At 71.8% G+C, this 55,815-nt stretch carries 59 protein-coding genes (1 of these 59 only partly in view); 30 read left to right on the top strand and 29 right to left on the bottom strand.

The features are described 5' to 3' along the window. The 10 genes from HW130_RS01640 to HW130_RS01685 all read right to left on the bottom strand — a co-directional run. Window positions 1-324: hypothetical protein (locus HW130_RS01640; protein WP_177147531.1), on the bottom strand; the 324-nt coding region annotated here is incomplete at its 3' end. Between the two features lie 279 nt (window positions 325-603). Beyond that, window positions 604-1,707, bottom strand: a complete 1,104-nt coding sequence (locus HW130_RS01645) for an ATP-binding protein (protein WP_177147532.1) — start codon at window positions 1,705-1,707, stop codon at window positions 604-606. Continuing rightward, window positions 1,704-2,441, bottom strand: coding sequence for a response regulator transcription factor (locus HW130_RS01650; RefSeq protein WP_177147533.1), 738 nt, complete (start codon window positions 2,439-2,441; stop codon window positions 1,704-1,706). The genes HW130_RS01645 and HW130_RS01650 overlap by 4 nt, the downstream gene beginning before the upstream one ends. Before the next feature lie 103 nt (window positions 2,442-2,544). Beyond that, window positions 2,545-3,240, bottom strand: coding sequence for a spermidine synthase (locus tag HW130_RS01655; protein ID WP_177147534.1), 696 nt, complete (start codon window positions 3,238-3,240; stop codon window positions 2,545-2,547). A 148-nt stretch (window positions 3,241-3,388) separates the two neighbouring features. Continuing rightward, window positions 3,389-4,024 carry a hypothetical protein gene (locus tag HW130_RS01660; protein ID WP_309140289.1) on the bottom strand — a complete coding sequence of 212 codons (636 nt, stop codon included), beginning with the start codon at window positions 4,022-4,024 and terminating at the stop codon, window positions 3,389-3,391. Continuing rightward, the gene (locus HW130_RS01665; protein WP_177147535.1) at window positions 4,021-5,388 is read right to left on the bottom strand and encodes a hypothetical protein; all 1,368 of its coding nucleotides are present in this window, start codon (window positions 5,386-5,388) and stop codon (window positions 4,021-4,023) included. Before HW130_RS01665 ends, HW130_RS01660 begins: the two co-directional genes overlap by 4 nt. Next, entirely contained in the window at window positions 5,385-6,170 is a 786-nt protein-coding gene (locus HW130_RS01670; RefSeq protein ID WP_177147536.1) for an ABC transporter ATP-binding protein, read from the bottom strand. The genes HW130_RS01665 and HW130_RS01670 overlap by 4 nt, the downstream gene beginning before the upstream one ends. Then, window positions 6,167-7,171: a zf-HC2 domain-containing protein gene (locus tag HW130_RS01675; RefSeq protein WP_177147537.1), complete on the bottom strand. Its 1,005-nt coding sequence runs from the start codon at window positions 7,169-7,171 to the stop codon at window positions 6,167-6,169. Before HW130_RS01675 ends, HW130_RS01670 begins: the two co-directional genes overlap by 4 nt. Continuing rightward, complete coding sequence (locus HW130_RS01680; RefSeq protein ID WP_177147538.1) at window positions 7,168-7,725, bottom strand: RNA polymerase sigma factor; 558 nt, start codon at window positions 7,723-7,725, stop codon at window positions 7,168-7,170. Before HW130_RS01680 ends, HW130_RS01675 begins: the two co-directional genes overlap by 4 nt. A gap of 190 nt (window positions 7,726-7,915) precedes the next feature. Then, a complete protein-coding gene (locus tag HW130_RS01685) occupies window positions 7,916-8,557 on the bottom strand; it encodes a GNAT family N-acetyltransferase (RefSeq protein WP_177147539.1) in 642 nt (213 codons plus the stop codon). A gap of 180 nt (window positions 8,558-8,737) precedes the next feature. On the opposite strand from HW130_RS01685, the gene lon reads away from it, so the two are divergent. Both lon and HW130_RS01695 read left to right on the top strand, forming a co-directional pair. Then, window positions 8,738-11,149 (top strand): endopeptidase La, encoded by a 2,412-nt coding sequence (lon, locus tag HW130_RS01690; protein ID WP_177147540.1) that lies wholly within the window; start codon window positions 8,738-8,740, stop codon window positions 11,147-11,149. Window positions 11,150-11,301: 152 nt separating this feature from the next. Further along, window positions 11,302-12,099: a pentapeptide repeat-containing protein gene (locus HW130_RS01695; protein ID WP_177147541.1), complete on the top strand. Its 798-nt coding sequence runs from the start codon at window positions 11,302-11,304 to the stop codon at window positions 12,097-12,099. Window positions 12,100-12,169: 70 nt separating this feature from the next. Here the strand turns inward: HW130_RS01695 and HW130_RS01700 are convergent, their stop codons facing one another. After that, window positions 12,170-13,000 carry a lysozyme gene (locus tag HW130_RS01700; RefSeq protein WP_177147838.1) on the bottom strand — a complete coding sequence of 277 codons (831 nt, stop codon included), beginning with the start codon at window positions 12,998-13,000 and terminating at the stop codon, window positions 12,170-12,172. Window positions 13,001-13,232: 232 nt separating this feature from the next. Between HW130_RS01700 and HW130_RS01705 the strand changes: the two genes are divergently transcribed. Beyond that, window positions 13,233-13,715: a MarR family transcriptional regulator gene (locus tag HW130_RS01705; protein ID WP_177147542.1), complete on the top strand. Its 483-nt coding sequence runs from the start codon at window positions 13,233-13,235 to the stop codon at window positions 13,713-13,715. Between the two features lie 31 nt (window positions 13,716-13,746). Here the strand turns inward: HW130_RS01705 and HW130_RS01710 are convergent, their stop codons facing one another. Next, window positions 13,747-14,532, bottom strand: a complete 786-nt coding sequence (locus HW130_RS01710) for a hypothetical protein (protein ID WP_177147839.1) — start codon at window positions 14,530-14,532, stop codon at window positions 13,747-13,749. A gap of 611 nt (window positions 14,533-15,143) precedes the next feature. Between HW130_RS01710 and HW130_RS01715 the strand changes: the two genes are divergently transcribed. The 5 genes from HW130_RS01715 to HW130_RS01735 are packed head-to-tail and all read left to right on the top strand — an operon-like array spanning window position 15,144 to window position 21,199. Then, window positions 15,144-18,365 (top strand): nitrate- and nitrite sensing domain-containing protein, encoded by a 3,222-nt coding sequence (locus tag HW130_RS01715; RefSeq protein WP_177147543.1) that lies wholly within the window; start codon window positions 15,144-15,146, stop codon window positions 18,363-18,365. Continuing rightward, window positions 18,362-18,844 (top strand): roadblock/LC7 domain-containing protein, encoded by a 483-nt coding sequence (locus HW130_RS01720; RefSeq protein ID WP_177147544.1) that lies wholly within the window; start codon window positions 18,362-18,364, stop codon window positions 18,842-18,844. Before HW130_RS01715 ends, HW130_RS01720 begins: the two co-directional genes overlap by 4 nt. Next, the gene (locus HW130_RS01725; RefSeq protein WP_177147545.1) at window positions 18,841-19,251 is read left to right on the top strand and encodes a DUF742 domain-containing protein; all 411 of its coding nucleotides are present in this window, start codon (window positions 18,841-18,843) and stop codon (window positions 19,249-19,251) included. Before HW130_RS01720 ends, HW130_RS01725 begins: the two co-directional genes overlap by 4 nt. Further along, window positions 19,232-19,930: an ATP/GTP-binding protein gene (locus HW130_RS01730; RefSeq protein WP_375256498.1), complete on the top strand. Its 699-nt coding sequence runs from the start codon at window positions 19,232-19,234 to the stop codon at window positions 19,928-19,930. Before HW130_RS01725 ends, HW130_RS01730 begins: the two co-directional genes overlap by 20 nt. Before the next feature lie 30 nt (window positions 19,931-19,960). Then, on the top strand, window positions 19,961-21,199 hold the full coding sequence (locus HW130_RS01735; protein ID WP_177147546.1) for a styrene monooxygenase/indole monooxygenase family protein: 1,239 nt from the start codon (window positions 19,961-19,963) through the stop codon (window positions 21,197-21,199). A gap of 140 nt (window positions 21,200-21,339) precedes the next feature. On the opposite strand, the gene HW130_RS01740 is transcribed toward HW130_RS01735, so the two are convergent. From HW130_RS01740 to HW130_RS01755, 4 genes are read right to left on the bottom strand one after another with little or no spacing between them, the layout of a single operon-like run. After that, the gene (locus tag HW130_RS01740; RefSeq protein WP_177147547.1) at window positions 21,340-23,856 is read right to left on the bottom strand and encodes a PQQ-binding-like beta-propeller repeat protein; all 2,517 of its coding nucleotides are present in this window, start codon (window positions 23,854-23,856) and stop codon (window positions 21,340-21,342) included. A gap of 35 nt (window positions 23,857-23,891) precedes the next feature. Continuing rightward, window positions 23,892-24,167 (bottom strand): hypothetical protein, encoded by a 276-nt coding sequence (locus tag HW130_RS01745; protein WP_177147548.1) that lies wholly within the window; start codon window positions 24,165-24,167, stop codon window positions 23,892-23,894. Window positions 24,168-24,177: 10 nt separating this feature from the next. Next, a complete protein-coding gene (locus HW130_RS01750) occupies window positions 24,178-24,906 on the bottom strand; it encodes a TetR/AcrR family transcriptional regulator (protein ID WP_177147549.1) in 729 nt (242 codons plus the stop codon). 31 nt (window positions 24,907-24,937) lie between these two features. Beyond that, window positions 24,938-25,885 carry a diiron oxygenase gene (locus tag HW130_RS01755; RefSeq protein ID WP_177147550.1) on the bottom strand — a complete coding sequence of 316 codons (948 nt, stop codon included), beginning with the start codon at window positions 25,883-25,885 and terminating at the stop codon, window positions 24,938-24,940. A gap of 181 nt (window positions 25,886-26,066) precedes the next feature. Between HW130_RS01755 and HW130_RS01760 the strand changes: the two genes are divergently transcribed. Beyond that, window positions 26,067-27,182, top strand: coding sequence for a ferritin-like domain-containing protein (locus HW130_RS01760; RefSeq protein WP_177147551.1), 1,116 nt, complete (start codon window positions 26,067-26,069; stop codon window positions 27,180-27,182). 44 nt (window positions 27,183-27,226) lie between these two features. On the opposite strand, the gene HW130_RS01765 is transcribed toward HW130_RS01760, so the two are convergent. The 6 genes from HW130_RS01765 to HW130_RS01790 form a co-directional block, all read right to left on the bottom strand. Continuing rightward, the gene (locus tag HW130_RS01765) at window positions 27,227-27,682 is read right to left on the bottom strand and encodes a DUF3291 domain-containing protein (protein WP_177147552.1); all 456 of its coding nucleotides are present in this window, start codon (window positions 27,680-27,682) and stop codon (window positions 27,227-27,229) included. Next, the gene (locus HW130_RS01770) at window positions 27,679-28,767 is read right to left on the bottom strand and encodes an amidase (RefSeq protein WP_177147553.1); all 1,089 of its coding nucleotides are present in this window, start codon (window positions 28,765-28,767) and stop codon (window positions 27,679-27,681) included. The genes HW130_RS01765 and HW130_RS01770 overlap by 4 nt, the downstream gene beginning before the upstream one ends. A gap of 4 nt (window positions 28,768-28,771) precedes the next feature. Then, entirely contained in the window at window positions 28,772-30,217 is a 1,446-nt protein-coding gene (locus HW130_RS01775) for a penicillin-binding transpeptidase domain-containing protein (protein WP_218183025.1), read from the bottom strand. An 8-nt stretch (window positions 30,218-30,225) separates the two neighbouring features. Continuing rightward, the gene (locus HW130_RS01780) at window positions 30,226-31,605 is read right to left on the bottom strand and encodes an FtsW/RodA/SpoVE family cell cycle protein (protein WP_177147555.1); all 1,380 of its coding nucleotides are present in this window, start codon (window positions 31,603-31,605) and stop codon (window positions 30,226-30,228) included. 234 nt (window positions 31,606-31,839) lie between these two features. Then, window positions 31,840-32,115 carry a zinc-ribbon domain-containing protein gene (locus tag HW130_RS01785; RefSeq protein ID WP_177147556.1) on the bottom strand — a complete coding sequence of 92 codons (276 nt, stop codon included), beginning with the start codon at window positions 32,113-32,115 and terminating at the stop codon, window positions 31,840-31,842. A gap of 95 nt (window positions 32,116-32,210) precedes the next feature. Further along, window positions 32,211-34,316, bottom strand: coding sequence for a PBS lyase (locus HW130_RS01790; protein ID WP_177147841.1), 2,106 nt, complete (start codon window positions 34,314-34,316; stop codon window positions 32,211-32,213). Between the two features lie 153 nt (window positions 34,317-34,469). On the opposite strand from HW130_RS01790, the gene HW130_RS01795 reads away from it, so the two are divergent. Then, window positions 34,470-35,276: a nuclease-related domain-containing protein gene (locus HW130_RS01795; protein ID WP_177147557.1), complete on the top strand. Its 807-nt coding sequence runs from the start codon at window positions 34,470-34,472 to the stop codon at window positions 35,274-35,276. 25 nt (window positions 35,277-35,301) lie between these two features. Here the strand turns inward: HW130_RS01795 and HW130_RS01800 are convergent, their stop codons facing one another. From HW130_RS01800 to ligD, 3 genes are all read right to left on the bottom strand, one after another. Then, on the bottom strand, window positions 35,302-35,733 hold the full coding sequence (locus HW130_RS01800; RefSeq protein ID WP_177147558.1) for a nuclear transport factor 2 family protein: 432 nt from the start codon (window positions 35,731-35,733) through the stop codon (window positions 35,302-35,304). Window positions 35,734-35,813: 80 nt separating this feature from the next. Beyond that, window positions 35,814-36,719 (bottom strand): RNA ligase family protein, encoded by a 906-nt coding sequence (locus tag HW130_RS01805; protein ID WP_177147559.1) that lies wholly within the window; start codon window positions 36,717-36,719, stop codon window positions 35,814-35,816. Then, entirely contained in the window at window positions 36,716-37,591 is an 876-nt protein-coding gene (ligD, locus tag HW130_RS01810; protein WP_177147560.1) for a non-homologous end-joining DNA ligase, read from the bottom strand. Before ligD ends, HW130_RS01805 begins: the two co-directional genes overlap by 4 nt. A gap of 41 nt (window positions 37,592-37,632) precedes the next feature. Here ligD and HW130_RS01815 point away from each other — a divergent pair, with 41 nt between their 5' ends. After that, window positions 37,633-38,709, top strand: coding sequence for a Ku protein (locus HW130_RS01815; protein ID WP_177147561.1), 1,077 nt, complete (start codon window positions 37,633-37,635; stop codon window positions 38,707-38,709). 22 nt (window positions 38,710-38,731) lie between these two features. Here the strand turns inward: HW130_RS01815 and HW130_RS01820 are convergent, their stop codons facing one another. Further along, window positions 38,732-39,325, bottom strand: coding sequence for a TetR/AcrR family transcriptional regulator (locus HW130_RS01820; protein ID WP_177147562.1), 594 nt, complete (start codon window positions 39,323-39,325; stop codon window positions 38,732-38,734). 49 nt (window positions 39,326-39,374) lie between these two features. On the opposite strand from HW130_RS01820, the gene HW130_RS01825 reads away from it, so the two are divergent. From HW130_RS01825 to HW130_RS01830, 3 genes are read left to right on the top strand one after another with little or no spacing between them, the layout of a single operon-like run. Beyond that, entirely contained in the window at window positions 39,375-40,307 is a 933-nt protein-coding gene (locus HW130_RS01825) for a DUF2867 domain-containing protein (RefSeq protein ID WP_177147563.1), read from the top strand. Window positions 40,308-40,349: 42 nt separating this feature from the next. After that, on the top strand, window positions 40,350-40,424 hold the full coding sequence (locus tag HW130_RS36915) for a 50S ribosomal protein bL37 (RefSeq protein ID WP_373297613.1): 75 nt from the start codon (window positions 40,350-40,352) through the stop codon (window positions 40,422-40,424). Window positions 40,425-40,462: 38 nt separating this feature from the next. Next, complete coding sequence (locus HW130_RS01830) at window positions 40,463-41,083, top strand: hypothetical protein (RefSeq protein WP_177147564.1); 621 nt, start codon at window positions 40,463-40,465, stop codon at window positions 41,081-41,083. 18 nt (window positions 41,084-41,101) lie between these two features. Here HW130_RS01830 and HW130_RS01835 read toward each other — a convergent pair whose 3' ends face one another. Further along, the gene (locus HW130_RS01835) at window positions 41,102-42,289 is read right to left on the bottom strand and encodes a GDSL-type esterase/lipase family protein (protein WP_375256499.1); all 1,188 of its coding nucleotides are present in this window, start codon (window positions 42,287-42,289) and stop codon (window positions 41,102-41,104) included. 341 nt (window positions 42,290-42,630) lie between these two features. On the opposite strand from HW130_RS01835, the gene HW130_RS01840 reads away from it, so the two are divergent. The 4 genes from HW130_RS01840 to HW130_RS01855 all read left to right on the top strand — a co-directional run bounded on the left by HW130_RS01840 (window position 42,631) and on the right by HW130_RS01855 (window position 47,177). After that, a complete protein-coding gene (locus HW130_RS01840; protein WP_177147566.1) occupies window positions 42,631-43,428 on the top strand; it encodes an HAD-IIA family hydrolase in 798 nt (265 codons plus the stop codon). A 208-nt stretch (window positions 43,429-43,636) separates the two neighbouring features. After that, window positions 43,637-43,933, top strand: coding sequence for a GYD domain-containing protein (locus HW130_RS01845; RefSeq protein ID WP_177147567.1), 297 nt, complete (start codon window positions 43,637-43,639; stop codon window positions 43,931-43,933). 696 nt (window positions 43,934-44,629) lie between these two features. Further along, complete coding sequence (locus HW130_RS01850) at window positions 44,630-45,028, top strand: hypothetical protein (protein WP_177147568.1); 399 nt, start codon at window positions 44,630-44,632, stop codon at window positions 45,026-45,028. A 1-nt stretch (window position 45,029) separates the two neighbouring features. Continuing rightward, window positions 45,030-47,177, top strand: a complete 2,148-nt coding sequence (locus HW130_RS01855) for a hypothetical protein (protein ID WP_177147569.1) — start codon at window positions 45,030-45,032, stop codon at window positions 47,175-47,177. 654 nt (window positions 47,178-47,831) lie between these two features. Here the strand turns inward: HW130_RS01855 and HW130_RS01860 are convergent. Together HW130_RS01860 and HW130_RS01865 are read right to left on the bottom strand one after the other, a co-directional pair. After that, window positions 47,832-48,500 (bottom strand): YdcF family protein, encoded by a 669-nt coding sequence (locus tag HW130_RS01860; RefSeq protein WP_256355780.1) that lies wholly within the window; start codon window positions 48,498-48,500, stop codon window positions 47,832-47,834. After that, entirely contained in the window at window positions 48,497-49,288 is a 792-nt protein-coding gene (locus HW130_RS01865) for a GntR family transcriptional regulator (protein WP_177147570.1), read from the bottom strand. Before HW130_RS01865 ends, HW130_RS01860 begins: the two co-directional genes overlap by 4 nt. Before the next feature lie 153 nt (window positions 49,289-49,441). On the opposite strand from HW130_RS01865, the gene HW130_RS01870 reads away from it, so the two are divergent. The 12 genes from HW130_RS01870 to HW130_RS01925 all read left to right on the top strand — a co-directional run. Beyond that, window positions 49,442-49,780, top strand: coding sequence for a hypothetical protein (locus HW130_RS01870; protein WP_177147571.1), 339 nt, complete (start codon window positions 49,442-49,444; stop codon window positions 49,778-49,780). A 5-nt stretch (window positions 49,781-49,785) separates the two neighbouring features. Then, window positions 49,786-51,150, top strand: coding sequence for an FtsK/SpoIIIE domain-containing protein (locus HW130_RS01875; RefSeq protein WP_177147572.1), 1,365 nt, complete (start codon window positions 49,786-49,788; stop codon window positions 51,148-51,150). 141 nt (window positions 51,151-51,291) lie between these two features. Further along, entirely contained in the window at window positions 51,292-51,981 is a 690-nt protein-coding gene (locus HW130_RS01880) for a DUF2637 domain-containing protein (RefSeq protein ID WP_177147573.1), read from the top strand. A 65-nt stretch (window positions 51,982-52,046) separates the two neighbouring features. After that, a complete protein-coding gene (locus HW130_RS01885; RefSeq protein WP_375256500.1) occupies window positions 52,047-52,178 on the top strand; it encodes a hypothetical protein in 132 nt (43 codons plus the stop codon). 5 nt (window positions 52,179-52,183) lie between these two features. Next, entirely contained in the window at window positions 52,184-52,375 is a 192-nt protein-coding gene (locus tag HW130_RS01890; protein WP_177147575.1) for a mobile element transfer protein, read from the top strand. 19 nt (window positions 52,376-52,394) lie between these two features. Next, on the top strand, window positions 52,395-52,589 hold the full coding sequence (locus HW130_RS01895; RefSeq protein WP_177147576.1) for a hypothetical protein: 195 nt from the start codon (window positions 52,395-52,397) through the stop codon (window positions 52,587-52,589). Between the two features lie 29 nt (window positions 52,590-52,618). Further along, the gene (locus HW130_RS01900; RefSeq protein WP_177147577.1) at window positions 52,619-52,966 is read left to right on the top strand and encodes a SpdD-like protein; all 348 of its coding nucleotides are present in this window, start codon (window positions 52,619-52,621) and stop codon (window positions 52,964-52,966) included. A gap of 91 nt (window positions 52,967-53,057) precedes the next feature. Then, entirely contained in the window at window positions 53,058-53,261 is a 204-nt protein-coding gene (locus HW130_RS01905; protein WP_177147578.1) for a hypothetical protein, read from the top strand. 5 nt (window positions 53,262-53,266) lie between these two features. After that, window positions 53,267-53,563 carry a hypothetical protein gene (locus tag HW130_RS01910; RefSeq protein WP_177147530.1) on the top strand — a complete coding sequence of 99 codons (297 nt, stop codon included), beginning with the start codon at window positions 53,267-53,269 and terminating at the stop codon, window positions 53,561-53,563. Window positions 53,564-53,591: 28 nt separating this feature from the next. Next, window positions 53,592-54,878 (top strand): replication initiator, encoded by a 1,287-nt coding sequence (locus tag HW130_RS01915; protein WP_177147843.1) that lies wholly within the window; start codon window positions 53,592-53,594, stop codon window positions 54,876-54,878. Then, a complete protein-coding gene (locus HW130_RS01920; protein ID WP_177147579.1) occupies window positions 54,875-55,072 on the top strand; it encodes an AlpA family transcriptional regulator in 198 nt (65 codons plus the stop codon). The genes HW130_RS01915 and HW130_RS01920 overlap by 4 nt, the downstream gene beginning before the upstream one ends. Then, window positions 55,069-55,815 carry the 5' portion of a site-specific integrase gene (locus HW130_RS01925; protein WP_177147580.1) on the top strand. 627 nt of this gene lie beyond the right edge of the window, so 747 of the gene's 1,374 nt are visible here — the first part of the coding sequence; the start codon lies at window positions 55,069-55,071; its stop codon lies beyond the right edge, outside the window. The genes HW130_RS01920 and HW130_RS01925 overlap by 4 nt, the downstream gene beginning before the upstream one ends.

The following is a 55,815-nucleotide window of genomic DNA, read 5'->3' on the forward strand; positions in this document are numbered from 1 at the left end:
GGCGGGCTGGGCCGCGGGCTTCGCCGGGGCGGCGGAGGCGGCCTGTGCGGGTGCCGCCTCCTGCGCCGCGGGCGCGCTCGCGGTCGTGGTGGAGGCCGCGGCGGCGGGCGCCGCCTTGTCCTTGTCCGCCGTGCCGGCAGCGCCCGGCTTGTAGTCGGCGAAGAAGTCCCACCAGGCGCGATCGACCGAATTCGGGTCCTGGAGGTACTGCTGGTAGATCTCGTCGACGAGCCACTCATTGGCTCCGAACGCGGCGGCAGGGTTGTGACCCTGCCCGCCTTGGTCGGTCGAGAGACTCGAGTTACTGGGGGACTGAGACGACACGGCGAGAACCGCCCTCTTCCGCTTCACAAGGTGATGGACAGCGGAAATAAAGGCTACGCCTCCCTGGCCGGGAGGTGCAGGCCGGGCGGGGCATCGTCGCGCAAGTCACATCGAAAGGCGGGTTTCGGGGTTGTAAATGGCGGGAAACAAGCGAAGTTCCGGTTCTGTGAGGGTACGCGTCATCGCGGCTGCAGCCCTGTGGCCTGCAGTCTTTCCCTCGCCCCGGACGAGTCCTGCCCTCTTGCACGCAGAACAAGCCCCTCCGGTTCGAACCCTACGTCAACCTCTCGGTGACCGGAGGCCGGGAAGGGTGACGCGGATCCGGCAGCCGCGGGCCGATTCGGCCACTCCGATACGGCCGCCGTGCAGATCCACCGCCCACCGGGCGATCGCGAGGCCCAGCCCCGTGCCGCCGTCGCTGCCCGGACCGTGCGGCGAGGCGACCTGGCCGCGGTTGAACCGTTCGAAGACCCGGTGACGCTCCTGCTCCGGGATGCCGGGACCCTCGTCGACCACTTCCAGGTCCAGCGACTCCCGGCCCTGGCCGCGCCTGGCCCGTACCGTCACGCGGCCGTGCGGCGGCGAGTGCTTGACCGCGTTGTCGATGAGATTCGCCACCACCTGGTGCAGCCGCTCCGCGTCCGCGTGGGCGGTCAGCTCCGGCGGGGACACGTCCAGGTGCAGGTGGACGTCGGTGCGGGTGTGATGGCCGGAGCCGGAGGCGAGGCCGCGCTGGGAGGAGGCGAGATTGGCCTCCTTCAGCACGCCCGAAAGATAGGGCCACACCTCGAAGCGGCGGGCCTTCAGCGGCAGCACGCCGTTGTCGAGCCGGGACAGGTCCAGCAGCGTCTCCACGAGCCGGCCGAGACGCTCGGTCTGCTTCAGCGCCGTGCGCATCGTCTCCGGGTCGGCGGCGGAGACCCCGTCGACCACGTTCTCCAGCACGGCGCGCAGCGCGGCGATCGGCGTGCGCAGCTCGTGCGAGACATTGGCGACCAGCTCCTTGCGGTTCTGGTCCACGGCCTCCAGGTCGTCGGCCATGCGGTTGATCGTCGAGGCGAGGTCGCCCAGCTCGTCGCGGCGGTCCGCGCCGCGCACCCGGCGCGTGTAGTCCCCGTGCGAGATCCCCTTGGCGACCGTGTTCATCTCGTCCAGCGGCGCGGTCAGACCGTGCGCCACGAACTGGGTGATCAGCAGCGTGGCGATGATCGTGAAGACGGTGATGAAGCGGATCTCGGTCTTGCTGTGGAAGGCCATCAGCATCAGACCGGTCGTGATGAAGACCGAGACGACGACGAGCGTGCTGAGCTTGGTCTTGATCGAGATCGCGATGGAGGCGGCTCCCAGCCGCCTGCCCACTCGGCCGCGGGGACGCCGGGTCATGGCGTCGGCGTCTCCAGCGCGTACCCGACGCCGTGGACCGTGCGGATGCGCTCGGCTCCGATCTTCCGGCGGAGCGCCTTGATGTGGCTGTCGACCGTACGGGTGCCGGAGGCGTCCGCCCAGTCCCACACCTCGGCCAGCAGCTGCTCACGGGAGAGCACCGCGCGCGGGGTGTTCGCCAGGCACACCAGCAGGTCGAACTCGGTGGGCGTCAGATGCACGTCCTCGGCCCGCACCCGCACCCGGCGCTGGGCGTGGTCGATCTCCAGCTCGCCGAGGCGCAGAATGCCGCTGCGGGGCGTGACGGCGGCCAGCGCGGCGCGCTCCACGCGGCGCAGCAGCACGTGCACCCGGGCGGCGAGCTCGCGCATCGAGAACGGCTTGGTCATGTAGTCGTCCGCGCCGACCCCGAGACCGACCAGCATGTCCGTCTCGTCGTCACGGGCGGTGAGCATCAGCACCGGGACCGGCCGCTGCGCCTGGACCCGGCGGCAGACCTCCAGGCCGTCGAAGCCGGGCAGCATCACGTCGAGGACCATCAGGTCCGGCTGCCACGCCTCGGCCGCGTCCACGGCCGCGGGGCCGTCGAGGGCTGTCTGGACCAGGAAGCCCTCCGCCCGCAGCCGGGCGGCGATGGCGTCGACGATCGTGGCGTCGTCCTCGACGACCAGCACCCGGCGCTGGGCCCCGGGGGTGGCCGCGACCCCGTTGTGCGTGGTGTGTGTCTGCTCCATCGCCCCGCCCCTGTACCTGTTTCACCGCTAGCTGCACGTGGATCCGGATCGAGGTAGATCCCGTGTGTGTCCCAGCAGCGTAAGGGCATCGACCGGGTCCCGGCTACGCAGGGCTAACACCGAGGTGGACCATGTCCGGTACGCCTCGGGCAAGGCGGATCTCTTCGGTCCTTACCCCGGTGAATCCGGCATTCCGCAACGCGTCCTCGAATGCGGGGGAGGGCTGTGCGGACCACACGGCGAGTACGCCGCCGGGCCTCAACACCCGCTGGCAGGCGGCGAGTCCGGCCGGCGAGTACAGCTCGGCGTTGTCCTCGGTGACCGTCCAGTCGGGCCCGTTGTCGATGTCCAGACACAGGGCGTCGTACCGGTCGTCCGTCGTCCGCAGATACGCGACGAGATCCGTGTGAAGGATCACGCAGCGTGGATCGGCGAGGGCCTCGCCGGAGATCGCCGCGAGCGGACCCGAGCGGTGCCAGTCGATGATCGCCTGCTCGCGCTCGACGACCGTGATCCGCCGCCACTGCTTTCCGGCGGCCGCGTGTGCCAGGGAGAACCCGACCCCGAGTCCACCGATGAGCACGCTCGGCGCGACGTTCCCCGTCTCCAGGGCGTCGTGCGCGGCGTCGACCAGCAGCCGCTCGGACCGCCCGTCGGAGGTGTCCATCAGGAAGCACCCGTTGGCGATGATCTCGTGCACCGTCGCGTCCCCGTTCCCGCGTCTGCGCAGTACGACCTCCCCGAAAGGTCCCTCGCGCCGGTCGAGGGTGACGGGGGCATCGCTCGCGGGGAACGGCATCGGGTGACCTCCGGGCGGCAGGCGGGATGACGACAGGGATCGTGGGTCATTGTGTCGGGCGGGCACGCGGCCGGACAAACCCGTTTCCGGGCAGGTCCGGGGAGGCACAGGCGGACCAGGGGCGGTCGGCCCGGCCCCCCCCGCGTCGTCAGGCGGGGCCGCGCGCCGGGCCGCGCCAGGCGTGGAGGGCGGCGCCGAGTACGAAGGCCGCGAGTGCCACCGCCCATGCCACGGCTCGGTCACCGGGCTGCATCGGCCAGGCCCAGATCGCCGCCGCACCGCCGTGCGCCCTGGGCGCGCCCAGGTAGACCGCGCTGAGATACGCGAACGCGGGCAGCCAGCTCAGGCGCGCCCCGATCACGGCGGCCGCGGCCGCCGTGATCCCGACGGCGCCGAGGGTGTTGCGGACCATGGCCGAGGGCCCGAACGTGCCGTCGTGAGCGGTCACCGCGAGAGCGAGCAGCAGCGCGGCGAACGCCGCGAGGCCGGCCGACTGCCCGAGACGCCTCGGCCACCAGGGGCGTACCGCCGCGCGCTCCAGCTCGGCCATCTGCGTGTGCAGGCTCGTGCCGATCACGGCGGAGGTCATCAGCGGGGCCAGCGCGACCACCGGGACGAGACGCCGGGAATCGATATGGGCGTCCAGCCCGTACGCCGCCCGGAGAGCGAGGACGGCGACGACGACCAGCGAGACGAGCGCCAGCGGGACGGCGCGCGAGCGCGCGAGCAGGAGCGGGCCGATGAGGCGGGGGAAGGGGCGGCCGGATGCGGTCAGGGCGGTCACAGGGCCGGCACGTCCTTCGGGTCGCAGCTGTGGACGGTGGCGAAGTAGCGCGACAGGAAGTCGCGGCGCTCGTCGTCGGGCAGGGCGGCGAGGCGGGCGCGTACGGCCCGGTCCGCGGTGATGCCGGCGACCGCGGCCTCGTCGCCGCGCTCGCGGGCCCATTCCATGGCCTCCCGCTCGCCCGGCTGCGGGCGGCCGGGGGCGAGCCAGTCGGTGACCGCCGTGTCGACGCGGACGGCCCGCTCGTCGCCGGCGCGCGCGTCACACGCGTCGTGGCGGCCCGTGATCGCCGCGGCGGCCTCCCACGCGTACTGCTGCGGATCGGTCAGTTCGCCGCGCACGACGGACCAGCCGAGCGGCGTCAGCATCGGCAGGCCGGCCTCACCCGGTCCCGGGTCCGCGCGCAGGTCCTCGAAGCGCACCGGCAGGTGTCCGACTCCTTCGAGTCGGTCGTGGAGGCCGGAGAGGGCGCTCTTCACCTCGGGGAGCAGCCCCGGGTGGAGGGCGTTCACACAGACCTGAGGCCGTACCGAGGTGTCGCACACCTGGCGCTGCGACAGCGGGTGCGGGCGCCACATGCCGTCGCCGGTCGCGGCGATGACGACGGCCGCGACGGCCGCGGTGGTGAGCGGCAGCAGGGCGGCCCACCTGCGGCGGGCGGCGCAGGCGAGCACCGCGGCGGCGGCCAGGCCGCCCGTCCACGCGATCGCGGCGACGGGCTGCCACCACACGGGGACCATCTCACCCATCGTGTCGGCGGACGCCGGGCTGAGATGGCGTGCCCCGTTCGTCGTGTACGAGGGGATGCCGAGGAGGGGGTAGCAGCAGACGGCGAGCGCCGGCGCGGCCGCCCGCCACGCCACCAGCCGCCCCACGACATGGCCCAGCAGTGTCATGGCGGTCAGGAACGCGGCGTCCGCCGGCACCGGGGCGACCAGTGGACGGCCCGCGGACGTGTACGGCCAGGTGGCGGCCAGCGCCCCGGCCGTCACTACGGCGTAGCCCGCGACGATCCACCACGCCGTGGGCAGCGAGGCGGTCAGGAACTGGGCGAGTGGAGAACGCGCGGCGGCCGCGCGCAGCTCGTCCGTGCGCCGCCGCCGCTCCCTGCCGCCCTGCCAGCAGCCCGCCGCGGCCGCGAGCGGACCGCCCAGCAGCGCGGTGGCGGTGTGCAGCAGCGCCTGGGTCTCGCCCCAACTTCCCTGCCACTGCGAGGCCTTGCCGGCGAGAGCGATCGCGAGCATGACGGCGACGGCGAGGCCCGTCCAGGGCGCCGAGCCGCGCAGCAGTTCGCTGCGGACCGGATGCGGTGCGGGGCGCGCGGCGGCGGCCGGGGGCGCGGGCGCGGTGGCCGTGGTGGTCATCGGTGTGCCTCCGCGCGTGCGGCGCGGTGGCCGCGCAGGGCGGTCGTGTAGCCGCGCTCCATGGGGTTGTCCCCGTCCTCGCCCGCGGCGGTGTCCCTGCCGAGGGCGGTCAGGTCCGCGGTGGTGCCGCGGAAGGCGAGCCGGCCGGACTCGATCAGGGTCACCTCCGAGCAGGCCGCCGCCACGTCCTCCACCAGGTGGGTGGAGACGATCACGGTGGCATCGGTGCCGAGCTCCCGGAGCAGTGCTCTGAACTCGACACGCTGCTCCGGATCGAGACCGGCGGTCGGCTCGTCGAGCAGCAGCAGCTCCGGTTCGTTCACGATCGCCTGCGCGATCCCGACGCGGCGCAGCATGCCGCCCGAGAGCGTCTTGACCTTGACGTCGATGCGGTCGCCGAGGCCGACCCGCTCCACCGCGCGTTCCACCGCGGCCGGAACGGCCTCGGTGCGCATCTCCTTCAGCCAGGCCACGTAGGCCACGAACTCGCGCACCGTGAAGCCGGGGTAGTACCCGAACTCCTGCGGCAGGTAGCCCAGTCTGCGCCGGACCTCCGCGCGCTCACGGTGCCCGGCCACGTCACGGCCCAGCAGCTCCACCCGCCCGCCGGAGGGGGCGGCGACGGTCGCCAGGACACGGATCAGCGAGGTCTTGCCCGCGCCGTTCGGGCCCAGCAGTCCGTGCACGCCGGTCCCGAACGAGATGTCGACGGCGTCCAGCGCGACGGTTCTGCGGTGCCGGACCGTCAGGCCCGTGACCTCTGCCCTGCCGGCGGTGCTCACATCTTCTCCAGGTGGTCGAAGGACGAACGGCGCAGTGCGAGAAGCGCCGCGCAGAGCAGGGCCGCGCCGCCCCAGGCGCTCTGCGTGGCGGGTCCGCCGACGACGTGGGCGAGGCGGTCGGCGATCTCCGGCGGCATCGCCGCCAGGACGGGAGCGACGACGACGGCCAGCCAGCCGGCCGCCAGGGCAGTGGCGGCCGTGCGGCAGCCGACGTACGTGCCGAGCGCCAGGGCCGCGAGGGTCAGGGCGAGGCCCGGCAGCAGCCACGCCACCGCCCCCGGCCCCCCTGCGCCCGGCGGCAGCAGTGCTCCGATCGCGGTGAGCAGCGGGACGCCGGCCGTGAGCACGGCGGCCGTACGCGTCAGCAGCAGGCGCAGTCCGCCGGAGGGCGTGGAGACGGCGATCTCGTACAGCGGGTCGGCGTGCCTGCCGTACGACAGCCCGACGCCGGCGAGGGGCACCAGGGGCGCGACGAGCAGTAGCAGCGGCCGCGCGCCCTCGAAGCCCGCCCCGTACCCGAGGCCGAGCGCACCCGCGCCGACGAGCAGCAGCGCGACGACCCAGGCCCGGTGCAGCCCGGGTCCCACGGCACGGACGAACCGGACGGCGGCCCTCGCCCGCGCGACCCGCCCACCGGCCCGCGGCCAGGGGACAAGCCCGCGGGCCCAGGTCCGGGGCCCCCGCCCGGCGTACGGCTCCGGGCTGCCGCCCTGTGGATGCGCCCCCTCGGCGTACGGCTTCGTCCGCGTGGCGCGGCCCGGCAGGCGGGCCGTCAGCGGGCGGCGGACCGGCTCGGCGGCGGCCGTCGCGACGAGCGCCGTGCGCAGTTCCGCCAGCAGCGGGCCCGCCGTTCCCGCGCGGACCGCCGCCGAGACGCGGGACGCGCACGGCGTGCACGACTCGACGTGCTTCTCCAGCGACCAGGCGTCCGGTTCGGGAATCGCGCCCGAGGCGTACCGGCTCGCGAGTTCATCGGTGACATGCCAGACGGCGGCGTTCATGCCGTGCCTCCCCACGCAGGCCGGCCCAGGGCCGCCCGCAGTTCGCGGCGGGCCCGCAGGGCGCGGGTCTTGACCGTGCCCTCCGGTATGCCGAGCAGCCGCGCCGCCTCGCGCGTCGTCAGCCCGTCGACCACCGTCGCCCGCAGCACCTCCCTCAGCTCCGGCGAGATCCGCTCCAGGGCCGTGCCCACGTCGCCGTACTCCAGCCCGGCCAGTACCCGCTCCTCCGCGGACGGCACGACGCCGGCCGGTTCGTGGACGACGCGTTCCTGGCGGGCCCGTGCGCGCTGGGCGTCGACCAGGCGGCGGGCGGCGATCACCCACAGCCAGCCGCCGGCCTCGCCCCCGCGATGCGAGGCGGCCGAGCGCCACATGGTCACGAACGTGTCCTGGAGCACCTCCCGTACCGTCTCCGGATCGGTGCAGCGACGCGAGAGGCGGACGTGCAGCCAGCCCGCGTGCCGGTCGTGGAGCACGCCGAGCGCCTCCGTGTCCCCGCGGGCGACCGCGCGCAGCAGCGCCGCGTCGTCCCGCTCTCCCCCCGAGGGGCTCATCGGTCTCACGTCTTCCCTATCGCCCCGGCGCGAGCCGCCGGTTCACGCCCGGCCGGACCCGCCGGCGGCGCGTCGGCGCTCCCCGCAGTACGTACAGGGGCCGAGCGCGGCGGTCACGGGCATCGCCGCAGTATCGCGGAGAGCCGGGCGGGCGGGGGCAGCCGGAATCCCTCCGGCCGCCCGTCCCCCCTCAGCCGGTGGCGGAGGCGTGGAACAGGCTGACCAGCGGGGCCTGTACCTGCCAGCCCAGCGATTCGTACAGCGCCCGGCCGTCGGGAGTGCCGCCGAGCACGCCGGTCGTCGCCCCCTGTTCCAGCGCGGCGTTGTGGAGTGTGTGCATGACGAGCCGCCCGAGGCCCTTGCGGCGGTGCTCGGGCGCCGTCTCGATCTGGTCGACGACGGCGGTGTCCCCGGTGGGCGCGATCTGGCCGTGCGCGGCGAACGAACCGTCGGCGGCGACCACCAGCAGCCGGGTGACGCCTCCGCGCGTCCAGCGCTTGAGCGTGTAGCCCTCCGGGACCTCGGGCGCCGGTGTGCGGCGCAGCCGTGTCCGCATCAGCCAGCCGGGCTCGTCGATCCGCCAGTCCGGTCCCACCCATGCGACGACGTCCTCCGGCTCGGCGAAGACCTTGAGCCACACGGTCGGTGCGGCGACCTCGGCGGCGACCTTGCGCACGGTGGCCTCGTCGTCGGCCGTCAGGACGTGCCGGGTGGCCTGCGTGACCTGGCCGACGTCGACCGTGAAGCCCCACGGTCTGACCACGGGATCGGCCGCACCCCGGGACACGACCCAGCCGCGGACCCAGGCCGATGTAATGACTGAAGTCTGCATGGAGCTATTACACATGCTGGGGTGGCCCGGGCGCCAGACCTGGAGGGCGGGAGCGGCGGCTCGGATGCCCTCTCGCAGCGCGAGAGAGTGATCGCTCAGAGCGAACAACGCCCGGGGAACATCCAAGGGCTCATATGCATTGAGTCGGTACAGCTCAACTTGACTGCCTAAGGGGAGATCATGGCTGCCGATTTCACGGCTCACTCACCGCTCACCCTGCCCGTCCTGCCGCTGGACGACGAGGTCGTACTGCCCGGCATGGTCGTGCCGCTCGACCTGTCCGACAACGAAGTACGGGCCGCGGTCGAGGCCGCCCAGGCTGCCGCCCGCCCCTCCGGCAACAAGCCGAAGGTGCTGCTCGTTCCCCGCGTGGACGGTACATACGCCGCGACGGGTGTCCTCGGCACGGTCGAGCAGGTCGGCCGGCTGTCCGACGGCGATCCCGGCGCGCTCATCCGCGGCGTCGGCCGCGTCCGCATCGGCGCCGGGACCACCGGTCCCGGCGCGGCTCTGTGGGTCGAGGGCGCCGTGGTCGAGGAGACCGTTCCCGATCCGCTGCCCGGCGCCGTCACGGAGCTGGTCAAGGAGTACAAGGCGCTGGCCACCGACTGGCTGAAGCGGCGTGGCGCCTGGCAGGTCGTCGACCGCGTGCAGCAGATCGAGGGGATCTCGCAGCTCGCCGACAACTCGGGGTACTCACCGTTCCTGACCACCCCCCAGAAGATCGAGCTGCTGGAGACCACCGACCCGGTGGCCCGGCTCAAGCTCGCCACCGAGCAGCTGCGCGACCACCTGGCCGAGCAGGAGGTGGCCGAGTCGATCGCCAAGGACGTCCAGGAAGGCGTGGACAAGCAGCAGCGCGAGTTCCTGCTGCGCCGCCAGCTGGACGCCGTCCGCAAGGAGCTGCGCGAGCTCAACGGCCAGGAGGGCGAGGACGAGTCCGACGACTACCGCGCCCGTGTCGAGGCCGCCGACCTGCCCGAGAAGGTGCGGGAGGCCGCCCTCAAGGAGGTCGAGAAGCTGGAGCGGGCGAGCGACCAGTCGCCCGAGGGCTCCTGGATCCGCACCTGGCTCGACACCGTCCTCGAACTGCCCTGGAACGAGCGCACCGAGGACGCCTACGACATCCAGGGCGCCAAGGCCACCCTGGACGCCGAGCACGCGGGCCTGCAGGACGTGAAGGAGCGGATCACCGAGTACCTGGCGGTGCGCAAGCGGAGGGCCGAGCGCGGTCTCGGGGTCGTGGGCGGCCGCAGGGGCGGCGCGGTGCTGGCCCTCGTCGGCCCGCCCGGCGTCGGCAAGACGTCGCTCGGCGAGTCCGTGGCGCACGCGATGGGCCGCAAGTTCGTGCGCGTCGCCCTCGGCGGCGTACGGGACGAGGCGGAGATCCGGGGCCACCGGCGCACCTATGTCGGCGCCCTGCCCGGCCGTGTCGTCCGCGCGATCAAGGAGGCCGGTTCCATGAACCCGGTCGTCCTGCTCGACGAGATCGACAAGGTCGGCTCCGATTTCCGCGGCGACCCGGCGGCGGCTCTGCTCGAAGTCCTCGACCCCGCGCAGAACCACACGTTCCGCGACCACTACCTGGAGGTCGAACTCGACCTCAGCGACGTCGTCTTCCTCGCCACCGCCAACGTGCTGGAGGCCATCCCCGAGGCCCTGCTCGACCGGATGGAGCTCGTACGGCTCGACGGCTACACCGAGGACGAGAAGATCGTCATCGCCCGGGACCACCTCGTGCCGCGCCAGCTGGACCGGGCGGGCCTGGAGCCCGGCGAGGTCACGCTGGACGACTCGGCGCTGCGCAAGCTGGCGGGGGAGTACACCCGCGAGGCGGGCGTGCGGAACCTGGAGCGGTCCATCGCGCGGCTGCTGCGCAAGGTGGCGGCCCAGCACGAACTGGGCGACCGCGAGCTGCCGTTCACCGTCACCGACGGTGAGCTGCGCGGGCTCATCGGACGGCCGCACCACGTGCCCGAGTCCGCCCAGGACCCGGCCGAGCGCCGCACCGCGGTGCCCGGTGTGGCCACCGGACTGGCGGTGACCGGCGCGGGCGGCGACGTGCTGTTCGTCGAGGCGTCGCTCGCCGATCCGGAGACCGGCGCCGCGGGGCTGACCCTGACCGGGCAGCTCGGCGACGTGATGAAGGAGTCCGCGCAGATCGCTCTGAGCTTCCTGCGCTCGCACGGAGCCGAGCTCGAACTGCCGGTCGCCGACCTCAAGGACCGGGGCGTGCACATCCACTTCCCGGCGGGCGCGGTGCCCAAGGACGGCCCGAGCGCGGGCATCACGATGACCACGGCGCTCGCGTCGCTGCTCTCCGGACGCCAGGTGCGCACGGATGTGGCGATGACCGGCGAGGTGTCGCTGACCGGCCGGGTGCTGCCCATCGGCGGCGTGAAGCAGAAGCTGCTGGCGGCGCACCGCGCGGGCATCACGACGGTCGTGATCCCCAAGCGGAACGAGGCCGATCTGGACGACGTGCCGGCCGAGATCCTCGACAAGCTGGAGGTCCACCCGGTCACGGACGTCCGGCAGGTGCTGGAGCTCGCGCTCTCCCCGGCCGAGGTGCCGGTGACGGCCGCGGCCTGAGGACACGACGGCGCACGGGCCCGGCGGTGGTGATCCACCGCCGGGCCCGTCCCGTGCTCGCGGTCGGGCGTATCGGCCGGGTCCTCGCCTGATCGACGGTCCCGCACCATGGCCGGACCAGTCCCCTGCTCGCGGTCCCGCACAATGGACGGATGACATCCCTGCAGGCCGATTGCGCGAACTGCTTCGGGCTGTGCTGTGTGGCGCTGCCCTTCACCGCCTCCGCCGACTTCGCCGTGAACAAGGACGCGGGGACACCGTGCACCCATCTCCGGGCCGACTTCGGCTGCGGCATCCACAGCCGGCTGCGCGCGAGCGGTTTCCAGGGGTGCACCGTCTACGACTGCTTCGGCGCCGGTCAGCAGGTCTCGCAGGTCACCTACGGCGGTACGGACTGGCGCCGGGCCCCGGAGACCGCCCAGCAGATGTTCCGGGTCTTCCCCGTCGTCCGGCACCTGCACGAACTGCTCTGGTACGTGAACGAGGCGCTGCGGCTCGACGCCGCCCGCGAGGTCCACGACGCGCTGCGCCGGCAACGGGAGACGATCGAGCAGCTGACCGGCCTCGACGCCGACGCGCTGCTGAAGCTGGACGTCGCGGCCCACCGCCAGGACGTGAACGTCCTGCTGCTGCGCACCAGTGAACTGGTCCGCGCGGGGAGCGGGCGCAAGAACAAGGACCGCAGGGGCGCGGACCTGATGGGTGCCCGGCTGCGCGGCGCGGATCTGCGGGGGGCGAGTCTGCGGGGCGCGTATCTCATCGCCGCCGACCTCAGCGGCGCCGATCTGCGGCAGGCCGACCTGATCGGGGCCGATCTCAGGGACGCCGACCTGTCGGGCGCGGACCTGACCGGCAGCATCTTCCTCACCCAGCCGCAGGTGAACGCGGCCCGCGGGGACGGCGCCACCCGCCTGCCGGAGGGGCTGACCCGCCCCGCGCACTGGTCGTGACGGCCGGCGCGACGGGACGGGACAGCGGGGAAGTGATCAGCGGGCGGGCCGGTGGGGCGCGACGCGGGGCTCAGCCGTTGGCGAGCGCCTGGAGACGGTCGTACGCGCCGTTGAACTTGTTGTGGTCGCCGACGATCGGCCCGGACGACGTGTACTGCCACATCGTGTAGTAGACCCAGCCCGCCGGGAGCTCGCCGGGCGTCGTGTTGTAGCGGGCGATCCAGAGCGGGTTGTACGCGGCGAAGCCGGAGTAGTTGCCGGTGCACTGCTTCCACCAGCTGGTCGCCGTGTAGATGACCGCGTCACGGCCGGTGCGGTACTTGTACCGGTTCAGGAAGTCCCGGATCCAGGTGACCATCCCGGACTGCGACTTGCCGTAGCAGGCCGGGCCGTACGGGTTCCACTCGATGTCGAGCGCGCCCGGCAGGGTCTTGCCGTCGCGCGACCAGCCGCCGCCGTTGTTGACGAAGTAGTCCGCCTGGGCCGCGCCGGAGGTCGTGTCCGGGGTCGCGAAGTGGTACGAGCCCCGGATCATGCCGATGTTGTACGAGCCGTTGTACTGCTGCGTGAAGTACGTGTTCTTGTAGTACGTGCCTTCGGTCGCCTTGACGTAGGCCCACTTGACGCCGCTGTTCCACAGCGCGGCCCAGTCGACGTTGCCCTGGTGGCTGGAGACGTCGACGCCCTCCGTCTGGACGGCGCGGGTGTCCGGGGGGAGGCCGCCCTGGCCGTCATGGGCGATGACGCCCATGCCCATGTGCGCCGAGCCGCGCTCGGGCTTGGGCTTGGGGTCCGCGGTGGCGGAGCCGGGGGCGACGAGGAGGAGGGAGAGGACTGCGAGGAGAGTGCCGGCCGCAGCGAGTCGCTTGCGTCCGGTCGTTCCGGATCTGTGCACGGGCATGAGCGTGCCTCCGAAGACCTCGGTGGGGGAGATCTGACGATGTGTCGACATGTCGTGGCGGACCTGCATGGTGTGGACATGCCATGAAGGACGCTACGCACGTAGAACACCCCGTGGAAGGGGGTCGCGCCGCCGCCGTTGGTCTACGCCTGCGAAATACTTGCCGAGCTGCGGCGACGCGAGCCGCCGGAAGAAACTTTCATCACCGGGAAAGCGCACGAGGGGTGCTGACGTGCACGAAAGCGGTACGGCGAGTGAAGCCGACCCCAATGACAGCAGTGGTGTGGACCGCGAGTTCCTCGCGCTGGAGCGGGAGTTGTCGGTCTTCCTCCGCCGCGCGAGGGCCTCGTCCGGAGAGATGGCGCGCGAGGTCCACCCCGACCTGGAACCCGCCGCCTACGGCCTGCTCGTACGCCTGGAGGAGGCCGGACAGCAGCGCGCCACCGAACTCGCCGGGTACTTCGGCGTCGGCAAGGCGACCATGAGCCGGCAGCTGCGGGCCCTGGAGGAACTCGGGCTGGTCACCCGTGAGCCCGACCCCGCCGACGGCCGCGCCTCCCTCGTACGGCTCACGCAGGAAGGTGTGGCGCGATTCCGTCATGTGCGCGATGCCCGCCGCGACCGCTACCGGAGCAAGCTGGCGGGCTGGGACCGGCGCGAGGTCGCGGAACTGGCCCGGCTCCTGCACCAGCTGAACGCGCGCGCGGAGGGCTGAGCGCCCGGGCGGCGGCGAACGCCCGGGCGTCTCACAGCTCGACGAGAGCCGCCGTGGCGTCGTCGTGGAGCTTTCGGCGGACCGCGTCCGTACGCTGCCGCGCCGTCTCCAGGGCCCGCACCCGGTCGATCAGCGCCTGGGCGCCCTCCTTGCGCAGTACGCCCACGCACGCGGCCCAGTCGCCCTCCGCGAACACGTCCACCCAGCGCGACGCGCCGTCGGTCAGCGCCGCCACCGCCCGTACGTCCTCGCGCGCGACGCCGCCCGTCACCGCCCGTGCCGCCACCGCCGGGTCGGCCGCCGCCGTGAAGAACCCGCCCTCGGCGTTGCGCAGGGCGTCGGCCGACGCGTGCGTGCGCAGCGCGTCCCGGGGCAGCCGGTCGAGCCGGTCGTCCAGCACCGCCCGGACCGAGCCGTCGGCCGACTCCAGCAGCAGGGTCGAGTCGGAGAGCACCAGGTACTCCACCTCGTCGGCCGCTCCGCCCCACCGCGCGAGGACCACCGTCGCCTGGGGCGTCCGCACGTGAGAAAGGTCACAGGTGTCCCGGTGGGCGTCCGCGGTGCGCCGGATCGCGTCCGCGAGGACGCCGGTCAGGGGCAGATCACGCCGCGAACCGGACAGTTCGACCAGGGCGCCGCCCAGTCGGGCGGTGAACCACGGAACCCCGTGCACGCATCCCGCGTCACCCTGGGGTGGAGTCACTCCGTCCAGGACCACCAGCGTTCCGCCCTGTCCCGATGCGGGCAGAGCCACCGAGGCCCAGTCCTCGTTGAGGCGTTCCGGGGCACCGGGGGCAGTGGCGAGTTCGATGCGCATGTCCACAGTCTGCATGACTCCTCCGCGCCACCCTCACATCGCACCGATTGGCTCGTACCAGCAGGTCAGAGGGGTTGCTTCGACCCAAATGGACCGCTGTGCGAAGCTGCGGGCGCGCATCCTGCCAAAGGGCGGCTCCCAGGTCCAACCCACACGCCGGGAGCCGGGCGTGCCGGCGTTCGGGAAAGTTGTTCGCCAACTCAGGGATGTTGTTCACTCGTTCGGGTGGCGGAGCGGCCGATGCGCGCCTCCCTCCCAAAGGCACTGGAATGGTCGGAAGCCGTACCAGGGGTGGGGCTCTCGCGTGTGACCGGTCGTCATCTCTGCTTCATGGGTGGACGAGTCAAGCAAGATTGCGAGCACCGGTGCAGAAGAAGCGGCCTCGGGGCAAGGGCGACAGGCCCACTGGAACGGCAGGCGAGCTCCAGGTCCCGGCCCCTGCGGCCCCCCTGCCTCCGCAGGGACAGGGCGAAACCGTCCGGACCTCCGACGGGGCCTGCGTGTTCCCGGCGCAATCCACGGGACCCGCGCACACCACCGGTCCCGCGCCGAGCACCGGCCCCGGGCCGTCCGCGGGACCCGCGCCGAGCACCGGCCCCGCGCAGGACACCATGACCCCCTCCGGACGCCGCGCGCGCGTACGCAGCCGACTCGTCGCCGGAGTGGCGGTCGTCGGCCTCGTCGTCGTCGGCGCCGGAGCACCCGGCGTCCTCGCGACCTCCGCGGAACTGACCGAGGCCCAGCGCCTGGTGACCCTCGCCGAGCTCGACCGCCAGGCCGTCACCCTCGCGCACTCCCTCGCCGACGAACGCGACGAGGTCACCGCCTACGTCGCCGCCGGCCGCGACTCCGCGAACGACGGCGCGGCCGGGGACGGGGACGGCGAGGCCGCGGACACGCCGAAGCTCTCCGCGACCCTCAGCGCCCGCGTCGACCGCCAGATCCGCGAGATCCGCGCCGCCGTGCCGGACGACCACGCCGACCTGCGCCGCGCACTCGCCTCCCTGCCCGGCGTGCGCCGCACCGCCCTGACCGGCACGGGCACCCCCCTGGAGGTGCACCGCGCCTACACCGCGGTCATCAACCGCCTCCAGGCCCTCGCCGACGAGCTCGCCGAGAAGACCCCGCCGCGCGCCGCCGAGGCCACCCGCGCGCCCGCCGCGCTCGGTCTCGCCGTGGAGCAGGCGTCCGCCGCCCGCGGGCTGCTGCTCGCCGCGCTGTCCGTGCCGCGGCCCGAGACCCGGGTGACGTACGACCCGGCCACCGGCCTGCCCGTACAGACCGCCGCCGAGGACTCCGGCGCCGACGCCCGCACCCGCAACGAGCTCACCGCGGCGGCCCAGCAGGCCCGCGTCCGCGAACTCGCCGCCCTCGCCGACTTCGACCAGGCCGCGGGCAAGGACGCCCGCGACAACCTGGCCGCCACCGTCACCGGCCCCGAGGTCAAGGCCGCCGAGAGCTTTCTCGCCCGCCTCACCGACCAGCCCCGCCTCTCCGCGTCCGAGCGCGGCACCGACCGGTCCGAGCTGGAGGCCGCACTCACCGCCCGCATCGAGCAGATGCGCGGCGCCGAGACCGCACTCGCCGCCGACCGGCTGGTGCGCATCGAGCACCTGCGCGACGACGACGTCACCGCGCTCGAAGTACGCATCGCGCTCCTCGGCGGGCTGCTCGTCGTCACCATCGGCGTGCTGGCGGCCGTCTCGCGCACGCTCACCCGCCCGCTCGCCGTCCTGCGCATCGGTGCCGCACGTCTCGCGGAGTCGCCGGAGACGGAGGAGCCGGTCCGCTTCACCGGCCGCAACGACGAGTTCGCCCAGGTCGTACGGTCCCTCAACAGCCTGCACGGCACGCTGCGGGACCTCGGCGCGCGTGTCCGGCACCTCGACGCCGAACGCGGCGGCCTCACCGGCTCGGCCGAGGCGCTCGCCACCGAGTTGGCCGAGGTCCGCACCGAGCTCGGTGAGCGCGCCGAGGAGCTCACCACCGAGCTGCAGCGCCTGCGCCACACCGTTCACCACACCTTCGTCAACCTCTCGCTGCGCACGCTCGGCCTCGTCGAACGCCAGCTGGGCGTCATCGAGAAGCTGGAGGAGCGCGAGCAGGACCCCGAGAGGCTCGCCACCCTTTTCAAGCTCGACCACATGGCGACGGTCATGCGTCGGCACAGCGAGAACCTGCTGGTCCTCGCGGGCGCCGAGCACGGCCAGGGCCATGTCGGCCCCGTCCCGCTCGTCGACGTCCTGCGCGCCGCGGTCAGCGAGATCGAGCGCTACGACCGGGTCGTCATCCAGTCCCTGCCGCCGCACGCCCAGGTCGCGGGCTTCGCCGCCGACGACCTCAGCCACTTGGTCGCCGAACTGCTGGAGAACGCCACGTCGTTCTCCCCGCCGGACGCGCAGGTCGAGATGTCGGGCTGGCTGCTGGAGAGCGGCGAGGTGATGCTCTCCGTCCAGGACGCGGGCATCGGCATGACCGAGGCGCGCATCGAGGAGCTCAACGCCCGGCTGAAGAACCCGGAGACGTACGAGAGCGACGCCGGGCGCGAGACCGAGGGGCTCGGCCTGCGGGTGGCCGCGCTGCTGGCGGCGCGTCACCGGGTACGGATCCAGCTGCGCGAGCACAAACAGGGCGGGATCACGGCGGTGGTCGTCGTCCCGGCGGCGCTGCTGCCGGACGGTCCGCCGGCGACGGCGTCCCAGCAGACGCCGGTCCCGGGCGCGGGCCCGGCGCTGACCCTGCCGGGCTCGGCGGCGGAGGCGAACTCCAACACCCTGCCCCCGAGCGCTCGCCGCCCCGCCCAGCCGGAGGGTACGTCCGCGGCGGACGGCGGCCGTGCGTCGCACGCGGAGCGGTCGGCCGACGCCGACGCCCCCACTCCCGACGCCGACCACGCGTCCGGCGCGGGCCAGGCGGCTCCCGCCGGCTCTGCGTCGCTCGGCGCTCACGGCGCCCCGGTGGCCGACGCCGCCCCGGCCGCGCCTGCCGACGCCACGCCCGCGCCGCATGCGGACCGGGGCGCTGACGCCTCCTCGTCCGGCCTGGCGTCGCTCGCGGACCCGTTCGCCGCCGCCGTTGCGCCGTATGCGGACGGGGGTGCCGGCGCCGACCACGCCGCGTCGTCGCCCGATCCGGCGTCGCCTGCCAACTCGTTCGCCGCTGCTGAGGCGGCCGACGCCGAGCGGGCGTCCGGCGCGGGTCAGGCGGATCCCGCCGGCTCCGCGTCGCTCGCGGACCCGTTCGCCGCCGCCGTTGCGCCGTATGCGGACGGGGCGCCCGCCGGCCCGTTCGCCGCTGCTGAGGCGGCCGACGCCGACCACGCGTCCCCCGTGGCAGACGGCACCACCGCTCCCGGCGCTCACGCCGAGCCCGTGGCCGACGTCGTTCACGGCGCCCCGGTGGAGCCCTTCCTCCCGGCCGACCCGTTCGTCGAGGCCGCCGAGCGGGCCGTGCGGGCCGCCGAGGGGGAGCGGGACGCGCACGAGCGGACCGCCGACGGGGAGCCCCAGGACATCGAGGAGGAGACGTTCGCCATGCGGCTGCCCGAGCAGCCTGCCGACGACGTCACCTCGGAGCGGGTCACCGACAAGGGCCTGCCCAAACGGACCCCGAAGATCGTCGCACCGCCCACCGCGCCCGCCGGGCGCACCGGGAGCGTCGACGCCGAGGCGCTGCGGCGCCGGCTCGGCGGCTTCCATCGTGGCGCACAGGAAGGCCGACGCGACGCCGAGGCCGAGATCGCGCAGAGCGGCACGCAGCAGGCCACTCGGGCAACCGACGAGCAGAACACCGACACAGAGACGGGGGACACAGTCGAGGAGGCACGCAGTTGACTGCGACCGGCACATTCGGGCTGAGCACCGAAGCCCGCAATCTGCAGTGGTTGTTGGGCAATCTGGTGGAGGAGGTGCCAGGAGTCCGCTCGGTCGCCGTCGTCTCGTCCGACGGCCTGCTCCTGCTCTCCTCCGACCCCGCGCAGAACACGGCCCCAGCGGATCCGGCACGCCGTGACGGCCCCCGCGGCTCCAGCGCCGACCTCGCCACCATCGTCTCCGGCATCGGCAGCCTCACCATCGGCGCCGCCGGGCTGATGGACGGCGGCAAGGTGAAGCAGACCATGGTCGCCATGGACGAGGGCAGCGTCTTCGTGATGTCGATCAGCGACGGCTCCCTGCTCGGCGTACACGCCGCCCCCGACTGCGACATGAGCATCGTGGCGTACCACATGGCCCTGTTCGTCGGCCGCGCCGGACACGTACTCACCCCCGAAGTCCGCAGCGAGCTGCGCAAATCGATGGAGAGCGCCCGATGACAGCCGCCGCTTCGTCCTCCAAACTCCCCGTACGCGGCCAGGGACGCAGGCCCGCCCGCGTACGCCCGTACTCGCTCACCGGCGGCCGCACCCGCTTCGGCCACGTGCTCCTCGTCGAGACCTTCGTCGCCGCGCTCGAGGCCCCGCCCGAGCGCCGCGAGCTGCCCGGCGGCGACCTCTCGACACGCGTCATGCCCGAGCTGCGGGCGATCGTCGAGCTGTGCCGCCGTATGCGTACCGTCGCCGAGATATCGGCGCTGCTGAAGATGCCGCTGGGTGTCGTCCGGGTGCTCCTCAGCGACCTGGCCGACCAGGGAAAGATCCGTGTGTACGGGACCGGGCACGGCACCGGACAGCCCGACCGCGCGCTGCTCGAAAGGGTGCTGAGTGGACTCCGCCGCCTCTGACACGCTCCTCGCCCGACCGCACGCCCCGCAGGACCAGGACGCGTCGAGCGCCCCGGCCACGGCGGACGCGCGCCCCGAGGACACCGTGTGGCCCGAAGAGAATCTGCAGGCGTGGGAGCTGGACACCACCCGTGCCCCCATCGCCACCAAGATCGTCGTGGCGGGCGGTTTCGGCGTGGGCAAGACGACCTTCGTCGGGTCGGTCTCGGAAATCACCCCGCTGCAGACCGAGGCACTGATGACCCGGGCCAGCGAGGACACCGACGACCTCACCGCCACGCCGGAGAAGACCACCACGACCGTGGCGATGGACTTCGGCCGCATCACGCTCGACGACGACCTGGTGCTCTACGTCTTCGGCACACCCGGCCAGCAGCGTTTCTGGTTCATGTGGGACGACCTCGTGCGCGGGGCGATCGGGGCCGTCGTGATGGCCGACACGCGGCGGCTGGCGGACTGCTTCCCGGCCCTCGACTACTTCGAGAGCTGCGGGCTGCCCTACATCGTCGCTGTCAACCACTTCGAGGGAACGACCGCCTACGAGGCCGAGGACGTACGGGAGGCCCTCACCGTGCCGCCCCACGTGCCGGTGGTGATCATGGACGCCCGTAAGCGCGTCACGGTCATCGAGTCGCTGCTCGCGCTCGTCGCCCACGCCCTCGAAGCCACCCCCGAATAGCCTCCCGAACATCTACGGAGCACCCCTGTCATGCGGAAGATTCTCATAGTCGGCGCCGGCCAGTCCGGACTGCAGCTCGCCCTCGGCCTCCAGTCCCAGGGCTACGAGGTCACCCTGATGTCCAACCGCACGGCGGACGAGATCCGGTCCGGCCGGGTCATGTCCACGCAGTGCATGTTCCACACCGCCCTCCAGCACGAGCGGGACCTGGGCATCAACTTCTGGGAGACGCAGGCCCCGAAGATCGAGGGCCTCGGTGTCTCGGTCGCCGCGCCCGACGCGAGCCGCGCCGTCGACTGGGTCGGCAAGCTCGACGGCTACGCCCAGTCCGTCGACCAGCGCGTCAAGATGGCGGGCTGGATGGAGACGTTCGCCCAGCGCGGCGGACAGCTGGTCATCCACGGCGCGGCCGTGTCCGACCTGGACTACTTCTCCCGCACGTACGACCTGGTGCTGGTGTCGGCCGGCAAGGGCGAGCTGGTCTCCATGTTCGGCCGGGACGCCTCCCGTTCCCCGTACGCCGAGCCGCAGCGCGCGCTCGCCGTCGCCTACGTCCACGGCCTCGGCCCGCGCCCCGAGCACCCGGACTACGACGCGGTGCGCTGCAACCTGGTGCCGGGAGTCGGCGAGCTGTTCGTGATGCCGACCCTCACCACGTCGGGCCGCGCCGACATCCTGTTCTGGGAGGGCATCCCCGGCGGACCGCTCGACGTCTTCCAGGGCGTCAAGGACCCCTCCGAGCACCTCTCCCTGACGCTGGAGCTGATGGAGAAGTACACGCCCTGGGAGTACGCGCGGGCCACGAAGGTCGAGCTGACCGACGCGGCCGGCACGCTGGCCGGCCGTTACGCGCCCACCGTGCGCAATCCCATCGGCCGACTCCCCGGCGGTGGCCTGGTCCTCGGCGTCGCGGACGTGGTCGTGGCCAACGACCCGATCACCGGCCAGGGCTCCAACTCGGCGTCCAAGTGCGCGGCCTCGTACCTGGCCTCGATCACCGAACACGGCGACAAGCCGTTCGACGAGGCGTGGATGCAGGCGACGTTCGACCGGTACTGGGAGACGGCGCAGCACGTCACCAAGTGGACCAACGCGATGCTGGGCGTCCCGCCGGAGCACGTGCTGAACCTGATCGGCGCGGCCGGCCAGCTCCAGCCGGTCGCGAACCGGTTCGCGAACGGCTTCAACGACCCGGCCGACTTCGAGAACTTCTTCTACGACCCCGAGAAGGCGGGCGCCTACCTGGCGGAGGTCGCCCAGGGCGCCTGACGCCGCCGACCGGTTCAACGGGGCGCCTCCCCCGGCCCGCAGTCACGCCGCCGGGCAGGAGCGGTGGGGACTTCGGCACGGACCCGAGGGCGGCGACGTCCTCGGGGGCCGGCGTCGCGAGCAGGTCCTGCGGTGACCCGTCAGTCCACGGGCAGGGCGTAGAACACCGGCCCGCGGCGGACGAGGACCCCGCGGTCCCCGGCCGGCATCGCCGTGTAGCGCGGCGCGGCCTGTTCCTCGGCGTCGGTGACGCCCGCCTCCTGGAACTTCCACAGCCGCCGGCCGTCGCGTGCGGAGAAGGCGGTGAGCTGCGCGGCGTCGCCCGCGAGGACGGTGCGGCCACTCGTGCTCAGGGCGGTCGAAGGGGTTTCGCGCCACACCGGTGCCTCGGTGGAGCGGCGCCACACCGGGCGACCGGTCGCCGTGTCGACGGCGCACACCTGCTGGTAGCGGTTGGCGACATACAGGGTCGGGCCGTGGAAGGCGGCCGTGCCGAAGGCGAACACGCCGCTCTCGCCGCGCGCGTCGGCCGCGGCGACCCGCCACTGCCGCTTGCCGTCCGGCCCGGAGTACGCGTGCAACTCGCCGCCCGACGCGGCGTACAGCCTGCCCGTCGCGTCACCGGTGACGGCGGCGGTGGGCGCCACCGCGCTGAGCGGTACGGACGCGAGCGCCTTGCCCGTACCGCGGTCGAAGGCGAGGAGCACGGTGCCGTTCCTGGAGGCCTTGCGCTGCGCGGGGGTGAGGGTGTGGCCGTCCTGCCGTACGAGCACTTCTCCGGGGCGGACCGCGACCAGCTGGTACCGCGGGGTGTACGGTGCGCGCCCGTCGGGAACGCGGGCCCGCCACAGCTGCTTGCGCCCGGCGAGGTCGTAGGCGATGACGTACGTCTCCCGCACCTCCACCTTCCGCTTGCGCTTCTTGACGGTCTTCTCCACCGTCCTGCGCACGTGGGCGGTGAACCAGACGCTGGGGCCGTCGGCCCCCATGACGTTCCCGATCGTGAGGCTCTCGCCCGGCTGCGCCAGCGTCTGCTTGGCCACGCGGTGGCCGGGCCGGCCGTCCTCGGCCGACACCCACAGCAGTGCGTCGGCGGTGTCGACGAGGCAGAACGTGGTGTCGACGGGCACCGGCCGGGAGGTGGACGCGGCTTCCGGAAGCTCCCACCGGCGCCTGCCGGTGCGCAGGTCGACGCCGGTCATCCGCTCGCCGTCCGTCACCAGCAGCAGCCGGTCGCGCCACACGGTCGCCCCGACCGGCTGGTCGCCGGTGGCCGGGTGCGCGTACCGCCACGTCGGTTCGGGCGCGAGGCCGGCCATGCGGCTCGGCCGCGGGGCGGGCGCCGGCCTGGCCGGCGCGGTCGTGTCCTCGCCGTCCCCGGCGAGGGCGTACACCGCCCCGCCGCCGACCACGAGCCCGGCGACACCGGCGGCGGCCGCGACGAGCAGCCCGCGGCGCGCGATGCCGGGGTCCTGTGCGGGCGCGGTGGTGACGACGGGCAGGACCGGTGGGACGACGGCGGGCAGGGCGGCCCGTGCGGGAACGGGAAGGGCGGCCGGTGCGAGGGGTTCCCTCCCGAGGAGCGGCGTGGTGTCCCGCCCCGCGCCACCGGCCCGCCGCACGAGCACGGTGTCCCGGTCCACGACGTGCCCGTTCCCGGCGGTCGCGTGGGCGGCCCGGCCGCCCCCGCCGTCGGCACTCGCCGCCGGGCTCGCGCCGGGGGCGACCGCGCTGCGTGCAGCCGGTTCCACCGCGCTCCCCGCCGCCCCGTGCGCCGTGCCGCCGCCCGACACCAGCGTCGCCGTCTCCGACTCCTGGGCCGCCAGGGCCGAGAGCAGTGCGTCCGGGAGCCAGCCGTCACGAGCCAGCGCGGACGCGCCCTCCAGGGCCAGGTCCGCCGCCACCGCTGCGGCGGGCGGGCGTTCGCCGGGGACTTTTGCCAGGCAGGACGCCAGGACCGGGCGCAACTCCTCCGGGACACCGCTGAGTTCCGGTTCGCCGTGGGCGATCCGGTCGGCATCCGCGAGCGGGGTCGTCCCCGTCGCCGCGTACGCGAGCAGCTGGCCGAGGACGAACAGGTCCGAGGCGGGGCCCGGTTGCGCGCCCGTGGCCTGTTCGGGAGTCAGGTAGCCCAGCTTCACCGTCATCTGACCGTCCGCGTCCGCCTCGGCGACGGCCGCCGCGCCCAGCGCGCCGAGTGCCGTCACCCGCGGGCCGTCCGCCGCCAGCAGCACGGTGTCGGGCGAGAGGCCGTGCAGCACCGTGCCCGTGGCGTGCACACGGGACAGGGTCTCGGCGAGCGCGGCGCCCAGGATCCGCACCGCGCGCCCCGGCAGCGGTCCGGCGAGCGCGATCGCCTCCCGCAGGGTCAGCGCGGGGACGTAAGCACTCGCCGTCCACAGCAGCGGACCGTCCACGTCCGCCACGACCGGTTGCACCCAGCCCCCGGCGAGCTGTTCCGTCCTGCGGGTCTCGTGCCGGAAGCGGCGCCGGAACACGCGCGAGGCGGCCAGCCGGGGCCGTACGAGCGCGACCACGGACGCCGCCCCGTTCGGACCGACGGCCAGAAAACGGACCGAACTGGCCGACTCCCGCACGCGGGCCAGCGTGCGGTACGGGCCGATCAGGCCCGGATCGTCCGGCTGCAGCGGCTCCATCGCGGCATCCCCCCTGGTGACACGGTCCCGTGATCCTATGGCGTGCCCTTCGGCTTCGACCAGGGCCACCTGACCTCGCGCCGCTCCATGCCCTCGGGCGCGTACTCGTACTTCCAGCCGCGCTGCAGGCCCAGCCGCTTCGTGTATCCGGCCGGGACACGGCGGTAGACGTGGACCGTGGGCGGGCTGCCGTCGCCTTGCGGGACCGGGATCCTGTACCACTTCGGGGGGTGGCCCGTGGGGCCCGCGAGCACCGGCAGGACGCGTCCGTCCATCGGGCCGCCGACGAAGGGGGTGTTCTCGCTTCTCACGGCTCCAGTGTCACAGCAGATGCGACGCCCCGCCGACGACCGGTGCCAGGCGGCGGGCCAGCGTGCCGACCGCGCCGGCCGCCGTCTCCTGGGCCACCAGGTCCGCGACCGCTCCCGCCGTCTCCTCGTCGGTCGCCGCCGTCGCCACGAGCAGGGCGATCAGATGGTCGACCAGCCAGTCCCGTATGTCGGCGGCCGGCGGCTGCTTGCCCTCGTCGATCCAGATCAGCGACGCCGCCTCGACGGCCGCGATCCAGGTGCGCACCATCATCCGCAGCCGGGGCCCCGCGCCCTCGGCGCCGAGGTGCAGCAGGATCTGCTCCGCCGCGGACCGCCGCACCTCGTCCACGATCGACGTCGTACGCGAGGTCTCGGCGACGCTGCCACCGCGCAGCAGCGCGCTGAACCCGGTGTCGTGCTCGTCGACGAAGGCCAGGAAGCGGTCCAGGACCCGGGCCAGCCGGGCGGTCGGCGGCCCGGCGGCCGGCTCGGCGAAGCAGTCCTCGAGCCGGTCGGCGGCCGAGCGCAGCGCCGCCTCGTACAGCTGCTGCTTGCCGCCCGGGAAGTAGCGGTAGACGAGGGGCCGGGAGACACCGGCTGCCTCCGCCACGTCGTCGAGCGAGATCTCGTCCGGCGGCTGGTGCGCGAAGAGGGAGAGGGCCGCCGCGAGCAGCTGCGTGCGGCGCTCCTCGACGCCGAGCCGTCGGTATGCGCGGGCCGTGGGAGCAGGACTGGTCATGCTTCGCAGCGTAACCGCAGCCCCCGTCGCGCTATGCGAGAAGTCCGGAGCTCTTCCACAGCCGGCGGCCCGCTCCGCGCAGCACGCCGATGTCGTCCAGGAAGTCGGTGAGCCGCCGGGCCCCCGACTGCATCACCTCGCGCCGGTGACCGCTCGCCCGCACCTGGGCGACGGCCTCGCGCCGGTCGAGCCCCACGTTCTCGTACACCTTCGGGTTGATGAAGCAGACGCTGAAGACGCGGGCGGCCTCGCCGCAGCTGAGGCGGGTGAACTCCTGCTCCCAGCGCGGCGCCGTCACCATCTGGCGGCGCAATTCCTCGCGGGCGTACCGCACATGGCGGGCCTCCTCCACCACGTGGATACGGGTCACTCCGCGCACCAGGGTCTGCACCCGCTCGTCAGGGAAGGTGAGACGCTGCATCCAGTCGAGGATCTCCTCGCCGAGCAGTGTCGCCGCGAAGGACCCGGGTGTGGTCGAGACGGTCTTCAGCACGCGCGCCAGGTTGTGGTAGATCCGCGGCACCGGGTAGGCCGGCGCCCCGCCCTTTCGGATCAGCCTGGCGAACATCATCGAGTGCCGGCACTCGTCCGCGATCTCGGTGAGGGCGTAGCGGACGTGGTTGCTGGTCAGGGACTTGTCGTAGATGTGGCGGACCAGCAGCTGCATCAGGATGATCTCGAACCAGATCCCGAGCGAGGCGAGCGACGCCGCCTCGTGCCGGGCCAGGTCCATCCGCTGCTCCTCGGACATCCGGTGCCACAGCGGGGTGCCGTAGAGCGACACGAGCTCCGGTGGCCAGAACCACTTGCCGTCCTCGATCGGCGCCTCCCAGTCGAGCTCCTTGTCGGGGTCGAAGGAGTGCCTGGAGGAGGACTCGAGCAGGCGGGCGGCGACCTGCTCGCGGTCCCGAAGGGGGCCCAGGGCATCGCGGAGCACCTGCACCTGCACCTGCACCTCGCGTTCGCTCACGGTTGTCATGGCTGAGGACACCTCGCGCGTGGGGGTTACCGGTCGTCACCCGTTATGAGACTGCCCGTCAGCAAGCTCGTCAATCCCTTGCGCGCGACTTGTTGACTGTGCGTCTACCACCGTGTGAGCCTGCCAACTGTCCTTGCACATCGGTGAGTACGAAACGGGATACGAGGCGAAGGAGCCGCCAGTGTCGACGTACGAGCACTACACGCACGCACCCGAGAACCAGCTCTGGCAGGTCCCCGCCTCCGGCTCTGCGCGCTTCAGCTGGGAGTACGACCACGGCCGCGAACGGCTGCTGGCCCTGTACCAGAAGGGCAAGGACAAGCAGTGGGACGGCACCAGGCGCATCGACTGGGACCTGGAGGTCGACCCGTACGACGCGCTCGGCACCCCCGACGAGGCGCTGACCCTGTACGGCACCCGGCACTGGGCGAAGATGACCGCCAAGGACAAGGGCGAGCTGCGCAGGCACTACACGGCCTGGCAGTTCAGCCAGTTCCTCCACGGCGAGCAGGGCGCCATGATCTGCGCCGCGCGGATCGTGGAGTCGGTCCCCGACCTCGACGCCAAGTTCTACTCGGCGACTCAGACCATGGACGAGGCCCGGCACGCCGAGATCTACGGGCGCTTCCTGCACGAGAAGATCGGCATGCTCTACCCGATCAACGACAACCTGCAGAGCCTGCTCGGCGACACCCTGCGCGACTCCCGCTGGGACATGCCCTACCTCGGCATGCAGGTCCTCATCGAGGGCCTGGCGCTCGCCGCCTTCGGCATGATCCGCGACACGACGACCAAGCCGCTGCCGAAGCAGATCCTCGCGTACGTGATGCAGGACGAGGCCCGCCACGTGGCCTTCGGGCGGATGGCCCTGCGCGACTACTACCAGCAGCTCACCGACGCCGAACTGCGCGAGCGCGAGGAGTTCGTGATCGAGGGCTGCTACCTCATGCGCGACCGCCTGCGCGGTGTCGAGGTCCTGGAGAACCTCGGCGTCTCGCGCAAGGAGGCGGAGGAGTACTCGGAGCAGTCCGAGTTCCTCCACCTGTTCCGCAAGCTGCTGTTCAGCCGCATCGTGCCGTGCGTCAAGGACATCGGGCTGTGGGGCGAACGGCTCCAGAAGGCCTACCTGGACATGGGCGTCTTCGAGATGGGCGACGCCAGCCTCGACCTGCTGATGAGCCAGGACGAGGAACTGGCCGAACAGCTCGACCGGGAACGGTTCGCGGCCGAGGAGCAGGAGCGTGTGTCCGAGGTGACGGACGCGATCGCGGAGGGCGCTCGGCTCTCCGACGGCTGAAGCCCCGGGCGATCGACCTCACCGCGGTCGACCGGCGCCGCTGATCACCCCCCAACGGGCGGCGGGAACGACGTGCGCAGCGTGAACGCGTACTGCGTCGGCCCGTGCTCGCGCACATGGAGCAGACGCTCCTCCGCCTCCCGGACCGTCGGGCGGTGGCCCGCCGGGACCCACCACATCGTGGTCATGACCTCCTTGACGCGCTCGAAGAACTCGTAGCGGCGCGCCAGCAGTTCGCGGTGCGTCCCCTGGTACATGAACGCCGTCAGCGCGTTCGTGTCCCGCCAGACCGACATGTTCACCATCAACGTGTCGTCGCCGAACACCCGCAGGTCCGTCGCGTTGCCCGCCGCGTCCTGGAGGCGCCACACGAACCCGTCGGCCGCGTCGGCGACCGCGTTCACGGGGTCCAGGTTGTCGACGAAGTCCTTCAACTCGGCGGAGTCCAGAGGGTGTTTGAGCCGGGCTATGTTCACCTGCGCGAGTTCGTATGCGGTCATGGCCGCACAGTAATCAGATGCCTTTCCGCCGCGACCGACATTTCGAGCAGTGAGACATCCGCCCCGCGGGGCGCCACCAGTTGGAGTCCGACCGGGCAGCCGTCGCTCGTGAAGCCCGCCGGAACACTGGCCGCCGGATGGCCGCTCAGGTTGAACACCCACGTCAGCGCCGTGGAGTAGACGTCGCGGCCGGGGCCGTCGTGGCCGTGCGGGCGGTTGGGCGTGGCCGGGGTGATCAGGACGTCCGCCCCGGCGAACACCGCGTCGAGCCGCCGGTCGTTCTCCTCCCGTACCGCCGCGCCCTCCGCCGCCCGCCCGGCCCGCACCGCCGTCCACGCCTCCGCCGGGTCCAGCAAGGACGCGTCAAGGGCCCGCAGGCGTACGACACCCGCCGACACGAGCCGCTCCACAGCCGCCCGCGCGACGGCCAGCACCTCGTGGTCCACGTCCGCGAAACCGAGGTCCGCCGACCACACCGCCCGCACCGGCAGATCCGGGGCGGACTCCGCCTCCCCGGCCCCGACACAGCGCAGGTACGCCCGCGCGTCCGCCGCCGTCCGCGTCAGCACACCGGCCGACGCGAGCCCGGTGCGGTCCGGCGACGGCAGCAGCCCGTTCGTCGTCTTCAGGCCGAACACCCCGCACCACGCCGCCGGGATGCGCACCGAGCCCGCCCCGTCGCTGCCGGTCGCCAGCGCCGCCATCCCCGCCGCCACCGCCACCGCCGAACCGGCCGACGAGCCGCCCGGGGTGCGGTCCGCGCGCCAGGGATTGCGGGTGGGACCGTGCGCGCCGAGGCCCCAGGTCTGCCAGTACGTGCCGGGGCCGGGTACCGAGGTCGACCCGATTGGGACCGCGCCCGCCGCGATCAGCCGCCGGGCCGCGTACGTGGCGGCCCCTCCCGTGCCCGAAGGGCTACGGGGGATGCCCGACCGCCCCTTCACCGCGAACGGCACCCCCGCGAGCGGCAGGGCGGGATCCACCGTGCGCTCCAGCTCCAGCGCACGGTCGCCCCACACCTCGACGAAGGCGCTCAGCCCGGGATCGAGCCGTCCGATGGTCTCCAGTGCCCGCGCCACGTCCATGCCGTCAGTCTCGCAGTGCCGCCTCCATGACCGCGCGGGCGATCGGTGCCGCGCTGCCACCGCCGCTGATCTCCTCCCGGTCCGCGGCCGCGTCCTCCACGACCACCGCCACCGCGACCCCGGGCTGCGCCGCGTTCGCGGCCTGGGCCCAGGAGATGAACCAGGCGTACGGGACACCGGCGTTGCCGACGCCGTGCTGGGCCGTGCCGGTCTTGCCGCCCACGACCGCCCCCTCGATCGCCGCGTTCCTCCCGGTGCCCTCCTCGACGGCCCGCACCATCAGCCGGCGCATGTGCATCGCCGTCGCCGGGTTCATCGCCTGCCGGTAGGACCGGGGGCCGTGCTGCGCCACGGGGTCGCCGTCCGCCCGGGTCACCCGCTCCACCAGGTACGGGTACCGGACGGGGCCGCCGCCCGCGACGGCCGCCGAGACCATCGCCATCTGCAGTGGCGTGGCGGTCGTGTTGAACTGCCCGATCGAGGAGAGCGCGAGCTGGTCCACGGACATGTCGGTGTCGAAGTTCGACCGCGAGACCGCCGCCGGGATGCGCAGCCCCGCGTCGTTGAAGCCGAACCCGGCGGCCGCCTCCACCATCCCGGAGAGTCCGACCCGCGCGCCGAGCCCGGCCATCACCGAGTTGCACGACCACTGGATCGCGTATGCGAGCGAGGCGTTCTCACAGCCCTCGGTCGCATCGGGCAGCGTGGTGCCGGTACCGGGCAGGACGTACGGGTCCGGTGTGCGGGTCGGCGCGTCCACGTCGTCGACGACTCCCGAGTCCAGCGCCGCCGCAGCCGTCACGATCTTGAATGCGGATCCGGGCGGATACGTCTGCCGGATCGCCCGGTTGAGCATCGGCCGGGTGTGGGCGCCGTTCAGCCGCGCCCATGCGTCCGCCGTGTCCCCGCCGGAGCCGGCCAGCTCGCCGGGATCGTACGAGGGGCTGCTGACCAGGGCCAGGATGCGGCCCGTCGCGGGTTCGACCGCGGCGACGGCGCCGCGCCGGCCGTTCAGACCCTCGTACGCGGCGCGCTGCACCGCCTCCCGGATCGTGGTGTGGACCCTGCCGCCGGGCGGGCGGCCGCGGCTGAGGTCGTTCCAGAACGGCAGCGGGGAGAGCAGCGGGTCGGTGCCCGAGAGGACGCCGTCCTCGATGTTCTCCAGCAGCGAGGTGCCGTACGTCTGCGAGGCGTAGCCCGTGACCGGGGCGAACAGCGGTCCGTGGCGGTAGGTCCGTTCGTACCGCAGCCGGCCGCCCGTGTCCCGGGAGCCGGTGACCGGCCCGCCGTCGACGAGGATGTCGCCGCGCGGTTGTGCGTAACGGGCGATGGCGGTGCGGTGGTTGGCCGGGTTGCCGACCAGGGAGGGCGCCTCGACGACGTGCACCCGTGCGGCGTTGACGAGGAGCGCGGCCAGCAGGAGCACGCAGAAGGCGGCCGCGTGCCGCATGTGCCGGGTCACCGGCCGGCCGCCGGCAGTACGGCGACGGCCTCCGGCTCGGCCACCTCGGGCCGCGGCGCCCTGGCCGAGTGGCTCAGGCGGACGAGCAGGGCGACGATCACCCAGTTGGTGACGACGGAGGAGCCGCCCTGGGCCAGGAAGGGCATCGCCATGCCGGTGAGCGGGATCAGCCCCGTCACGCCGCCCGCGATGACGAACGCCTGGAGCGCGATGATCGACGACAGCCCGACGGCGAGCAGCCCGCCGAACGCGTCGGGCAGCGCGAGCGCGGCGCCGTAGCCCCGGGCGACGAGCAGCGCGTACAGCAGGAAGAGCCCGGTCAGGCCGACGAGGCCGAGCTCCTCGCCCGCGGTGGCGAGGATGAAGTCGGACTTGGCGGCGAAGCCGATGAGCACGGAGTGGCCGAGCCCGAGGCCGGTGCCGAGCATTCCGCCGGTGGCGAAGGCGAACAGCGACTGGGCGAGCTGGTCCGGGCCCTGACCGGCCTCGATGCTCGCGAACGGGTCGAGCCAGTCCTGGACGCGGCCGTGGACGTGCGGTTCGAGCGAGCCGACCGCGTACGCGCCGGCCGCGGCGAGCAGCAGGCCGACGGCGATCCAGCCGGTCCGGCCGGTCGCCACGTAGAGCATCACGACGAACAGCCCGAAGAACAGCAGCGAGGTGCCGAGATCCCGTTCGAGGACCAGCACGCCCACGCTCACCAGCCAGATCGCGAGCACGGGACCGAGTACGCGCCCCGCGGGCAGCTGGAGTCCGGAGAACCACCGCCCCGAGCGGGCGAGCGCACCGCGGTTGGCCGCGAGATACGCGGCGAAGAACACGGCGAGCAGCACCTTGGCGAACTCGCCCGGCTGGATGGACAGTCCGCCGACGCGGATCCAGATCCGGGCGCCGTTGACGGCGGGGAAGAGGATCGGCGCGCAGAGCAGGGCGAGGGCGGCGACGACGCTGACGTACGCGTAGCGCTGCAGCACCCGGTGGTCGTGCAGGGTGATGACGGAGGCGATGAACAGGGCGACGCCGAGCGCGGACCACACGAGCTGGGCGGGCGCGGCGACCTCGCCGGGGGTCTCCAGGTCGAGCCGGTAGATCAGCACGAGCCCGATGCCGTTGAGCAGGACGGCGATGGGGAGGAGCAGCGGGTCGGCGTAGGGAGCCCGCAGGCGGACGGCGAGATGGGCGAGGAGGGACAGGAGTCCGAGCCCGGCGCCGTACCGCATGGTGTCCGGGGGCACGGCCCCTTGCCGGGCGAGGCCGACGGCGACGTAGCCGTAGACGGAGACGAGGACGGCGCAGACGAGGAGCGACAGTTCCACGCCCCGCCGTTTGGCGGGGCGTGGCGCGGGCGGGGGCGGCACCGCCGTCGTTGCGGTCATGCCACGCAACGTAGCAAGCCGCAAGAGAATTTTTCCCTTTATGTCATGGAACATCTCCGACGGGGCAGTCCGGCGGGCCGTCGGCCGCGAACCGTACGCGCTCGGGCACGGTCACCGCGCGACGGCGCCCCCGTCCACGGCGTTCGGGAACCGCGGCTCGCCCTCGCCGGCGCAGCCCGCCACCAGGGCGGCCCGACGGGCCGCTGCGCCGGGACGATCACCGGCCCGCAGGCCTCATTCGCCCGGGCGCACCTGGTGCCCGGCGGACGGGGCGGAGGCGGCCTGGAGCTGGAGCTGCTCCGCCTGCGGGGCCGTCAGCCGCTGCTCCGCACCGCAGAACGTGCACTGCGTCGTGTACTTCGTCGAGACCGGGAACAGCGGCACGAAGAACAGCGTGAACTTCGTGACCCGTTTGCGGAGCATGTGCGCCGACGGGTTGCCGCAGTGGCCGCAGACCAGCGTCAGTACGGCCAGTTGGTACAGGTAGCCCTTGGTACCGAAAATGATCATGTTCTCTTTCCCTCCGTCATGGTCCAGGATCGCGCACGCGCCGCGACGGGCGCGCCCCGGGCCACGGCGTACGCGGGCGGCCGGGTCACGGACGGTCACGGCCCGCCCGTGACCGCCTGCCGGCACAGGCCCAGCAGCCTCTCGTCCGTGAAGATGTCATGGCCGTCCGCGCCCGCGTCGATCGCGTTGTGCCGCCGTACGGACAGCAGTTCGCGGTCGACCAGCCGGTCCGCGCCCTCGGCGCCCCGGGTCGTCATCTCCGCGAGAGCCGCCGCGACCGGCACCCGGGCGTGCGGCAGTTCGCCCCAGGCCCGGCGCAGCACCGGCCACGCCCGGCCCGGGTCCCCGGTCACCCGCCACAGCGCCGCTGCCGACTCGACCCGGGTCCACGGCTCCGCCGACCACAGCAGCGCGGCGAGCAGATGGGCGGCCGGTGTTGCGGCCGGGCCCAGCCTGCCGAGGACGGCGGCGGCCGTGCGCCGTGCCCCCGGGTCGGGCCCGTTCAGCACCGCGCACAGCACCGGCAGCACCGCGTCCGCGTCGCCCTCGACCGCCCACAGCGCACCGGCGGCCCTCGCGGCCAGCGCCGCGGGCAGTCCCGCGTCGCCGGCCCGTCCCGCGTGCGGTCCCGCCACCAGTCGGCGCAGCTCCGGCACGGCCTCGCGCGCGGCCGGGCCGAAGGCGGTCAGCGCCCGAAGAGCCGACTCGACCACCCCTTCCCGCCGGTGCGCGGGAGCGTCCCGCAGCACCCGCAGCACGGCGGGCACCGCCTCGGGCAGCGTGTCGGCCGCCCGGAGGACGGACAGCCCGTGCAGCAGCGGCCCGGCCTGTTCGTGGAGCGTGTTGTCGAGCGCCACGCGCGCGAGCCGGTCGCACAGCGCCGGTCCGAGCGGCGCGGCCGCCGTCCCGAGCCGGTCCAGCGACCGTCCCAGGTCTCCCGGTGCCTCCCCACGCTCCAGGATCCGTGCCAGGACGGGCACGATGCGCGCGTCGCCCGCCCGCACCAGTGCCATGACGGCCGAGCCGAGCGTCGGCGGCCCGGCGTCCCACTCGCGCACCCAGCCGTGCGGATCGGCCGCCACCCGCTCCAGCAGCGCGTCCGCCGCCGGCTCCGCCAGCTGGAACAGGCCCTTGAGCACGTAGGCCGCCGCGTCCCCGAGCCGCGGCTCGGGGTCGGCGAGCTGCTCGCCGATCAGGCCCACCAGCTCCTCGTAGGCGCCGCGCAGGGTCCGCAGCAGCGCCTCGCTCATCCGTACGGCGTCGATGCGCTGGCCCCGGTCGGGGCTGCACAACTGGTCCGCCAGCAGCGCGATCCGGTCGTCCACGCGGTCGCCCAGGCCGGCGTGGAGGGTCCGCAGCAGGTCCGCGGTCCATGGCGCCACCCGGCTCGCGGCGGCCGCCGCCCGCATCTCGCGCGGCAGCCCCAGCACCGGCGGCGCCGTCGTGTCGGCCGCCGCGGCCACCACGACGGGGCCCGCCCGCAGTTCGCGCAACAGGCCGGTCACCCACGGCACCACGTCGGCGGGCAGCTCCGCCGGCGCGCAGCGGGCGACCTGCGCGATCGCACCCAGCCGCAGGCCCGCGCAGTAGGCCGGGCCGCCGATCGTCATCAGCCAGGCGACGACGTCGGGCGTCAGGCACTGGTGCCGCATCGCTATCCGGCCCGCCGCGTCGATGCAGGCCAGCCGTACCTCGTTGTCCGTCTCCCGGTCGAACCTCTCCCGCAGCAGATCCAGCACCCGCACCGGATCGCTGTGCAGCGTCGCCAGCGCGAGCGGCGCCGCGAGCCGCACCCCCCGGTCGTGGTCCCCGGCCAGCGCCAGGAACACGTCGGCGCCCGCCGTCACGGCCGACGCCGCCATCGCGTAGTTCGCCGCCCCCTCGAACTCCTCGTCCTCCGGGTCCAGTTCGTCGTCGCCGTCCAGGTCGATGCCGCCGATGCTGGTCAGCAGCTCCAGGATGCCGCCCCGGTCCTCGACCGTGGGGTCGGCCACCAGCTCCATCAGGAACGGGATGCACGCGAGCGTCGAGTCGTAGACGTCTCCCTGGTGGTGCACGGACCCGTACATCGCGTCGAGCGCGTGCTCACGCTCCTCGGGATCCGCTGAGGCCAGTCCGCGCAGTAACTCCGGCACATCGACTGCCGGGCCGTAGGCGTGCGCCAGAGAGGCCCAGTCGACCTCTTCGATCCCCGCGAACACCATTGCCCCCTCCCGGAACCCTGCGTCCGTCCTTGTCTGGGGAGAGTGTGCCCCACGACCCCGACGAAGCGACCGGTATCACGCCGCTTGCCGGACGCCGGGATGTTGCCCCCGGCCGCCATGGCTGATCCCATGGTCAGGGGTGGTGGTGCCATGCCTGGAATACGGGTGACGCTCGCGCGGTCAGGGGGCCGTAACAGGCTGTACGTGAATCTTCCGGACGGCCGTACGGTCGCCTGGTACGACCCTGACAACGGCCGGATCAGTGTGGTTCTGGAGGAGTACAGGGATGACGCGCTCGCGGCCCTGGCCTCTTATGTCACCGGCGACTTCACCGTCGGCCCGCCGCCCGTCCCCTCCCCGGCGGACCTCGCCCGGCTCGCTCTCCACCCCGACGACGACCTCGCACCCAACCGCCCCGGCGAAGCACTGCACGCCGAGCTGGACCTGAGGCCCGCGCCGGCCCTGTCCCGGCTGCGCCGGGACCCGCGCCGGGCCGACCTCGCGGCACAGCAGCGGCTGGGCGAGGCGCTGGACCGGCTGGAGTCCGCCGGCTGGCGGACCGTGCACTGCGTACCGCTGCCGGGCGCCGACCGCATCGACCACCTCGCCGTCGGCCCCGGCGGGGTGCTCGCGGTGCAGGTCCTCGCCGCGCAGCGCGCACGGGTCCGTGTCCTCGGCCCCGTGGTGCGGGTCGGCCGCGGACCGGGGGACGGGTACGCGGGCGCGGTGCGCCGCCGGGCCGAGCGCGCCGCCCACGCGCTGGCCACGGCGGTGCGCCCGGTGCTGGCCGTGGTGGGCGCCGCGCGGCTGGAGAAGCGGTCCGTCCCGCAGGACATCCGCGTCCTGCGGGACGACGAGGTGCCCGCACTGGCCCGGCTCGGCGGCGTGCTGAAACCGGCCGACATCGAGGCGCTGTACGCGGCGGCACGGGACCGGCGCACCTGGCTGGCCGTCTGAAACGCGCGCACCGCGCGGCCCCGCATCAGCGCAGGTTGTCGCCCCAGCCGCCCTGCATCATCGTCTGGAACGCCCACCGGCCGTCCTGCCGGATCAGGACGTCCGCGTACCGCAGCTGCTGCGTCTGACCGTCCATGGTCATGGTCGAGTCCGTGAAGACCACGGCCATGGCGGGGGAGAGGAAGACCGGCGTCCGTACCGACTCGAAGGCGATGTCGTCGCCGCCGTCGCCCATCACGTGCGTCATCGTCCGTACGAACTGCTGCCGGTCCCACTGTGCCGAGGCGCCGTTGCCCGCCGAGTCGTCGCTGACCAGGTTGAGCGGGAAGACGGCCTTGTCCGCCATCCGTTCGACGTCCCGCTCGGCGCTCGCCTCGTCGTAGGCGGCGAACCACTCGTGGATGCTCGCCAGCTCCTCGGCGGTCGGGGTGTATCCGGTCTCGGGCAGTCGCGTCACTCTGTCTCCTCAACTGTTCAAACTTGACTATGCGATCCGTCCTGAAGCTACTGCCCTCCCGGGATTCTAGTCAAACTTGATTAATCCAATTCCTCGGGAAGCCGCAGCCGCACCACCGTCGTGACCGTGTGCCGCGTCGTGCGCTGTTCCACCTCCGCGGTCAGCCCCGCCTCGACGGTCCGGTAGCCGACCTCGCCCACTCCCACCGCGACCGCCGTGCCCGTACCGGCGCCCACCCGCCCGGCCAGGGCGACCCCCGCCTGGGACCGCAGCGCCGGGGACAGCGGGCTCGACACCACGGGCGTGTCGTCGTCCGGCAGCACCAGCACCAGCGACGCCGGACGCGCCGCCCCGCCCGTGAAACCCACCACGGCCGCGTCCCGGCTGCTCGTGTGCCGCAGCTTCCGCCAGGCCCGCGCACCGCTGCGGTACGTCTGGTCGAGCCGCTTGACCACCAGCCCCTCGACGCCGATCGAGGGCAGCGTCCGGAACCAGGTCTCCGCCTCCGCCACGTCCAGCGTCATCGGCACCGGCTGGAGCGGCGGTCCGAGCGGGCCCACCAGGGCGACCAGCCGCTCCCGCCGCTTGGCGTACGAGAGCCGCCGCAGATCCTCGCCGCCCTCGGCGAGCAGGTCGAAGGCGGCGTACGAGGCGGGCAGCCTGCGTGCGAGCCCCGGCGCCCGCGCCGCGGTGGCCGCGGCCCGCTTCTGCACGGCGGCGAAGTCCGTACGCCCCTCCCGCCACACGACCACCTCGCCGTCGAGCACCGTGCCGTCCGGCAGTCGCGCGGCCGCCTCGGCGAGATCGGGGAAGGCGGCCGTGACGATCCGTCCCGAACGGGCCTGCAGCAACACCTCCCCGCCCACCCGGAAGACGACCATCCGGTGACCGTCGAACTTGGGCTCGTACGCCAGGCCCGCCCCGCGCGGCAGAACGGTCACCGACTCCGCCGCCGCGACCTTCAGCGGCGGTCTCGGCACGCTCACGGCAACTGCCCGGCGCTGTCCGGGTCGGTGAGCGGGCCGAGCAGTTCCCCGTACCGGTCGAGCCGCGCCGCGATGTCCCCGAGGCGGAAGACGAGCCCCTGCCGCGCCTCCACCTCCTCCCACGTCACCGGCGCCGACACCGTGGGCTCGGCACGGGCGCGCAGCGTGTAGGGGGTGGCGGTCGTCTTGGCGGCGGCGTTCTGGCTGTGGTCGACGAACACCTTGCCCGGCCGCAGCGCGCGCGTCATCCGGTGCAGCACCAGCTTCGGCATCGCGGCCTCGCCCTCCTTCGCCAGGGCCTTCGCGTAGGCCGACACCTTCTCGGACGGCGTCGGCACGAGCGGCACGAGCAGGTGCAGGCCCTTGGAGCCCGAGGTCTTGGCGTACGCGTCGAGTCCGTCCGCCGCCAGCCGCTCGCGCAGCCACAGCGCCACCTCGCAGCACTCGGCGACGCCGGCGGGGGTGCCGGGATCGAGGTCGAACACCATGCGGTCGGCGACGGCCGGCCGGTCAGCCCGCCACTGCGGCGTGTGGAACTCCACGACGAGATTGCCCGCCCACACCAGCGACGCCAGATCGTCCACGACCACCTGGCGGGCGCCGGGGTCGTCCGACCGGGGGACGGGGGCCGTACGCACCCAGTCGGGCGTGCCGGGCGGCGGGTTCTTCGTGAAGAACACCTGGCCGTCGGGGCCGTCCGGATACCGCAGGAAGGAGACGGGACGGTCCTGGAGGTGGGGGAGTATCGCCTCGGCCGTCACGGCGTAGTAGTGCAGGATCTCGCCCTTGGTCGTCCCGGTGGCCGGGTGGATGACCTTCTCCAGATTGGTGAGCGCCAGCCGCCGCCCATCCACCTCCGTGATCGGCGTCATACGATGAGAATCCCATGAATCCCGGATGGAAGGGACAAAACGTGCGATCCATCTGGAACGGTGCGATCTCCTTCGGGTTGGTCAGCATCCCGGTCAAGCTCGTGAACGCGACCGAGAACCACTCGGTGTCCTTCCGGCAGATCCACGAGGCCGACGGCGGCCGGATCCGTTACCGCAAGGTGTGCGAGCTGGAGGAGAAGGAGGTGACGAACGCCGAGATCGGCAAGGCGTACGAGGACGCGGACGGGGTCATGATCCCGATCACGGACGAGGACCTCGCCTCCCTGCCGCTGCCGACGGCGAAGACGATCGAGATCGTCGCCTTCGTGCCGTCCTCCGAGATCGATCCGCTGCAGATGGACGCGGCCTACTACCTCTCGGCCAACGGGGTGCCGGCCGCCAAGCCGTACACGCTGCTGCGCGAGGCGCTCAAGCGCAGCGACAAGGTCGCCGTCGCCAAGTTCGCGCTGCGCGGCCGGGAACGGCTCGGCATGCTGCGCGTCGTCGACGACGTCATCACCATGCACGGTCTGCTGTGGCCCGACGAGATCCGCGCCCCCGAAAGCGTGACGCCCGAGGCGGACGTGACCGTACGGGAAGCCGAACTCGACCTGGCCGACGCCCTGATGGACACCCTCGGCGAGGTCGACATCGAGTCCTTGCACGACGACTACCGCGAGGCGGTCGAGGCCATGATCGCCGCGAAGGTGGAGGGCGGGGTCACGGCGCCGGAGGCGGAGCCGTCCGCCGAGCGCGCCGGCGGAAAGGTCATCGACCTGATGGCGGCGCTGGAGAACAGCGTGCGCGCGGCGAAGGAGGCGCGGGGCGGGGAGGGCGAGGTCGCCGAGGTCACGCCGATCAAGGGCCGGCGGGAGCCCAAGCCGTCCGGCGCGAGGAAGTCGACGTCGCAGGCCGCGAAGAAGACGGCGGCCAAGAAGACGGCGGCCAAGTCCACGGCGAAGACCGCCAAGAAGACGGCGTCGGCCAAGTCCACGGCGAAGTCCACGGCCAAGTCCACGTCGAAGTCCACGGAGAAGACCACCAAGAAGGCAGCGTCCAAGACGGCGTCCGAGCCCGCGGCGAAGAAGAGGGCGTCGCGCAGGCGCAGTTCGGCCTGACGGCTCTCAGGGCCTCAGCGCCTCAGGGCCTCAGCAGGGTGTCCAGGACCGACTCCAGGTACGCGTCCCTCTCGGCGCCCTGCGGCAGGGCGTGGGGCACCGCGTGGGCCAGCTGCGTGTGTCCGAGGTAGCTGCTGTACGCCAGCAGGCCGCGGGTGCGCGCCTCCGCGGCCGGAAACCCGAGCTCCTCGAAGAGCCGCGCCACGTACCCGACCCGGCGCTCCGTCACCCGGCCGAGTACGGCGGCCACTTGGGGGTGCGCGGCGGTCGCGAGCAGCGACACCTCCAGCGGGTCGTCGGCGGCCGACGTCGTCGCCTGCCGCAACAGGGTGCGCAGCCGCCGCTCCGGGTCGGGCTCGGCCTCGACGGCGGTGATGATCTCCTCGGTGCAGATCTCCTCCCAGCGCTCCAGAGCCGCCTCGATCAGCGCCTCGCGGTTGGTGAAGTGCCAGTAGAAGCTGCCCTTGGTGGTGCCGAGCCGCGCGGCGAGGGGCTCGACGGCGACGGCGGCGAGCCCGCGCTCGGCCATCGCGGCGAGCGCGGCGTCGGCCCAGTCGCGGGCGGTGAGCCGCCGGCGTCCCTGCTCCCGCTTGCTCCTTTTCTCCACGTGCACCATGTCCATACGCTACCGTATGGTTGAACATACGCCACCGTATGGAGGTGCCATGCGCGCGGAACGCAATGTCCACGAGCGCGTCGTCGAAGCCCCCGCCGACGTGGTCGGTGCCCTGCTCGACCGCCTTTCGTCGCCGGACGACCCGTTGAGCCCGAGCCCCGTCTGGCCGCCGATCCGCTTCGACCGCCCGCTCGGCGTCGGCGCCGACGGCGGCCACGGCTTCGTGAAGTACCGGGTCACGGCCTACGAGCCGGGCCGTAGCATCCGGTTCGACTTCCCGCCGCCGGAGAACGGCCACCACGCCCTCACCGTGGAGCCCCTCGACGCCGGCCGCTGCCGCGTCACCCATGTCCTGGAGCAGAAGCAGAACCTCCGGCAGGCGCTGCTCTGGTCGCTCGTCATCCGCCCGATGCACGACGTGATGATCGAGGAACTGCTCGACAACGTCGTCCGCGCCGCCACCCCCGAGGCGCCCCTGCGGCCCGCGCGCTGGAGCCGCTGGACGCGCCTGATGCGGCGGGCCGTCTGGTACCGGCCGAAGGCGGTCGTGTTCCCGGCGGCGGCCGTCCTCGCCCGACGGGCCTTCGACGCACCGGACTTCACCGACTCCTGGCAGCTCCCGCTCGACCCCGGCATGCCCACGGCCCCCGCCGCCTGGCGTGATGTCCTTCCGTACGAGGTCAGGGAGAGCGCCCCGGGCGAACTGCTGCTCGGTGAGGACGCGAGCCATCTCGACTTCCGCGCCTCGGTGCTGATCGAGGACGACGCGGTCACCCTCACCACCGTCGTCCGGATCCACAACCTGCGCGGCAGGCTCTACTGGGCCGTCGTGCGCCGCCTCCACCCCTTCATGGCCCGCCTCATGCTCCGCCGCACCCACCGCCGCCTGGCCTACGCGGCGCCGCCGGCACCGGTGCGCCTGGCGCGGGAGGCGCAGGCCGGGGCTGCGGGCGCTGATGCGGCAGCCACGGCCCGAACCTAGACTGACGAGCGCCCGATACGCCCCGAAAGAGGGAGATGCGCCATGTCCAAGCGAGGCAACAAGCGACGCGCCCGCAAGAAGAAGGGCGCGAACCACGGCAAGCGGCCCAACGCCTGACGCCTGAGCCGTTCGACGTCCTGCCATACTTCTCCGCCATGGGGGAGACCATGGCGGACCCGGCAGTCCGGCGCCGCCGAACGACCGTCCGGGCCCTGGTGGGAGCCGCCACCGCCTGCGCGGCGGCGGTGCCCGTCGGCCACTGGGCCGCACACCCGGGTGGCCTGCTCGCGCTCGCGCGGACCTTCGACCACCCGCTGCTCTTCGGCTGGCTGTTCCTCGCCGCCCTGACCGCGGCGCTGATCGTGGGCTTCCGGCACGCGGCCGTACGCGTCGTCGTCTCGGTACTGGCCGCGGCCGCCGTCCTCTTCGGCGGCCCCGTCTCGCTTCTGCTCGCCCAATCCGCCTTCACGACGACGCTTCAGGACGCCCCGGCCCCCGGCCGCCCAGACCGCCACCTGGTGGTGGAGGAGGGGGCGGACCTGATCGACCCGTTCTGGCAGGTTTACGTGGACGAGGGCACGGGGCTGACCACACGCCGCTGGCAGGTAGCCCACTTCAACGGTGACGACCCGGCCAACGCGCTGGAGGAGGCCGCATGGGCCGGCCCCGACCGCATCCGCCTGGTGACGGACGACGGCGACGGCGAACGACACACGTACGTCATCGACCTGTCCCCGGTGACGGGTGAGCCGTCGCGGACGCTGTCCCGCGGCTGAACCCTGACGCCGGCCGGTTCAGGACAACGGGGTCAGATACATGCCCGAGGCCCCGGTCCCGGCCGTGTTGCGGCAGCTGAAGTCGCCCGTCGGCTTCGCGTAGACCAGCGACAGGCAGCGCCCCTGGGCCAGCTGCCCGTAGTAGTTGGGGTGCGCGGACTCCTGCACCGGCCCCTGCGTGCCGTCGCTGTCGATCCACCGCGCCCACTCGCTGGCCGAGGCCGACGGCGGCTGCGTCGCGGTCACCAGGCGGCTGGCCTTCGCACAGACCTCGCGGCCCTGGAGCATGTCCCGCAGATCCAGGAACTGCGTGCCCTTCGCCGCCGCCAGCGCCTTCAACCGGTCGGCGAGCTGCGGCACCAGAGAGTCACGCGCCCAGTCGGCGTCCAGGTTCCAGAAGGGGCACCCGCCGGTGTTCACCCGAGACCAGCCGCTCTCCGCGTACCGGTTCTCGCTGCCCCGGGGGATCGGCGACGGGTACGACTGGAGCACGATCCGGTACGAGGAGGCCGCGTATCCGGCCCCCGACATCACCGCGCGGACCTCGTCGACGGCCTTGCCGACGTTCGCCATCACGGTGTCGATCTTCGCGTCCACGACGTCCTGCTGATCGTCGTGGCAGTACGAGTAGTAGAGGATGTAGTCCTTCGCGCAGGTCGTGATGATGTCGGCGAACCCGAGGTCGTTGCCCCCGATCGACAGCGCGATCACCTTGACGTCGTACGTCGCTGCCGCGGCGGCCAGTTGGTCCGCCTGCGGCGCCTCGCCCTTGAACCACGTGCCCCCGCTGGACGCCCGGAAGACGTTCTGCGTCGTCGCCCCGGAACAGGCGAGATTCACCAGCGCCTGGGTCGTCCCGGTGGCGCTGCGCACCTCCGCGGAGTCCGACCGGTGGCACCCGTTCACGGCGGTCGTCCCGTACACCCGCGTCGGGTCGTACGCGGTCCCGGTCCAGGCCCGGTCGGTGCCGTCCCTGCTGCCGGTGTTCGTGAGGCTGTTGCCCTGCCACCGCCCGGCCTCACCGGAGATGTAACTGTCCCCGAGCGCCACGATGGCACTCGCCCCGCTCCCGGGCCCGGCCTGCGCGGTCCCGGCGCCGGCGGCCACGAGGCCACAGAAGGCGAGCGGCCCGGCGACGGCGGCCCGGAGCCACCGCTGACGGCGGGCGGCCGGAGAAGACACTCGGAACAGACGGAATCCAGACACGGCGAACTCCTGCTGCTGGCCACGGAAGAGAGCGATTTCCGGTCGTTCTCGACGGGGGTGTGGCGTATGGGTGAGGGAGCCTCCGGCCGGTGGCATGCGGAATCTGGCACGTTGCGTCTTGTTACCGCTAGGTAGCGTCAGGTCTCTTTTCGGTCACGGGGTGACGGAGTGATGGGCTTCTTTTGGCCATCCGTACGGGAGCTGCCTGAAACCCGGAAGGAGCGCGAGGCGGGGCCGCGGTTGTGGCATGAATCACAGTGCGGGCCTGGACTCCGCGCTGCGGGCGAGGAGGGGCGGGCGGCCGAGCTGCCCGAGCAGGCCGGCCTCGGTACGGTCGTTGCATGGAACGGGTCGGCGCGGTCCTGATCGATATCGACGGGGTGCTCACCGTGTCCTGGAAGCCCTTGCCCGGTGCGGTCGAGGCGATGCGGCATCTGCGTGAGCACCGGGTGCCGCTGGCGCTGCTCACCAACACCACGTTCCGCACGCGCAGTTCCATCGCGACGGTCCTGGCGCAGGCCGGCTTCCCGGTCGCCGCCGAAGACGTCCTCACCGCGCCGGCCGCCACCGCCGTGTACCTCACCGAGCACTTTCCCGGCGCGCGCTGTCTGCTGCTCAACAGCGGCGACATCGCCGACGACCTCGCGGGCGTCACCCTGATCGAGCCGGATGACCCCGCCCCTGCCGACGTGGTGGTCGTCGGCGGCGCGGGCCCCGAGTTCGACTACGCGTCCCTCAACCGTGCGTTCGCCCACCTCCGGCAGGGCGCCCGCCTGGTGGCCATGCACCGCAACCTCTACTGGCGCACGGAGTCGGGCCTCACCCTCGACACGGGCGCCTTCCTGCTGGGCCTGGAGCGAGCAGCGGACGTCGAGGCGGAGGTCATCGGCAAACCCGCCGCCGCGTTCTTCGCGACGGCCCTGTCCCGCGTGGGCGCCGCTGCCTCCGAGACGCTGATGGTCGGCGACGACATCGAGTCGGACGTCCTCGCAGCCCAACGCAACGGGCTGACGGGTGTCCTGGTCAAGACGGGAAAGTACCGCCGGGAGACACACGAGGCGGCGTCCGGGACACCGGACCATGTGCTGGATTCGTTCGCGGATGTGCCGGGCCTGCTGAAGGACGGGACCGGCGCGTAATCGAGTTCCGAACCCGACCACTTCGGATGCCGCCGGTGGTGACGCAGCCGTGGCGGAAGCCGCACTCTTTGTGTTGACGGGCTGCCTGCCGCTCGAGGAAGCGTGATGGCTCCTCTCACTCGTTCAGATGCGCCTTTCATGCACATTGCGCGTCTCATGCCCAGAGTTGACCGTGATGTGTTGTGTCTCCTCACAGAGGTAAAGGATCATGCCTACATTTGTTGCGCTGCTGAACTGGACCGACCAGGGTATCCGCGACTACAAGGACACCCCGCAACGCGCCGAGGCCTTCGCCGCAGCGGCACAGAAGCTCGGGGTGAAGGTCCTGAACCTCTACTGGACCGTCGGCCCGTACGACCTCGTGGCAGTCGTCGAGGCGCCCGACGACGAGACCGCCACCGCAGTGCTCCTGCAGGTCGGGGGGCTGGGCAACGTCCGTAGCACGACCTTGCGGGCCTTCGGCCGGGAGGAGATGGACCGCATCATCACCAAAGCCGCCGGCTGAGGGGACGTCCACGTCGAGGATCTGCGGACTCCGACACGCGCCCGCTCCGAGCGGCAGGCGCCTGCACATACGCGAAGACCCCGTCCTCAGCGTTCTCACTGGTGGCGGGGTCTTTGGGCACCTCATCAAGGGTGCCCCCGGCAGGACTGCGCACACGGCTCCGGAGGCCCCTTGAGTCCCACGTGTCTGTCCTGGTCAGAGTCACGTAGCAGCGCCTACACGCGGTCTTGGTCCACGTATAGGCCGCGAGCTCGACTGCAGCCCTGCGGGCAGGTTCATATCTGCACCGCTGTTGGATCGCCCGCCTCCCCGGCGAGGCGTCTACCCGCCTGCAATCATGGGCGTGCTTGCACGATGCAGTTGATCACGGGGAACCACGGGTGTGGCACGTGTGCCAGCTAACGCCTGTCCCGCATGGCGGGATCCCCTGCCGAGGTTCGAAGCCCCCTGCCAACCTACGCAGCTCAGTGCGCTCTGCCGACGCTAGGGAGGGGCGCAACTGCGTTCGCGCTTCGAAGCTAGATCCACCCGTTCTAGTGCCGGATGGGGTAGCGCATCGTTTGCGCCGGAGTGCGATGCAATCCAGCTGTTCTCAGCCAAATTTTACCGTTCGTCCTCACGTGGGATCCCCCCTTGTCATTCTGCATCGGTCGCGTGCTTCATCACGCGAGGTGCATGTACGGGAGGGGCAGAGCCATGGGTGAACAGGTACAGCTCGTTGCTGTAGCAGGTGCTGCTGCGGCTGCGCTGGTGGGGGAAATGGTCAAGGACAGCTGGTCCTCCATGCGAGCAGCTGCCGCTCGAGTGTTTCGCCGTGGCGGTGAGGTCGAAGAGCAGCGGCAGTTGAATCGGCTGGATGCCGACCAGGCCCAGATCGACATCCTCGACCCGGACGAGCTCCGTGATCGGTGGCAGCGCCGTTTGATCACCTTGGTGGAGGACTTCCCCGAGGCAGCTGAAGACCTAGCTGTCCTGGCGAGCCGCCACAGGGACGAGCAGAACGGGTCCGTGAACCAGCAGGCAACTGGTAACAGCGGGTCTGTTATCCAAGTAGGGAGGGACAACTTCGGCGGCCTCAACACTGGAGGTCACTGAAGTGTCGCAGGAACTGACTGGCGCCTCTCTGCCGAGACAATCGGCGCCCAACAACAGCGGTGCCGTCGTCCAGGTTGGGGGAAATAACAGCGCGCCCATCACTGTCGTACGGCGCCCCAAGCTGCCAACCTTCCGAGTGTCGAACGTGGACCGGGCGGCGGCTATGGAACCACTATGGGCCCATACCCCCACGCCTCAGCGAGCCGCCGACCTCTTGGCCGGCAGCGGCCTTGCTGTCATCGTTGGCGATCAGGGCACTGGACGGCGCATTTCTGCTGTCCGCGCCGCTCAGACCCACCTGTCGACACGGTTTGATTCCCCGCAGTTGCTCGACATCGCTGCGGACTGGGATGACGGCGAGTCTTTGGAAGCCGAGGTCCTACCGGTTTTCAGGGCCGGATGTGGCTTTCTGCTCGATGCGACGTCCCGACCACTTTCCGCCGCACACGCTCACAAGCTCACGGCCTGGGCCGAATCCCTTTTTGAGGCGGGTTCGTGCTTAGTGATCACAGCGAACCAGCGGGACTGGTTGGGCGACAATCGATTCGAAGTCTCCGCCGTTCGCCCGGACGCCGTCCAAGTCGCACGTAATCACCTCGCTGAGCGCCTGTCCAGCCCTGTACACGCCCAGTGGCTGCGGCCGGATCCAGCCCAGGCCTCATCCCGGGGCTTCCTTCGTGCCCCCGGTACTCACGACGCAACGAACGGCGTCTTCTCTGGGCTCATTACCCGGGGTGTTAGTCCCGCCAACGCTGTCGCAATCGCTGAACGCCTGCACAGAGTCGCGCCACAGCGTCTCGCCACCGCAGTCGAACGGTCGCAGGATAAAAACTCCGCTGAGACGCAGCAACAGGGCCTGAATGAGCTCAAGGCTATTCAGGAAGAGGTCCTTCTGTGGAACGACTTCCTGGAAGACAAGCTTGTCGAGATAGGGACCCGCGGCCCTGATCGTCTTATGCTTCTTGCCGCCGCATACCTCGAAGGTGCGCCGCTAGAGCTATGCATTAAGGCCGCAACTGAATTCGGCCTTCGCGAGGACTCGACTGCGCGCCGTTATCGCGAAGGGCGCAGCCCTCGACGCCGCATGCTAGACGTCGGCGTAGACATTACTCCAGAGGACACAGCGGCTTTCAGCAGTCGGCCAGGCCTCGCCCCAGCCGCCATCCGTATGGACTGGCACCACTGGACCACCGAAAGAGAGGAGACCAAGGAGTGGGTCAAGCGCATTACTGCGCCCGGCCAGGTCGCTGAAGCCTGGACTAGCCAGGTTGGTCAGCGCCTTCTTGAACTGTCTCTCACGGCTGTTGAAGGACCCTTTTTCCCAATTCTCGACAGCTGGGTCACCACGACGACTGCGGGTGCGCAACGGATCCAAATCATTGCGCAGCTACTTTCCGAGGCTACGCAAAGAGACGAGCTCGCCCGGGAAGCTCACAAAAAACTGTTGGACTGGTCGTCCAACAAGAGTGCACCTCACCGCGAGGTTGTCGCCCGAGTGTGTAGCGGAGTCTACGGCCATCGATGGCCGCATAGGGCCCTCGTCCGGCTGCGACACGTCCTGAACTACGACGATGGCGCCACGCAGATCGCAGAGAACGCGCTGGTGGAACATGCCGTAGGCAGTGAAGTCGGCTTCAACCGCGTCATCGACACGCTCGATACGTGGCTGGAAGACTACCCGACTCACCCCGCTGGCCCTCGAGCCTTCCTCACCCTTACTGACCCAACACATCCAACCAACATTCTCGCCAGGCTGATCAACCTGGCGCAGACATCGCCGAAAATCCGCGACTTCCTCATCACTGGATGGCAAAGGACTCTGGAACGACCAGAAGTGCGCGACCGCGCCTATCAAGTCCTTCTGGCCTGGGCTCAAGCTATCCACGAGAAGAACTTGGACCAAGTCTTCGCATTCGGAATTCTTACCGACGTGCGCAATGCCCACACACCGGTGGACGCATTGTCGCGATTCCTCTACGGGAGTCCAGATCAGGAAGATCCCGCTCTCATCAACGCCCGCTTTGCTCTGGCCAACCTGCGAGTTTGCGGTCACACCGGATGCTCTAAGCCTGACTGCCCTCTTGTGAAATCGCAGGGCGCCACAGCTAATGGCGGCATAGCGGCGAACGCCAGTGACCCTGAGCCGTAGGTCAACTCTTCGCCGGTCGCGCCCTAGGTTCCCCGTCAGTCGCTGGCTACTTGCGCCCATTACTACTTGGCACGCTCGAAGACTAGCGGCTGGCTTCGGGCCAGGGATGGATGCGCGCACGGCATGGACACTCGCCCGATTACGAAGCCACCCCGAAGAGATAGCCTTCGCCATGCAGTATTTGCATCATGATGGAGTGCAATAGAGAGCCACGTAGGATCGGCTAGGGCAGGAACTGCGTCAGCCGCGCCGGCAGGCACCAACGACTCAGGAGTGTCCACTAGCCCCACCTTCCGTTGCCAATCAACGGAGGTTGGCGGAACGGCTTTGGGCGGGAGCTGCCATGGGGCGAGAGATCGGGGCCCGTACGCTGGCCGCGAATCGGGCAGTCTGTGGACCTGCCCGCTCAAGCCCGATGTGGGCCCCGATCTTCGAGGCTCGCCCCATGGTGGCTGCCTAAAGCCGTGGAGCCGACCGCCCCAGCCACAGCGGGCTACCGTCCACCGCATCAGGTGTGCTCGCTCTAGCCGCGCGGCCGGCGGAGCCGGGGCCCGGAGCGGGGCGGAGACAGGAGCGTCGGGGCCCGGCGCTGGAGCCGGGGCCGCGCGCGGCGAGCGGAGCGAGCCGCCTTGAACCCGTAGAGAAGGTTTCTACTCACTCCGCCTGAGGGGCATCAGGGACGAGCCGACTCGTGAACCCCTGGGCTCGCAAGCGCTCGTAGGCCTCCCGTACGTCCTGGGGGACTTCTTGGCTGATCATGAAGCCCTGAGCGGGGTAGATCAGTAGGCGCTGAAGCGCTCCGACGAGCATGTCAACGACTAGGCGGGCATCGTCGATGGAGTCGACGTAATCGGCCAGCGTCATGGGCGCCGATGCGCTGACGAACTCGACGTCCGGCCACAATTTGCGCGCAGTGGCGTAGGCCCGACGCTCCTCGTACGGCTTACTCACCAGCAGTACGGAGGACACCTGGACGCCTTGCTCCTCCAGCAGCGCGCGTGAGAAGCGGATGTTCTCCCCTGTGTTCCGCGCCTGCGGCTCCACGAGGATGGCATCGCTGGGAACACCCAGCTCGATGGCACGCTCACGGTAGTGCTCGGCCTCCCCGCGGGGCATCCGCTCGGCGGTCGTCCGGCTCGTGGCTCCAGTGAAGACGACCAGGGGCGCCATCCCTTGCCGGTACAGCCCAGCGGTCACGTCCGCCACGCCCAGGTCGTGACTGCCCAATCCGATGGCGACGGAGCACGGCCGGGGACTGTGCCCCATGAGCTGGTAGTCCCAAAGGAGTTGGGCATCCTTCATCACCGCGTCTGACAGAGTCATGCGCCGTCCTTCGACTGTGCCGAGTCCGGGACCTTGAAGTCGTACTCCCACGCGAACCGCGAGGCTGCGTGGACGCCAACGGCGAACTCAACCACGGTCCCGTCCGCCGTGTACGTGGTCCGGTGGAGTTCCATCACGGGTTCGCCTGCCGGCAGCTGGAGGAGCTTGGCTTCCTCAGCGGTCGGAACGCGTGCGAACAAGGACTCCTTCATGTGGTCGATCTCGTATCCCGCGTCGTATAGCACCTTGTACCCCCCGCCCTTGCCAGCCGGTCCGGGAGTCGGGTCAACGAGCCGCGTCCCTTCCACATGCTCCGGGCGGTAGTAGCTGGTCAGGGTGTGAGTGGGCTGCTCGCCTTCCTTCACCAGGCGGGCGCGGGCGTAGACCTCGGAGTTTGGCTCCACCCCCAGTTTCTCAGCGACCAGGGGCGACGCCGTGACCCGACTGACCGTCTGGGTCTGCTCGTTGCGACGGTACGCACGACCGGACGCCACGCGGTCCGCGATGAACGCGACTTCGTCGCTGTCGCGCCACTTGGCCTTGTCATAGCGAGCGATGCCGAGTCGCTTCAATGGGGTCTGCTCGCGCACCACCGTGCCGTGCCCTCGGGAAGACGTGACGAGACCCTCAGCCTCCAGCGCTTTGTAAGCGGCATGCACCGTGGACTTCGAGCCTTCGCCAGCGTCCACCAAGTCGCGGATGTGCGGAAGCTGCTGGCCAGGGCTGAGTTCGCCGCTCCTGATCTGCGCCGCCAGCCGGTCCGCCAGTTCTCGCCACTTCGGTGTCACGGGGCCTCCTTCGCCTACACCGCCAGTCAAGCACAGTCCTAGGACATTGACAGTCCTGGGACTGCGCCCCATTCTTGAGTCACGCGCTCGCAGTCCTAGGACAGCGAAGATGGCGAACGCCGTCGTGCGCCTTCTCTGACTCAAGGAGTGGCAATGTCGTCCTTCAAGATCGACACCTCGACCGCTGTCGTGTTCGTCGCCGTCGAGCCGAAGGCGAAGGTCATCAATAAGCAGACCAACGAGGTCGCCGTGGACCGTGAGACGGGCGCGAAGATGATGACGGTCGGTCTGACCATCGCGGACGAGGGTGAGGCGAACCTCTACACCGTTTCGATCCCGGAGACCGGTGTCCCGGAGGGGATCACGCTGGGCATGCCGGTCAAGGTCATCGGACTGAAGGCGCGGGACTGGGAGAACACCTTCAACGGTGAGAAGCGGTTCGGCATCGCCTTCCGTGCGGTCGCGCTGGTCGCCCCGTCCGCGAAGGGCTGAGCGGTATGTCGACGAACACGCTCCTTGTCTTAGCTCTGGTGGCGGTCGTCGCGGCTCTGGTGCTGCGGCGGCTGCGCCCGGCCTGGTACTGGCTGGGCATCGGCGTAACCCTCGCTATGGTCCGGGTGGTCGTGCGGTACGCGTCGGTGATGGATGCGTGTGGGCTGACCGTTCCGCCGTCCCGGCTGCGGCTTACCCTCGCCCGGTTGACGAATCGGCCGGCACCCGAGTCCCGGCCGCCGCGGATCCTGCGGATTCGGCCGACCCGTACCGGGCTGGTGCTGCGGGTGAAGCTGCGGCCCGGTCAGGACGCCTTCGACTTCGCGGCCTCTACGGACCGGCTGCGGCACTCGTTCTCCATGCACGGCATCACCTCGCGTGAGATCAAGTCGGGCGTGGTCGAGCTGCGCATGACTGGCTACGACGTGCTCCAGCGCGTGCAGATGCCCGTGAAGGTCGAGCGGGAGGGGCTGCGTGTCCCGGTCGCGTTGCGGGAGGACGGAGAGGTTCACTACCGCGACTACCGGGAGGTGCCGCACTCGCTGAACCTGGGTGCGACGCTGTCGGGGAAGTCGGTGTATCAGCGGAACCTGGTCAAGGAACTCGCGTCGCGCCATGTCGCGCTGGTGGGCATCGACTGCAAGCAGGGTGTGGAACTCGCTCCGCTGGCACGCCGGTTCTCCGCGCTCGCCGACAACCCAGACGACGCGGCCGATCTGCTGGAAGCGCTCGTGCAGCGGATGGCCGACACCTACCAGGTGATCCGGCGCGAGCAACGCATCAGCTCGGACACACCCGACGCGGAGATCACGGCCGACATCTGGGGCCTGCCCGAGGATCTGCGGCCAGTGCCGGTCGTCCTCTTCGTGGACGAGGTGGCAGAGCTGGCGCTGTTCTCCAACACGGCGGAGAAGAAGCGCCGCGAGCGGATCATCACCGCCCTCGTGCGCCTCGTGCAACTCGGCCGCGCGGCCGGCATCTACGTCGAGATCTGCGGGCAGCGCTTCGGATCGGAACTCGGCGACGGGATCACCATGCTCCGTGCCCAGCTCACCGGCCGGGTCTCGCACCGGGTCAACGATGAAGCCTCGGCCAAGATGGCGTTCGGCGACATCTCCCCTGACGCGGTCCTCGCAACCACGCAGATCCCGGTTGAGCGGCCCGGACTGGCGGTTGCCGGTGACTCTACGGGCGGCTGGGTCCGCATCCGCACTCCGTTCACGACGCTGCGCCAGGCCGTGAACGCCTGCACCGCGCACGCCCACCGCACCCCCGTGCTGGCCGGTCTGGAGTCCTTCCGCCCGGTCCTGCCAGACCTGGCCCCGGTCGAGATCCCGGCAGCCCCGGCCACCAAGCCAGTCACCGCCTGACGGCTCTCTTTCCTCGGTCGGCGCGACCGCTTCGCGCCATGTCCCTACCCCCGCCATGCCCGAAACGGCTCCCGGGGCCCGGCGACCGGCCCATCACGCCTCGCCCGGCCCCGGCCCCCAACTTCAAGGAGGCGAAGACCGATGTTCCGCTCGATCCGCCTGGACGCCGTACTCGTGCAAGCCGTGATCGCCGGTGCCCTGTCCTTCGCCCACCTGCACGACCTCGCCGCGGCTGCCGGACAGGACGGCTGGAAGGCCTGGGCCTACCCCGTCTCCGTAGACCTGCTGCTCGTCGCAGCCTGGCGACGCCTGCGCACCCTGCGCACCCAGGGCGAACCCGCCCGGGCCGCTTGGACCTGGTTCGCCGTCGCCCTCGCGGCCTCGCTCGGTGCCAACGTCGCCACCGCGGGCCTGCTCGACCTGAACGACGTTCCCGACTGGCTGCGCATCCTCGTGGCCGGATGGCCCGCCCTGGCCTTCCTCGGCGGCACCCTCCTCGTCCACTCACCCACCACCCCGACCGCTACCGACGATGCGCCGGTCGAGCCGCTGCCCGTGGTCGAGCCGGTGACCGTGCCGGCCGAACCGGAGCCCACCCCCGAACCGGAGCCCACCCCCGAGCCGGATGCGGTCGAGCCTGCCGAACCCGTCCTGGCCCTGCCCGCCGCACCGCCCCCGGCTGATGTGCCGCCCGCCCTCGTCGACCACGCCCGCAAGTTCGCCGACGCCCACCGCGCCTCGACCGGCAGCCCGATCGACGCCGCAACCCTGCGCGACCGCCTCGGCCTGCCCGGCCCGATGGCCGACCAGCTCGCCGCCCACCTCGCCTGAAAGGACACCCGCTCATGCCCGGACACGAACCGACACGAGACGAATACCTGTCAGCAGCACGCGTAATGGCCGACGCCGGTCGCACAACCCTGGCCCGGCTGCTCGCCGAAGAGGCCGCGGACCGTGCCACCGACCCGGCCGACGCTGCCCGCATCCTCGCCGAGTTCCCCGGCCTGAGCATGCGAGCGGAGGACTAACCGCCATGCCCGCCCGTGACTTCTTCCACTCCGTGATGCGGATCGGCCCCGTGCAGATCGGCACCCACCGCGACCGCAACGGACGCACCAAGCACGCCGCCGTCTGCTCCCGCGACAACTGCGGCTGGTCCGCCGACTACTCCACCGCCTCCGCCGCCCAGCTCGCCGCCCGCACTCACCGCTGCCGCGCCAACTAACCCGCTGAGGAGCCCTGCCGTGAACGTCGAACTTCCGTTGATCGTCCTCGTCGCCATCTTCGGCTACTTCGGCATCAAGCTCATGCGCCCGCCGACCTGGCTCATCGTCGTGCTCCTCCTCGGCGGCTTCCTCCTCGCCGACACCTTCCTCGCCCCGGCCATCGAGTCCACCACCCGCACCGGAGTCGACGCCGTCAACGGCACCACCAAGTAGCTCGCCCGATCTCAGAAGGGAGATCCACCATGCTTCGCCCGCGCATCCCGACCATGCCGACCCCGACCGGCATCGTCGCCCCGCTCGTCCACCCGACACCGGGCCCGGTCATCGAGCACCAGCCCGCCGCCGGGTGTGCCTGCCAGCACCCCGCCCCCGCTCCCGCCGTCGTCCCGGCTCCGGCCGCTTCTGCGGCGCCCGCGGTCCGGCTGACCCCGACCGGCCTCCTGGTTGCCGTCGGCGGCGGTGCCGCGGTCGTCCTGGTCGTCGGCGCGGTCCTCGTCTCCATGCTGCTCGCCGTCGCCATCACGGCCGCCTCGGTCGCCGTCTGCGCCGTCGTCCTGCGCTCCCTGCTCAACGGCCAGCGTCAGCGCTGACCGGCCTTCCGGGCGGCCCTGAAACCGCCAAGTCTCCGCCGCCCGGACGGCCAGCCCCTACCCGACTTCATCAACCGGAAGGACCTTCATCATGCCCCAGCACCGCCACGCCCCGGCCCGCGTCTGCCCGTCCTGCGACGGCTTCGCCTCCGCCGCCATCACCCTCGGCGGCTACGACCGCAACGGCCAGCGCCGCACCATCACCGCCCACTGCCGCACCTGCCACGGCACCGGCACCGTCCCGCCCCTGCGCCAGCTCCTCGACACGGCCGCCGACGCCGCGTTCACCCGCTGACCGCCGTGGCTGACCTCGCGCCCACCGTCGACCGGCCCGGCGTGCACGTCGCCAAACCCGCCCGGGACTTCCCCGCCACCGGCTCCTACGCCTGCTGCTGCGGTGCCTCCGACCGGGCCACGGGTGACGACAACGTCCGCGACCTGGTCGCCGAGTGGATCGACCACCGCAACACCTGCCCCACCGCTGACCAACCGCCGGGGCACCGACCGCACCCCAGGCCGGCCGGTGCCCCGCCCCCTCTGCGCCCTCTGGAAGGAGGACCCCGTCTTGACCGCGACCACGCCGCCGCCCGTGCGTGACCTCGCCTTCCTCGCCTCCCTCGGCACCATGCCCGGCCTCATGCGCCAGCTGAAGGGCCTCGGCGGCTGCACCACCCCGATCCGCCTCGACGGCCACCGCACCGACGTCCACACCACCACCGGCGAGATCCTGCACCACCTCACCGCAAGCGACCTGCCCGCCGGAAACCTCCTCGTGCGCTGCAACAACCGCCGCACCACCCGCTGCCCGGCCTGCGCCGAGACCTACCGCCGCGACACCTACCAGCTCATCACCGCAGGCCTCCGCGGCGGCAAAGGCACCCCCGAACGCGTGGCCACCCACCCCAGGGTGTTCGCCACCTTCACCGCCCCCAGCTTCGGCCCCGTCCACAACCGCCCCGCCAAGGGCCGCTGCCGCTGCGGCACCACCCACGCCGACGACGCACCCGAGCTGGGCACACCGCTCGACCCCGACACGTACGACTACGAAGCCGCCGTGCTCTGGAACGCGCACGCCTCGAAGATCTGGGCCCGGTTCTCCATCTATCTGCGCCGCGAAGTGGCCAAGCGCGCCGGGCTCACGCAGCGGGAGTTCCGCGATCACGCCAGGGTTTCCTTCGCCAAGGTCGCCGAGTACCAGCGCCGCGGCGCCATCCACTTCCACGCCGTGATCCGCCTCGACGGCCCCGAAGGCGGCGACACCCCGCCCCCGGCCTGGGCCACCGCCGAACTCCTCACCGACGCCATCCGCGCCGCCGCCACCGCCGCCGACGTGCCCGGCCCCGTCATCGACGGACGCGCCCACACCTTCGCCTTCGGCACCCAGCTCGACATCCGCCCGATCCGCTCCGCCGACCTAGACGGCGGCACCGAGCTCACCGAACGCGCCGTCGCCGCCTACATCGCCAAGTACGCCACCAAGGGCGCCGAAACCGCGACCGGCACCCTCGACCGCCCCATCAAGTTCCTCGCCGAACTCGGCCGCAAATCCATCCCCGAACACGCCCGCCGACTCATCCGCACCGCCTGGACCCTCGGCGCCCGCAAAGACCTGGAAGACCTCCGGCTCCGGGCTTGGGCCCACATGCTCGGCTTCCGCGGCCACTTCTCCACCAAGTCCCGCCGCTACTCCACCACCCTCGGCGCACTCCGCACCGCCCGCGCCGAATGGCGACGCTTGCAAGCCGCCATCGCCCGCGGCGACGACACTGCCGTGCCGGCCGACCAGGGCGACGACGACACCACCCTCGTCCTCGCCCACTGGGCCTTCGCCGGAACCGGACTCACCCGCGGCGAGGAATGGCTCGCCGCCTCATTCGCCAACACCCCCGGGGCGAAAGGAGAACCGACATGAACCATCGTCACGACGAATTGATGACGGTGCGCCAGATCCTTGACGAGCTGGGAGGCGTTTCCCGCCGGACCTTCTACCGCTGGCGTGAGCTGGGGCAGGGGCCCGCGGCATTCAAGCTGCCGAATGGCGAACTGCGCGTCTGGCGGAGTGATTTCAGCGCGTGGCTCCGCAATCTGGAGGGCGCAGCCGCGTGAACTCTCTCGACGTCAAGATCTGGGGTGTTCGCAAGCGGAACACCAAGAAGCCGTCATATGACGTGCGCTGGTCGGTGGCCGGCAGGGTCTTCTCGGAGTCCTTCAGGACCAAAGGACTTGCGGACAACTACCGCTCCAAGCTGATGCGGGCAGCGCGCGACGGCGAGGAGTTCGGAACTGAATCCGGCCTCCCAGGCTCCATGGCGGAGAAGAAATCGGTTCTGACCTGGTACGCCTTCGCGCTGAAGTACCTCGCGATGAAGTGGCCGCATGCTGCACCGAACACGCGCGACGGCATCAACGAATCCCTCACGTCCGTCACGATAGCTCTCCTTGACGACCGGCCTGGGCGTCCGTCCGGTGAATTGCTGCGCAGGGCGCTGCGGAACTGGGCCTTTGTCCTCCCCGGCCCCGACGAGCGCGAGCTGCCGACAGAGATCGGCAATGTCTTGCACTGGGTCGCCAAGGCTTCCCGGCCCCTTTCCGATCTGGCTGACCCCGTGATCGGGCGGGCCGTTCTCGATTCGCTCAAGCTCAAGTTGGACGGCACCGCTGCTGCAGCCGAGACCGTACGGAGGAAGCGTCGCACCCTCGTCAATGCCGTGCACTATGCCGTGGACCTGGGGGAGTTCCCGGAAAATCCCCTCACGTCGATCCGGTGGCAGAAGCCCAAGGTGTCGAGCGAGGTGGATCCGCGGGTCGTAGCCAACCCTGAGCAGGCCCGGTCTCTCCTCTATGCCGTT

It is taken from the genome of Streptomyces sp. PKU-EA00015, from assembly GCF_013387495.1.
GTDB lineage: Bacteria > Actinomycetota > Actinomycetes > Streptomycetales > Streptomycetaceae > Streptomyces.

Coding starts and splice junctions, on each gene's coding strand:
- lon (WP_177147540.1), top strand. CDS start 8,738: ATGGCTGCCGATTTCACGGCTCACTCACCGCTCACCCTGCCCGTCCTG.
- HW130_RS01665 (WP_177147535.1), bottom strand. CDS start 5,388: ATGACCACCACGGCCACCGCGCCCGCGCCCCCGGCCGCCGCCGCGCGC.
- HW130_RS01775 (WP_218183025.1), bottom strand. CDS start 30,217: ATGCGGCACGCGGCCGCCTTCTGCGTGCTCCTGCTGGCCGCGCTCCTC.
- HW130_RS01725 (WP_177147545.1), top strand. CDS start 18,841: ATGACAGCCGCCGCTTCGTCCTCCAAACTCCCCGTACGCGGCCAGGGA.
- HW130_RS01860 (WP_256355780.1), bottom strand. CDS start 48,500: ATGACTCTGTCAGACGCGGTGATGAAGGATGCCCAACTCCTTTGGGAC.
- HW130_RS01885 (WP_375256500.1), top strand. CDS start 52,047: ATGGCCGACGCCGGTCGCACAACCCTGGCCCGGCTGCTCGCCGAAGAG.
- HW130_RS01755 (WP_177147550.1), bottom strand. CDS start 25,885: ATGACAACCGTGAGCGAACGCGAGGTGCAGGTGCAGGTGCAGGTGCTC.
- HW130_RS01920 (WP_177147579.1), top strand. CDS start 54,875: ATGAACCATCGTCACGACGAATTGATGACGGTGCGCCAGATCCTTGAC.
- HW130_RS01870 (WP_177147571.1), top strand. CDS start 49,442: ATGTCGTCCTTCAAGATCGACACCTCGACCGCTGTCGTGTTCGTCGCC.
- HW130_RS01900 (WP_177147577.1), top strand. CDS start 52,619: ATGCTTCGCCCGCGCATCCCGACCATGCCGACCCCGACCGGCATCGTC.
- HW130_RS01840 (WP_177147566.1), top strand. CDS start 42,631: ATGGAACGGGTCGGCGCGGTCCTGATCGATATCGACGGGGTGCTCACC.
- HW130_RS01905 (WP_177147578.1), top strand. CDS start 53,058: ATGCCCCAGCACCGCCACGCCCCGGCCCGCGTCTGCCCGTCCTGCGAC.
- HW130_RS01830 (WP_177147564.1), top strand. CDS start 40,463: ATGGGGGAGACCATGGCGGACCCGGCAGTCCGGCGCCGCCGAACGACC.
- HW130_RS01750 (WP_177147549.1), bottom strand. CDS start 24,906: ATGACCAGTCCTGCTCCCACGGCCCGCGCATACCGACGGCTCGGCGTC.
- HW130_RS01780 (WP_177147555.1), bottom strand. CDS start 31,605: ATGACCGCAACGACGGCGGTGCCGCCCCCGCCCGCGCCACGCCCCGCC.
- HW130_RS01685 (WP_177147539.1), bottom strand. CDS start 8,557: ATGCAGACTTCAGTCATTACATCGGCCTGGGTCCGCGGCTGGGTCGTG.
- HW130_RS01875 (WP_177147572.1), top strand. CDS start 49,786: ATGTCGACGAACACGCTCCTTGTCTTAGCTCTGGTGGCGGTCGTCGCG.
- HW130_RS01655 (WP_177147534.1), bottom strand. CDS start 3,240: ATGCCGTTCCCCGCGAGCGATGCCCCCGTCACCCTCGACCGGCGCGAG.
- HW130_RS01740 (WP_177147547.1), bottom strand. CDS start 23,856: ATGGAGCCGCTGCAGCCGGACGATCCGGGCCTGATCGGCCCGTACCGC.
- HW130_RS01735 (WP_177147546.1), top strand. CDS start 19,961: ATGCGGAAGATTCTCATAGTCGGCGCCGGCCAGTCCGGACTGCAGCTC.
- HW130_RS01675 (WP_177147537.1), bottom strand. CDS start 7,171: ATGAACGCCGCCGTCTGGCATGTCACCGATGAACTCGCGAGCCGGTAC.
- HW130_RS01645 (WP_177147532.1), bottom strand. CDS start 1,707: ATGACCCGGCGTCCCCGCGGCCGAGTGGGCAGGCGGCTGGGAGCCGCC.
- ligD (WP_177147560.1), bottom strand. CDS start 37,591: ATGACGCCGATCACGGAGGTGGATGGGCGGCGGCTGGCGCTCACCAAT.
- HW130_RS01695 (WP_177147541.1), top strand. CDS start 11,302: ATGACATCCCTGCAGGCCGATTGCGCGAACTGCTTCGGGCTGTGCTGT.
- HW130_RS01715 (WP_177147543.1), top strand. CDS start 15,144: ATGACCCCCTCCGGACGCCGCGCGCGCGTACGCAGCCGACTCGTCGCC.
- HW130_RS01770 (WP_177147553.1), bottom strand. CDS start 28,767: ATGGACGTGGCGCGGGCACTGGAGACCATCGGACGGCTCGATCCCGGG.
- HW130_RS01785 (WP_177147556.1), bottom strand. CDS start 32,115: ATGATCATTTTCGGTACCAAGGGCTACCTGTACCAACTGGCCGTACTG.
- HW130_RS01890 (WP_177147575.1), top strand. CDS start 52,184: ATGCCCGCCCGTGACTTCTTCCACTCCGTGATGCGGATCGGCCCCGTG.
- HW130_RS01650 (WP_177147533.1), bottom strand. CDS start 2,441: ATGGAGCAGACACACACCACGCACAACGGGGTCGCGGCCACCCCCGGG.
- HW130_RS01710 (WP_177147839.1), bottom strand. CDS start 14,532: ATGCGCATCGAACTCGCCACTGCCCCCGGTGCCCCGGAACGCCTCAAC.
- HW130_RS01880 (WP_177147573.1), top strand. CDS start 51,292: ATGTTCCGCTCGATCCGCCTGGACGCCGTACTCGTGCAAGCCGTGATC.
- HW130_RS01850 (WP_177147568.1), top strand. CDS start 44,630: ATGGGTGAACAGGTACAGCTCGTTGCTGTAGCAGGTGCTGCTGCGGCT.
- HW130_RS01825 (WP_177147563.1), top strand. CDS start 39,375: ATGCGCGCGGAACGCAATGTCCACGAGCGCGTCGTCGAAGCCCCCGCC.
- HW130_RS01795 (WP_177147557.1), top strand. CDS start 34,470: ATGCCTGGAATACGGGTGACGCTCGCGCGGTCAGGGGGCCGTAACAGG.
- HW130_RS01820 (WP_177147562.1), bottom strand. CDS start 39,325: ATGGTGCACGTGGAGAAAAGGAGCAAGCGGGAGCAGGGACGCCGGCGG.
- HW130_RS01915 (WP_177147843.1), top strand. CDS start 53,592: ATGCCCGGCCTCATGCGCCAGCTGAAGGGCCTCGGCGGCTGCACCACC.
- HW130_RS01700 (WP_177147838.1), bottom strand. CDS start 13,000: ATGCCCGTGCACAGATCCGGAACGACCGGACGCAAGCGACTCGCTGCG.
- HW130_RS01845 (WP_177147567.1), top strand. CDS start 43,637: ATGCCTACATTTGTTGCGCTGCTGAACTGGACCGACCAGGGTATCCGC.
- HW130_RS01765 (WP_177147552.1), bottom strand. CDS start 27,682: ATGACCGCATACGAACTCGCGCAGGTGAACATAGCCCGGCTCAAACAC.
- HW130_RS01680 (WP_177147538.1), bottom strand. CDS start 7,725: ATGAGCCCCTCGGGGGGAGAGCGGGACGACGCGGCGCTGCTGCGCGCG.